Raw genomic sequence first — 57,671 nt, 5'->3', positions numbered from 1 at the left:
GACGGGCAGCCGGCTTTCGGGTGTCGACTGCGGCTGCCGAAGCACTGCGTTGAAGCCTCTCACGGGTTGGTTTCCTTTCAGAACGTGTAGTGGTAGCCGAGCAAAAGCATCTGGACCTTGCTCGTCAGTGAAGTGCCTGTGCTGGGGCCGGTGCCGGTGAGCGTGGTGCGCGGGTTCAACTCGTAGCCGAGGTTCAGTTCCGAGTGCGAATCGACGCGCCAGCTCAGGCCGGCGGTGTAGGCCTGCTCGTTGATCGAGGGCACGAGCAGGTTCTGTACGGCGCGCGAAGGGTCGATCTGGCTGCGGTTGCGGCTGTAGCCGGCCCGCAAAGTCCAGCGCTCGTCCAGTGCCCATGCCGCGCCAAAGCGCAGGACAGGTTGGTTGCGCCAGGCGAAGCCATTGGGGTCCTGCATCGCCTTGATCTCTCCCCACAGGATGCGCAGCCCATCGGCGGCCAGGGTGAGCCGTTCGGTGGGTTGCCATGCAACGCCGACCCCGTACTGCGCCGGGACGTCAAGGCGTCCGTCGCTGTAGAGCAGCAGGTCGCGGTCATAGCCGTCGAGCCGGCCCATTCGAACGCGGGACTTCAGGTTGGCGCCGAAGGTCCAGCCGGACGCCGGTTTCCACAGCAGGCCGGCTCGGGCGCCGACGCCAGTCGCCGTCTGACTACCGTGACCAGGAAGGGGCAGCAGGCCGCCGGGAACCGGAGCGGGCACGATCACACCATCGGCTTCGAACTGTTGCCGCGCCAGCGTGAGGCCCAGGCCCAGCGCCAAGTCAGGCGTTGGCGTCCAGGCCATGGCAGGAATGAATTCGGCGACGCGAAGCGTTGTCTTCGCGTTTCCCGCGCCGGGCACCGGCAGGGCGGGCTGACCGTAGTCGGATCCCGCGCCGGCGCCCGACATGCTGATCCCGAGAGTGACCTCGGGTGCCGAATGCCAGATCAAGCCGCCTTCGGGGGCCATCTGTGTCTGGCGGTTCTCGAGGTGGTTGCCAGGCAGCAGGTAGTCGGCCGAGGATTGCCCGTTGAACACCTGCAAGTCAAACGTCGCGGAAGACGGGATGAAGGCAATACCGGCGGGATTGTTCGCTGCTGCCACGGCGTCGAGCGGCAGCGCGATCGAAGCGCCGCCCATGGACGCGTTCTTGATCCCAATGCCGCCAGGCAGCGCGCCGTTGACCGCCGACGCTGCGGTGTGAATGGCAGCGACGGCGAGTACGAGCGAGAGTTGAAGGGGCCGGGGGCGTCCGAGCATCGTGAAATCCTTCGAGCGGTTGGAGAACGGGTTTTGGTTGGCCTTCATAATGACACTAGCATCATCATGACAATGTCATCAACGTGACAGCATTGTCGTTTAAACTGAGTCATGCACTGGGCACAATCCATCCATGCAAACGAATGACCACCGCCATCGCGTCGCAGCCGAACGACGCGAACGCATGCGCGCACGGCTGCTCGCCAGTGCGATGAAGCTCGTCGCGGAAAAGGGCCCGGCGGCGACGTCGATCGACGACGTGATCTCGGCCGCGGAGGTGTCGCGGGGCACGTTCTACAAATACTTTCCGTCGTCCGACGCGTTGGTCCGGGAACTTGCAATAGAGATCGCCAACGAGCTGATTTGCATGGCCGAGCCCGTGGTGCGCAGTTACGACGATCCGGCTGAACGGGTGTCGATTGGCATTCGACTCGTGGCAAGGCTGGCCATCGATCACCCCCTTGCGGCCGCCTTCCTGATCCGCCTCGGATGGCCCGACGCGCGAAGCCCCAACATGCTCCTGGACTTCGTGAAGAGGGATCTGACTGAAGGGATCCGGCAGGGTCGGTTCACACGCATGCCGATCGCCTTGGCCCTCGACATCGTGACGGGCGCTGTGCTGGGCGCGACGCATCGCATGCTCGAGCCGGGTTGCGAGGGCGACTTCGCGGAGCAGAGCACCGCCGCCGCATTGCGTGGGCTCGGCCTGGATGCGAAGAGCGCGGAACGCATTGCCAATGGCCCGCTGAAGCCGGTCGAAATTCTTTCGGTGGGTTTGCTGACCGAGACCTCGGAAATCCCCGTGCAAGCCCTGGCGGAAAGGACCGGGCACGGGGCCGGGCGTCGAAAGGCCGGTTGAGCGGCTCGCTGGCGTGGCTGTACGACATGACTTGATTCGCTGGCGAACCGATAATTCATGACTGTCCTCTCGCAAGACTCACGCGTGGCGCACTCGCTGCCCAACCCGGATCCCGTTCGGATCAGCTTCGAGGAGTTCGATCTCGACGAGGTGAACGCTTGCCTGTTGCGCAACGGGAAGGCCGTCGCGCTCGCGCCGACGCCCTTCAACCTGCTGTGCGCGCTGGCACGCCACCCGGGCACACTGCTGACAAAGGACACACTGCTCGATGCGGTGTGGGGCCACCAGTTCGTGAGCGAATCGGTGCTCAAGACCGCCATCAGCGACCTGCGCACGGTGCTCGGCGACAACCCGCGCGAGCCGCGCTTCATCGAGACCGTGTCGCGGCGCGGCTATCGCTTCATCGCGGTGCCCGCCGCCGCGCGCGCGGCACCGCCTCTCGCCACAACGGCGACGACGAGGGTGGTGGCGGCGGACCCGCGGCCGTCGTCGTCGTTCATCGGCCGCGCGGACGCGAGCGCCCGGCTACAGCAGGGGTGGGATCGGGCCTGCAGCGGGGAGCGCGCAGTGGTCTGGGTCGCCGGCGAACCAGGCATCGGCAAGACCACGCTGATCGAACACTTTGTGGCCAGTCTCGGCGGCATTGCCTGCGCGCGCGGACAGTGCGTGGAGCACTACGGCACCGGCGAGCCCTACCTGCCGGTGCTGGAAGCGCTGGCCGAGCTGTGCCGCGGCGACCGCACGCTGCCGGCGCTGCTGCGCACCGTCGCGCCGACGTGGCTGCTGCAGCTGCCGTGGCTGAGCACGGCGGAGGAACGCGACGCGCTGCGGCGCGAGCTCGCCGGCCTGGGCCCGGACCGCATGCTGCGCGAGATGGCCGAGCTGCTCGACCGCTACACCGAGCAGCGTCCCCTGCTGCTGGTGACGGAAGACCTGCACTGGAGCGACCGGGCGACCCTCCAGCTGATCGACTACGTCGCGCGGCGCCGCGGGCGCGCCCGCCTGATGTGGTTGTCGAGCTTCCGCCTGGCGGAGGTGATCGCACTGGACCATCCGCTCAATCCGTTGCGGCACGAGTTGCGTCTGAACCGGTTGTGCCAGGAGGTGGTGCTCGATCCATTCTCGGAGACCGAGGTCGCCGACTACATCGCGCAACGCTCGGCCTCTCTCGCGCGCGACGAGGCATTCGTCCGTGCGTTGCACGAGCGCACGGATGGCGTGCCGCTGTTTGTCTCGTCGGTCATCACCGAGGTGATGGATCGCACGGCGGAGGACGCGGCGGTAGAGGCGCGGCTCGCGGCCGTGGCGGTGCCGCAGAACCTGGCGGCCATCATCGAGCACTACATCGCCCGGCTGGGCGGCGACGCGCGCGCCCTGCTTGCGGCGGCGGCCGTCTGTGGCGTGGAGTTCCGCGTCGACACGGTGGCGCGTGCCCTGGAGCGAGACCTCGCATCGGTGGCCCATGCCTGCGAGGACCTGGTGCGCGAGCACGTCTGGCTCACCGCGCCGCGAGCCGCCGAGGGCGACGAGGTGACCGAGCCACCCTACGCGTTCCGGCACGCGCTGTTCCGGCAGGTTCTGTACGAGCGCACAGCGCCTTCGGCCCGCACGCACCTGCACTGCAAGGTCGGCGCAGCGCTCGAATCGGAGCGTTCGGCCGGCGTGCCGGTGGCCGCCGCAGAATTGGCCATGCACTTCGACCGCGGGCGGCAGTCGATGACCGCACTGCGCTACTACGCCGAGGCGGCGGAAGCTGCGCTGCAGCACTTCAGCCCAGCCTCGTGCACCAGCCTCACCGAGCGCGCCTCGGCGCTGCTCCAGCAAGCATCGCAAGGGGAAGAGCGCAACGCGCTCGAGATCGTGGTCGCCACGCTGCACGGCGTCGCGGCCTTTCAATCACTCGGCGTCGGCAGCCAGGCGAGAAACGCTTTTGAACGCGCATACACGCTGCTGCAGGGCCTGCCCGAGCACCCGATGCGCGGGCGGCTGCTGCACGGCTTTGGCTACGTGCTGAGCCTGCGCGGCGAGTATGCGCTGGCGCTCGAGGTGGCCCACCGCGCCGAGCAGCTCGCAGCCGGATCGAACGATCCGGTGCTGATGCTGGCCGCGTGCATTGTGCACGGCGAGGTGCATCAGTTGCAGGGCCGGCCGCAGGCGGCGCTGGCCTGGATCGAGCGCGGGCTCGCCACCGCCGAACCACTCGACCTCGCAGCCGGGGAGGTCTTCGTCGCTGATCCGCAGGTGACGCTGCTCGGGATGCTGGCGATCGAGTATGTGCACCGTGGCCTGTTCACGCAGGCCCGGGCCCATGTGCAGCGCGCGCGCGACCGTGCGTGCGAACTCCGGCAGCCGATGACGCAGCTCGTCGCCACCTGGCATGAGGCGCTGCTCGAGGTGCGCCTGGGCAACAGCGAACGGCTTGCGACACTTGCACAGGAAATGCAGGCGCTGGTCGACGGGTTCTCCCTGGCACAAGGGCAGACTGCGTGTCGCTGGTACCGCGGCTGGGCGCAGGCATTGAACGGTGCGCCGCTCGAGGGCCATCGCCTCATCCGCGACGCCTGCGAAGAGAACGCCCGTCTCGGCATGCTTTCTGGCGCCAGCGAAGTGTTGGGCTATGCGGCACAGGCCCTGCTGCTGGCTGGCGATCTGGATGCTGCGCAAGTTCAGCTCCACGAAGCGCTGCAGGTCGCGGATGAGCTGGCCGAGCGGGTGTACCTGCCGCAGCTTTGGCTGCTGCAGGGTTCGATCGCCCGTGCGCAAGGCCGGGCCGCCGCCGGTGTCGTCCCGGTTCGGCGCGCGATCGAGGAGGCGAGGGCACAGCAGGCGCCCTGGCTCGAGCTGCTCGCGCTCGTTGACCTGTGCGAGCACCACGGGGCGGCGGTCGCGGAGCGCCGCGCCCTCGCCGCGCTCGTGGCCCGACTCTTGCCCGAAGCCGGCGACACCGTGCCGGTACGGCACGCGCAGTCCATCCTGCAGGCCGCGAAGCCGGCCTGACAACGGGGCCGCCGCCTGCGCGTCAGCGCTCGAGGCCCCGAACCTGCTGCTCCCACAGTTCCCGAGCCAGCGTCAGCACCACCGGGCCGATCACCACCCCAGCAAAGCCCAGCGCGCCGAAGCCGCCGATGCAGCCCATCAAGACCCAGACGAACGGCAACTGCATCCCGCCGCTCGCCACCATCGGCCGTACCAGCTTGTCGCCTGTGATCAGCACCGCGCATCCGAGCAGCAGCGACATCATTGCCGTCGTGGGCCCCGCCATCAGCGCGAGCTGCACCGCCATCGCGGCGACTGCCCCATAGCCAAGGAATGGCACGGCGGCCAGCGCCCCCGTGATGGCGGCCCAGAGCAGGGCACGCGGTGCACCGGCGATGGTGTACGCCATCGCCGTCGCGAGGGCGTCGAACAAGGCCACGACGAGCATGCTGTTCACCGAGGCGCGCACCGCGCGCGTGGCGATGTCGACATACCGTTCGGCCCGGTCACCGACAGCATCGCGCAGCATGCGGCTCAGCTCGAGCTTCACCGACGCGCCTTCCCGGTAGAGGAAAGCCAATAGCAGGATCGCGAACCCGACGATCAGCGCATGGCGGGCCGTGAACTGTCCGATCGCCTGCGCCCAGCCGAAAAGTGCGGAGGGATCCGTGCGTTGCGTCAGCAGCAGGAGCGCGTCTGGGTGTACGAGTTCGCTTCGCCAGCGCGCGGCCAGCCAGGGCCCCACGACCGGGGCGTCCGCCAGCCATTCGGGCACCCCGAACCCCCGGATGTCGGCAGCCGCGAAGCCCAGCAGCAACAAGTGCGCCTCGCTCAGCAGCGCCCAGCAGGCGAAGAGCATGGGTGTCAGCACGCACACCGTGATCGTTGCGGTGAACATCGCGGCGCCTGCGCTCTTGCCGATGCGGCTCGGCAAGCGATCCCTGAATGCGGCATAGAGCGGCCAGCTCGCGACCGCGATCACACAGGCTGCCATCAAGGCCTCGATGAAGTCGTGCACGATCCAGACGGACAGCACAACGGTGGCGGCGGCAAGGAGCCGCCCGGGTGTGAGCTTGAGGTTCATGTGCCGGGCCCCGCGAGGAGGCGCCCGTAGTCGTGGTGATGGGAAGTGATGCTAGAGACGCCAGCCGCCGGAGTCGTCAGCGACAGGTCGCGATTGCGTCGCGTTGCCATGCGAGCGCAGTCTCGACCGTTCGTCGACCTTTCGCTGACGACTCGAGCAGGGGATGGGCCTACGCTGACGCCGAACTTCTTATCCACAAGCTGCCATGGTGCTCAATCCTGAATCCAAGTACCCGAACCGTCGGGCCTACGTGCTGAAACTGCGCAGCGACGCGTCGCCCGATGCGCTGGCGGGCCGCCTCGAAAACCTTGTCACCGGGCGTCAGCTCGAATTTGCAAGTGCCCGCGAGTTGCTGCGCTCCCTCACCAGCGAGCTCGAGGACGGACCCACCGAGCGCCCGGCCGACGACCCGCCTGCATGAGCGCGCCGCGCGCTCCGTGACCTGACCCATGGCGACCAAACGACGACGCAACGCTGACGACTTCGGGCGCCTCGCGCCCTACGCTCACACCCATCAAACCCAGACGAGTCCACTCTGATGTCACATCCATCCGCACTTGCGCCGTTGCAGCACCCCTGGCCGAAGCCCCTCAAACGGGCTGCCGGTCCCTTTGTCGTGGCGGCGCTGGCCGCGTTGATCACCTTGGTGTCCACGGGCTGTTCAACGCCCGCTTCGCATCCGGCGGTCGACGTGCCCGCCCGGTTCGCCGCGAGCGCTCCCTCCGACATCGAGCCCGAGGCCGCCTGGTGGGAAACTTTCAACGACCCTGTATTGACCGACCTGGTGCGCCGCGCCGCGCGCGAGAACCGCGACGTCAAGGTCGCCGCCGAGCGCTTGCGGGCGGCGCGTTCCGGCGTCACGGTCAGCCGGTCCTTCCTGATGCCAAGCGTCAGCGCCGTCGCCTCGGGGAGCGATCGCAGCAGCGGCTACAGCGACGCCGTGAAGAAGTTGCAGCCGGACACCAGGAGCGGTAGCGCTGGCCTCGACGTCTCGTGGGAGATCGACTTGAGCGGTCGCCTGCGTGCGGGCGCGGCCGCCGCCGCGGCGGACGCGCTGGCGGTGGAAGACGGCATGCGCGGCGTGCGCCTGCTGGTGATGACCGACGTCGCCAGCAACTACTTCACGTTGGTCGGCGCGACGCGCCAGCTCGACACCCTGCATGCGATCTCCGCGGCCCGCGACGAAACCCTGCGCCTGGTGAAGGCGCGCGAGCGCACCGGGTTGGCGACTTCGTTTGACGTGGAGCGCGCGCAGACCGAGGCCGAAACGGCGCGCGCACAGATCCCGCCGCTGGAGACGATTGCAGCGGTCTCGCGGCATCGCATTGCGGTGCTGATCGGTGACCAGGCCTTCAACGCCGCGCAAATCGAACCCTGGCGCGGCGACGTGCTCGTGCCCCAGGCCCGGCCGGGACAACCTGCCGCGCTGCTGCAACGCCGGCCCGACGTGCTTGCCCTGATGGCGCAGCTGGATGCGGCCAATGCGCGACGCCAGCAGGCCGCAGCCGAATGGTTTCCGCGGCTGTTCCTCGATGCGTCGTTCGGGCGCCAGAACGTGCAACTGAACGGCATCGGCCTGGGTGCTGCCCGCTACACCAACGTGGCGGCCCTGCTTGCGATGCCGATCTTCAACGCGGGCCGCACGCAGGCCCTCAACGACATCGCGGAGAGCGGCCAGCGCGAAGCGCTGCTGCGCGCCGAGGATGGCATGGTGCGCGCGCTGGAAGACGTGGAGAACGCGCTGGTCGCGCTCTCCTCGGAACGACAGCGCTCGCAGTCGCTGCAGACCGCCGCCGCTTCCGCGCAAGCGGCGCTCGGCCGCGCCCAGTCACTCTACGACCGCGGCCAGATCGACCTGCTGCCGCTGCTCGATGCGCAGCGCTCGCGCCTGGCAGCAGGACTGAGCGCCAACGAGAGCAACACCCAGCTGTTGCTGGACAGCGTGCAGCTCTACAAGGCGCTGGGCGGTGGCTGGCAGGTGTTCGAGCCTTCCGCCCAGCCCGCAGCGCAATCCACCTCCGCCGACGCCACCCAGGCGTCGCATTCCTGAAACCCGTCGCCCTTCCACGAGGTACTGTCTTGAAGAACACTCTTACCGCAGTCATCGCTTTGCCGATCGCCGCGATGCTCTCCGCATGCAGCCCGGACAAGCCGCCCATCGAGGCGCATCGTCCGGTGCGTACCGCCGAAATCCGCTATGACGCCGTGCGCGAAGCCAACCGCTACGCAGGCACCGTGCAATCGCGCTACGAAGTCGACCAGGCCTTCCGCGTGGGCGGCAAAGTCGCCCAGCGCAAGGTCGATGTCGGCCAGTTCGTGCGCGAGGGTGACATCCTCGCGGTGCTGGACGACACCGACTACCGACTGGCCGAGGAGGCCGCGCGGCAGCAATGGTCGGCCGCCGTCACGCAGGCCCGCCAGGCCGAATCGGATCGCAAGCGCCTGGGTTCGCTGAAAGCCGACGGCTCGGTCAGCGTGTCCGACGACGAGCATGCCCACAGCGGCGCGGAGACGTCGCAGGCGGCCGAAGGGGCGCAGGCGCGCCAGCTCGAGCTCGCGCGCAACCGCCTGAAGTACACGACGCTGCGCGCCTCGCGCAGCGGCGTGGTCACCGCGGTTCGCCTGGAAGTGGGGCAGGTGGTCGCCGAAGGACTGCCTGTGGTCGCGATCGCCGACCCGGGCGTACCGGAAATCGTCGTCGACGTGCCCGAGGACCAGTTGGCGGCGTTCAGGTCGGCCCGGTTCAAGGCGTCGCTGGCGAGCGCGCCGGCCGACTTTTTCGAGGTCTCGCTGCGCGAGATGTCGCCGCAGGCCGCCGCGCAGACACGCACCTATCGCGCCCGGCTCAAGCCGGCTGGCGCTCAGCCCCTGCCCCTGGGCGCAACGGCCACGCTGGTGACTGACCGGGTGTTGTCGGAGACGCCGCTGGCGTCCCTGCCGGCGAGCGCGCTCACGCAATCCAGCGGCCAGCCTGCGGTGTGGGTGGTCAAGCACTCGGCGAAGGAGCCGGTGGGCACCGTCGAACTCTTGCCCGTCAAGGTGCACGGTTACCGCAACGACGACGTGCTGGTGTCCGGTCCGCCGGCCGGCGAGCAGGTCGTCACCGCCGGGGTGCAGAAGATGGCACCCGGACTGAAGGTCGCGCTGCCCGGTGCGGTCCTCGCTGAAGCAGACAGCACGAAGCAGGCCGCCCGATGAACAACTTCAACCTCACCGAATGGGCGCTCGGGCATCGTGCCGTGGTGCTCTTCCTGATCATCGTGGTCTCGATCGCGGGCGTCTTCAGCTTCTCCAGGCTCGGCCAGCTCGAGGACCCCAAGTTCTCCGTGCCGTCGATGACGGCCACGGTCATCTGGCCCGGCGCGAGCGCACAGCAGGTCCAGGACCAGCTTCTGAATCGCATGGAAAAGAAGTTCGAGCAGCTCGACCACTTCGACAAGGTCGTCACCTTTGCGCGCCAGGGCTACGGCGGCATGACGATCACCGTGAAGGGCGGCACGTCGCACAAGGATCAGCAGGATGCCTGGTATCAGGCGCGCAAGAAGTTCTCCGACCTCAAGCTCGAACTCCCTGAGGGCGTCATCGGCCCGATCTTCAACGACGAGTTCGGCGACGTCTACTCCCTGCTCTATGCGGTCAAGGGTGACGGCATCGGGCACGCGGAGCTGTCCGACATCTCCGAGGACATCAAGCGCCGCCTGCTCAAGGCGCCCTATGTGAAAAAGGTCGACCTCCTGGGCAAGCAGGACCAGAAGGTGTACGTGGAGTTCTCGAACCAGCGCCTGGCCGCGCTCGGCATCGCGCCGCTGGCTATTGCCGAGAGCCTGAGGAGCCAGAACGCCATGCTGCCCGGCGGCTCCATCGACACGAAGGACGACCGCGTGTTCATGCGCGTGAGCGGCCAGTTCACGAATCTGGACGACATCCGCAACGTGCCGGTCACGGCCGCAGGCCGGACGATCAAGCTTGGCGACATCGCGACAGTGACGCGCGGCTTCCAGGACCCGCCGACCTACACCATCCGCCACAACGGCCAGGAGGTGCTGATGGTCGGCATCGTGATGACCGAAGACGGCAACGTCGTGGAGCTCGGCAAGGCCGTGGAAGACGCGGTCGCGAAGGTGCAAGCCGAACTGCCGCACGGCGTGGAGCTGGAGCGCGTCGCCGACCAGCCCACCACCGTGAAGGATTCCGTGTGGGAATTCGAGCGCTCGCTGATGGAAGCGCTCGTGATCGTCATGGCGGTGAGCCTGCTGAGCCTGGGCTTCCGCACCGGCCTCATCGTCGCCATCTCGGTGCCTCTGGTGCTCGGCGTCGTCGCCATGGTGATGCTCGCGATGGGCTGGAACCTGGAGCGCATCTCGCTCGGCTCGCTCATCATCGCGCTCGGTCTGCTGGTGGACGACGCGATCATCGCGATCGAAATGATGGTGGTGAAGATGGAAGGAGGGTGGGACCGCGCGAAGGCGGCCGCCTTCTCCTATTCCGCCACCGCCATGCCCCGCCTTTCGGGCGCCCTCATCACGGTGGCTGGCTTCATGCCGATCGGCTTCGCGCACTCCACCACCGCCGAATACGCGGGGGGCATCTTCTGGATCGTGGGCATTGCCGTGGTGTTCTCATGGCTCTGCTCAGGCATGATCGTGCCCTACCTCGCGGTGAAAATGCTGCCGAAGGACTTCGGCAAGAAACACCACGGCGACCCGTACGACACGCCCTTCTACCGCAAGCTGCGCGGCTGGATCGACTTCGCGCTGGACAAGCGCTGGCTGATCATCGCCGTGACGGGGGCCGCCCTGGTGCTCGCGCTGGCCGGCATGAGGTTCGTCCCGCAGCAGTTCTTCCCGAACAGCGAGCGACCCGAGCTGATCATGGACATGCGCATGAAGGAAGGCTCGTCCTTCCAGGCCACGACCGAACAGGTCAAGCGCATGGAGGCGATCCTGAAGAACGAAGAGGACGTCAAGTTCTTCACCGCCTACACGGGCGCTGGTTCCCCGCGCTTTTACCTCGCGCTGTCGCCCGAGCTGCCCAATCCTGGCTACGCGCAATTCATCGTGATGACCAAGGACATGGAAGCGCGCGAGCGCGTACGTTTGCGGCTCATGGCCACGGTCGACAAGGAATTCCCGCAAGCCTGGGTTCGTGTCACGCGTCTGGAGATGGGCCCCGCGGTGGGCTACCCGGTGCAGTTTCGCGTGGTGGGCCCGGACACCCAGAAGGTGCGCGATATTGCCCGCGAGGTTGAACACGTCATGGCCTCGAGCCCGAAGGTGCGTGACGTGCAGCTTGACTGGAATGACCCCGTGCGCATGCTGAAGGTCGAACTCGACCAGGACAAGGCGCGTGCGCTTGGTCTCACGCCCTCCGACGTCAATCTCGTGACCCAGAGCGCGATGAACGGCGCGACCCTGTCGCAGTTGCGCGAGCACGAGAACCTGGTGGACATCGTCGCGCGTGCCGTGCCGCAGGAACGCCTCGACCTGGACACGCTGAAGGACGTGAATATCTACACGCGCGCCGGCACCGTCGTGCCGCTGTCCGAAGTGGCCAAGGTGAAGTACGAGCTCGAAGAGCCCGTGCTGTGGCGCCGCAACCGCGACATGGCGATCACCGTGCGTGCCGACGTCAAGGACGGCGAGCAGGCCGTTTCCGTCACGAAGGAAATCGCGCCGCTGCTCAAGGGCATCGAGGCGAAGCTGCCCGCCGGCTACCGCGTCGACATGGGCGGCGCCGTGGAAGAAAGCGACACGGCAAACAAGGCCCTCGCCGCCGTGGCCCCAGTGATGGTGCTCACCATCCTGCTGATCCTGATGTTGCAACTGCAGAGCTTCTCGAAGATGGCGATGGTGTTCCTCACCGCCCCGCTCGGCCTGATCGGCGTGGTCGCAGCCCTGCTGGTGTTCCGCGCCCCGCTCGGCTTCGTCGCGATCCTGGGCATCATCGCGCTCGGCGGCATGATCATGCGCAACTCGGTGATCCTGATCGACCAGGTGCGCACCGAGATGGAGGAAGGCCGCGACGCCTGGAATGCCATCGTGGATGCGGCCCTGCACCGGACGCGCCCCGTTGTGCTGACCGCCGCCGCCACGGTGCTCGCGATGCTTCCGCTCACGCGCAGCGTCTTCTGGGGCCCGATGGCTCTCGCGATCATGGGCGGCCTGACCATCGCCACGGTGCTGACCATCTTCTTCGTGCCTGCCCTGTACGCGGCGTGGTTCAAGGTCCGCCGACAGGCGGCAGGCAGCACCGGCCCGGCTCAGGGGCAGCATGTGGTGCTGGCAACGACCTGACCTCCAACGCAGGAACGATCCCATGAAACATCTGGCGATGGGGCATGCCGAAAGCCCGGAGATCCCGAAAGAGATCGCCAGGGCGTTGCGGCACCGGGCCATCGAGGCCGTCGAGCACCTGGTCGCACGCATGCGCCGCGCAGGCGCGCGGCAACTGGCGGCCTCGCTCAATCAACTGCCGCTCCGGCAGGCCGGCGTGCACGCTGCGCAGTACGGCGCCGATTTCGCCCAGCGCCAGGTGCTGGGCCGCGACGCGCGGCGCCAGCGCGCGATCAACACTGTCGAGCACGAGCGGCAAGGCCTGCCGCCGCAGCTTCAGCACGAGATCGTGATGGACGGGGGCACGCACAAGCGCCCCGTCAACCACGCGCTGCTGCCCATCGTGTTGCCAAGCGGTGTCAATTTGGGTGCGCGCCGCCGTCCCTGCTTGATCATCGATCCACGGGGTGGCCATTGACTCGGCGTCGGCGGCTTCAAGGAGGGCTCGCAGGTGGCTGTTGCCCTCAGCGCCGGCCATCCGGTGTACATCGGTATCTTCGTTCGCGATCCGACGGCTGGCCAGACGCTGCTGTTGGTGTGCAAGGCCGAGTGCGAGCTCGTTGGCTGCGTGCGCGCTCTATCCCGATGCGCAGATGCCCGCGATCTACCTTCTTTAGCGTGAGCTTCATTGCATCCGGGCCGGGCGTCGTGGCATCCGGGTCACGACCGCAGCGAGGAAGAGAAGCCGTTCAAGATCATGACCGCCGTGTCGCAAGCACACTGGCGGCGTGCTTGTTCTTGCGGTGCCCTCAGCGCCGATGATGGACGTCAGCATGGTCGGTGGTCTCGCGGGTGTAGTGGGTTCGCTGGCCGGCAGCACGGCCACGATCGCGATCGCGTGGATCACCCAGAAAACGCACGGCCGGCGCGAACTGGTCCGGATGGAGATCGGAAAGCACGAGGCTCTCTACGGCGAATTCATCGCCGAGTGCGGCAAGCTCCTGATGGATGCACTGACGCACACGCTCGATCAGCCGGAGACGCTCGTCCCGGCGTACGCGCTGCTCAATCGCATCCGGCTCACCGCCTCCGCCGAAGTGCTCGCCGAGGCCGAGCGCCTGTTGCGGCGCATCGCGGACCAGTATTTCGCCAGCAACCTGACGGCGGAAGATGTGAGCCGCATTGCGCATTCGCAGGACGCCGATCCCCTGAAGGTGTTCGGCGAGGCGTGCCGCAGGGAGCTCAAGGCCATCCGCGCCGGACTTTAGACCTGGATGGGGCCGGGCCGCTGCGCCTGGGCCCGAGCCGGCTCGACGTGCGTGTGCACGCTCGGGAAGTCCAGATCGCGGCCGATCATTGCACGCGCGTACAGGTAGTTGTTTCGCAGCCGTTCGCTCATGCCATCCATGTCGACGTGCCCGTGCGGGTCGCAGGCGAACGCGAACGCCTGACCACTTTGGACCAGGGAACGGAACAGCAGGACGAAGGACGCAGGCTCGGCGTGGGACGTGGCTGCAACAGCCTCGCCGAAGGAAGAAGAGAGTTCCTGGCGCATGGTGAAACCTCCGGTCGTGAGCGGCGACGCTGTGGTCAACGCGTGTACTCGAAGACCGGCATGGCCTTGATCGCGTCGCGCGTCGCGCCACGCAGCACCGGGCGGTCCCCTGAAACGTTGAACAGTGCCACCGGGATCGCGACGTCGTGCCTGCGCACGCCCAGGAATCCGCCGGCGCCCACGATGGCGTAAGAGACGGACGCGTTTGGCGCGACGATGACATCGGTGATGCGGCCCACGGTTTCGCCGTTTTCGTTGAGGACCTCTTGCCCGAGGATCTGCTTCTTGACGCTCAAGCCGTTGGCGATCTCGCGCACCTGCGTGACGCTAGTTCCGACCAGCGTGGAGCCTGCAACCTGCGCCTGGGCGCCTGCTGCCCCCATCAAGAGGACAAGTGTTGCCAGTGCGCCTGTGAATGTGTTTCTCATGTCTTTTCTCCTGGATCTGAGGAAGGGTGGAAGGGTTACGGCGCCGGGTCTGCACGGGTGGCGCCGATACCGCAGCGTAGGCGGTGCCTTCTGCGAAGTCGTTGACGAATCGTCTGAGTTCGGTCCGGATTCGGTGCGCATGCCCTGACCAAAAAGGCACCGAAACGCGACCGCAGCGAGACGACTTCGCGCGACCACGGCCCTATCTTCTGGCATGCGGAACACCGCACGAGGATGCTCGATGAATCTGTATGTTTGCAATGAGGCGCCGCGACTCGCGCGCAGTGCGTCGGCCTGCGCCCTGGCCCTGTTGCTCGCCGCCTGTTCCACAGTGCGTCCCTGGATCAACGAGCCGATTGCGCCGGATGCGAGTGTCCAGCCTGCGTTCAGGCCGATGGTCGCCGTAGATGCGCAGGTCACAGGGCGCCCGGTGATCGCGGCCGTCACTCTTTCCGGTGGCGGCGCGCGCGCGGCGGCGTTCGGGTTGGGCGTGCTGCAGGAGCTCAAGGCCACGCGCTTCGAGACGCAACGCGGCGAGACCACGCTGCTGGACGAAGTGGGGCTGGTCAGCGCCGTCTCCGGCGGCAGCATCCTCGCAGCCTACTACGCGGCCTTCGGGGACGAGGTGTTCACCCGCTTTGAACCGGACTTCCTGCTCGTGAATTTCCAGTCGGGGCTGATCCGCCAGGCGCTGTCTCCGGCCTCGACGTACCGCCTCACTTCGCCGTGGTGGGGTCGCACCCAGGTCCTTGCCGATCGGCTCGAGACCGTGTTCCGCGGCACGACCTTCGGCGACCTGCGCCAGCGCCGTCCCTGGCCGCGTCTTCTGGTCACGGCCACGGATCTCACCACCGGCGTGCCCTTCGAGTTCACACCGGAGCAGTTCGCGCTGATTTGCTCCGACCTGGAGTCCGTGCCCCTGTCGTTCGCCGTGGCGGCGTCTTCCGCAGTGCCTCTCCTGCTGAGCCCGGTGACACTGCGCAACCATGCGGGCACCTGCACGCAGGCCCCGGGGCTGGACGTGGGCGTGTCGTCCGAACGGAACCTCTCGGCCCGCGTCCTGCACCGGATCGCAGAGAGTTACCGGAATGCGAAGGAGCGTCCATTCATCCATCTCGTCGACGGAGGAGTGGCGGACAACCTGGGAGTGCGCGGCCTGATGGATCACACCATCGCCAGCGGCTCGATCCTGAACACGTTCCAGACCCTGCCACCGGCTTCGGTGCACACGATCGTGCTCGTGACCGTGAACTCCGAGCGCGGCGTCGCCAAGGGCATCGACGATTCCGACCGCGTGCCCAGCGCCGGCCAGGTGGTCAACACGCTGATCTTCGGGGCTGGCTCCCGATTCAGCGAGGAAACCACCGAGATGGTGAAGGACGCAGTGCAGCGCCTCGAAGGCGAACTGCGCGAAGCAAGAGGGCGCGCGGGCAGCCCGTTTGCCGCAGACGCGGAACTTTACCTGGTCAACGTGAGCCTGCACGACCTGAAGGACGCACGCATGCGGCAACTGCTGATGGACGTGCCCACGGCATTTGAAATCCTCCCCGCGCACGCGCACGATCTGGAGGCATCTGGCCGACAGGTGCTGCGCGACAACCCGGAATTCCAGCGCCTGCGGCGCAGGCTGGGCGTGCGGTCGATGACCGCGCGCATCGCATCGCCTGGTGTGGAGACGCCATGAAAAGGGTCACGCCATGTCCTCGCTGAACAGCCTGCAGGTGTATTGGTCCGGCAGCTTCCTCGCTGCCAATGCCCTGATCGGCGTCAACCTGCTGGGTGCGCTCCTGTTGGGAATGCTGATGGGCTACGAGCGCTCGTACAACGGCCGCGCCTCCGGGATGCGCACCTATGGCCTCGTGTGCATGGCGTCGACGGCGCTCACCATCTTTGTGGGCTATGCGCCGCTGTGGTACGGCGGTGCGGCCGCACAGGTGATGCCGGATGCAACGCGTATCGTGCAGGGGGTCGTCACGGGCGTGGGTTTTGTCTGCGCCGGGGTCATCGTCAAGGACGGACTCAATGTCAGCGGGCTGACCACGGCCGCATCCATCTGGGCCGCGTCCGCCGTCGGCGTGCTGCTGGGCGTGGGCTTGTATGCGGCGGCCTTGATGATGGCAGCGCTGTGCTTGCTCTCAATGTCGCTCGTCCACCAGGTGGAGCGCAAGCTGCCCGGACGCACCGTCTTCGACGTGTCCCTCAGCTTCTGCCGCGATACGACGCCGGATCTGGAGCAACTGGCCCAGGTGGCGCTGACGCATGGCTATCGCCTGCTGCACCACAGCCTCAGCGTCAGCTACGCGGACAACGTGCCGGTCTGGCGCTTCTGGGTGATCGCCCTGGACCGATCGCGCTCCACTTCTCCTGCCCGCCTGGCGCATGAGCTCTCCCGATCGGACGAAATGCTCCGCTTCAGCATCGTCCCGTTGAAGAACTGATTTCGACATGACCTCCACTTCCCGTGCACATCCCCTGAAGGCATGCCCCTGCTGATCAAAGCGGCTGTCTCGACTGCCCGTTGAAGGGCCAGTGATCCCCAAGTGGCGCATCCGCGGATGGAAGCATGGCGCAGTGCTTGAGCGCGTCCAGCAACGCCCGGATCGCAATCCTGACCCAGAGCACCATCGTTTCGCAGCGGCCAATGCGTAAACGCACATCAGACCCCACGACCCATGAGCCAACACGCCGCAGTCCCCGGGCGCTCCGACACCACCAAGCCCGCATCGCCGATCCGTGCCTTTCGCATCGCATGGACGCGAGTGATGCTGCGCAGCCGCCGGCTCCTGATCGCCAGCGCCGTGCTGGGCTGCGCCGCCGCAGCGCCGGCTTTCGCCGAAGAGCGCTTCGCTTCCGTGCTGTTCCAGAACGACCTCTACTTCGGGCACGATGGCGGCGGCTGCACCAACGGCATCTTCGCTTCGATCATGCGGGTGACCTCGCCAGGCGGCGAAAGCAGTGTGGAACCATCTCTGTTGTTGAAGCCCATCGCCGGCTGGCTCGGCCTGCCGCAGGCGACGCTCGCTTCCTCGACACTGGGCCAGATCATGGTGACTCCGCGCGACCTCACGGTGCGCAAGCCCGACCCCACAGACGCGCCCTATGTCGGCGCGCTGATGTTCCGCTCCGCGCAGGTGTACGTGCACGGTGACATGGCTGACATGGCTGACATGACGGCAGTCAACATCGGCGTGATCGGGCCGGCCGCCGGTGCAGAGCAGACGCAGCGCTTCGTTCATCGCGTCGTGGGCGCGGACCGCCCGGAGGGCTGGGACAGCCAAGTCTCCAGCAAGGCACTGTTGGGCATGGAACGGTACCGGGCGTGGCGCTTTGCGCTCAGTGGCTCAGAAGCCGGCAAGGCCAACGGCGACCTCGTCGCGCTGGCCGGCGGCGCCCTCGGCAACCTCTGCAACCTCGAGACCTCGAGACCTCGAGACCTCGCTCGGTGGCACGGTGATGCTGCGCTCCGCGTGGGCCTGGAACGCAGCTTCCCGACAGTGGCACGGGTCGCGGCGCCGAGCGCCAATCCCTTCGTGATCGGCCGCGGCTGGTTTACCTGCGCCGGACTCTCGGCACACCGCATCTTCAACCACGTTGGCATTCGCGACGACCCCCCTCCGGCGCGACTGCGCAGTTGCGCGAATCGCGATTCGCCGCGATGGCGGGCATCGCGTACGGTTGGAAGCATTCATCGCAGAGCTTCTCGCTGCAGAGCGCGAATCCGCTGGTCCAGTCGAGCCATGGACAGCAGTCGTACGGATCGGTGACCTATGGCATGCGCATGAATTGAGGCATGCATTCCACGCAGCCACACGGCCGATTTTTTGCCGCGATCTGCGTGGCGCGCCAAGGGTTCGAATGCCGTTGCTACAGGGGACGCTTGCGGCGTCTCGCGCCCCATACCGATGCATAATTGCAAAGTTAGGCATTTGGAATGACAAACGATCGAACCAACGGAACCCCGTCGCAGGAGTTCGGCACCGAGCGCGGCGTCGCCCAGTACCAGCGGCTGGCATCACTTCTGCGGCACCGAATTGCGAAAGCCGAGTACCCACTCGGTTCGCAACTCCCGCCGATCACGCAGCTCGCGGCCGACTTGGGGGTGGCTGTCGTCAGCGTGCGGCAGGCCTACGAGTTGCTCTCGCGCGAGGGGCTGATCCGCAGCCAGCGCGGGGTCGGCACCCACGTTGCAGCACTACCGGCTGCCACCGGCGACATCGAGCTGGCCATCAACGATCCGTTCGCCGAACCGGAAGCGCTGGCCTTCCAGATCCTGGAGATCCGACGCGGCGTGCGGATGCCACTTGACCTTCTCGCAGCCGACGACCGGTCCGCCGATGACAACGTCTGCGTGCGCAAACTGCACAACTATTCCGGCGAGCCGTTCTGCTACGCCGAGATCTATGTGCCGTCGGCCATCTACGATGCCCTGCCCAAGGATGTCGTGCACAAGCGCAAGCTCCTTGCCGCGGTGCTCGATGAGCTCGGCCCCCGCTGCAAGCGTGCGCGGCAGCGCATGACCGTGATGCCTGGGGACTATCCGGTGTGCGACATGCTGAAGATCCCGTTCGCCTCGCCCGTGGCGAAGATGTCGCGGCGCCTCGTCGATGCCAAGGGGGAAGTGCTGTACGCGGGCGTGACCTGGTATCGCGGCGACCGTTTCGTCTCGGAGATCGACGTTCCCGTGTCCGCCTTGAAGGCGGTGCCGGGCATCACCGAGCCTGCGCGGCGCCGGCTTGGCGGCCGCAACCCCGCCTGAAGCCCCCTTGTTCTGAGCACCAGGGTTAATCCTGAGCATGAACCCGCACATCGTGCCTAAACTTCTAACATTAGACATTTAGGTTTTGAGGTGCAACATGTGGAAATCGATCGTCATGCTGACAGCCATCCTGCTCCCCCTGCAGGTGATGGCGGCCGACGCACCTTACCCGGCCAAGCCGGTCAAGTTCATCGTGCCGTTCCCGGCGGGCAGCGGCACCGATGCGGCCGCGCGTGCCCTGGGCCAATGGATGGCGGCAAAGACAGGTCAGCCCGTCCTCGTCGACAACCGACCTGGCGCTTCCGGTTTTATTGCGGCGCAGGCAGCGGCCGCGGCAGAACCGGACGGATACACGGTGCTCCTGGCTTCCAACACCACCCATGCTGCCAATCCGGCATTGTTCAAAAAACTGCCCTATGACCCGGTCAAGGACTTCGAGCCAGTCAGCACGCTTGGCAGCAGCGGGCTGCTGTTCCTGGTGCCGGCCGACAGCCCTCATCGCGACATCCGCGGGCTCCTCACGCACCTGCGGGCCGGCGGCAAGCCGATGAGCTTCGCGTACGGCAACTCCTCGAGCCGCATTGCGGGCGAACTGCTCAAGACGGCCACGGGCGCTGACCTGCTCGGCGTGCCGTACAAGGGGACGCCGCAGGCGCTCACGGACCTCATCGGGCGTCAGGTCGACTTCATGTTCTGCGACATCGGCCCCGCGCTTCCGCTCGTGACGGGCGGCAAGCTCCGCGCGCTGGCCAGCTCGGGCACTGCGCGCGAGCAACTGCTGGGCGAGGTGCCCACGTTGAAAGAAAGCGGGCTCAAGGACTTCGAGATGTCCGTGTGGTCTGCGGCGTTCGTCCCAGCGAAGACGCCAAAGGAAACGGTCGCCAGGCTGAGTGAACTGCTGCGCGCAGCCCTGGCTGACCCGGTGGTGCGTCAGGAGTTTTCCAGGACGGGCGTCCGCAGCAATGGATCGACACCCGAGGAGCTGCGCGCATTCGTCGCATCCGAAATGGCGAAGTGGGCCGCCGCCGTCAAAACCGCAGGGATCCAACCGGAAGGAACGCAAAAGTGATGAAGACTCTCCCCACCCTGGTCAGGGCAGCCGACCTGGCCGCCTATGCGCCGGCCAACCATACAGGCACCTCCAACGTGCGCGTGATTTGCCCCGAGACCGTCGGCGCGACGGCGCTCGAAGTGCTGATCGGCACGATCGTGAAGTCGCACGGCGCGAAGCCGCATGCGCATCCGCACCTGGAGCAATGCGCCTACATGATCGAAGGCACCGCCGAGTCGCAAGCGCAGGGGCGCGTCGAAGCGCTGACCCCCGGCAGCTGGAGCTATGTGCCGGCAGGCGCGTTCCATTCGTTTCGCGTGACCAGCGAGCAGCCCGGGCGGGTACTCGTCGTCTATGCGCCGCCATACGGCGAGAACCCGGCGCAAACGATCACCGAACCGGACCCAGCGGTCTCGGCGCGCGGCAAGGTCCGCGTGCTGGCAGCCGGCGATGCCATCGCAGCCACCGGTGCCCTCATCGACCGCGATACGGTCGGTGCGCAATGGGTCGAGATCGAGCCCCTGCGCATGGCCGAGGGCAGCGCGCTGTCGTGCGCCCCGAGGCCGGACGCCGAGCAGGTGCTCTATCTCGAAGACGGACACATCGATGCGCGCGCCGGCGAGATGGACTTCCATCTCGCACCCGGCGACTTCCTGTTTCTCCCGTGTGGGGCCGGCGTGGCCCTGCGCTGCCCGACGGGCCGGCGGGCGTCCGGCTTCTTCATCAAGGGACGGCTCCCGTCCTCGCATTCACACTGAAAGGTACCCCCATGACCGCACGACTGCCCACTCAACTCACCACCATCACCGGCTCCCCGCTGCCGCTGCCAGCGATGCCGCAGGACAGGCTGCTGACCGTCAACATCGAACAGATCCCGCTGTTCAAGAACATCCTCGGTGTCCCGGGCATCCACATCAAGCCGCTGCGCCTGGACCCGGAGCGCGGAGAGTGGGTCTTCATGGCCGTTTGTGCCCCCGGGTGCGCTCTGCCGCTGCACTACCACACGGGTGCGGCGCAGGTGTACACGCTCTCGGGCCGCTGGTGCTACCGCGAGTACCCCGACCAGCCGCAGGTGGCGGGCTCGTACCTGTACGAGCCGGTCGGCTCGGTGCACACCTTCTATTGCCCGGAGGACAACACCGAGGACACGGTGGTCATCGCCTGGCTCGAAGGCGCGCAGGTCAGCTTCAACGACGACGGCACGTTCCACTCGCTCACCGACGCGGTCCTGGTTCAGCACCTGGCCGAAACCATGGCTGCGGCGCAGGGGATCGGCCCGGTCGGCTACATCCGCGGCCACGGCGCGGTCGTGAACGGTTCCTGACCGCAAAGAGGAGCACGGGCCGCATGAACGACGACACCAGCCACGTCGGGCCTCTCGCAGGCCTGCGCATCATCGACATCACCGAAGTCGTCATGGGGCCCTCGGCGACCCAGATGCTGGCGGACCTTGGTGCCGATGTGATCAAGGTGGAACCTCCCGGCGGCGACATGCTGCGCGCCACCGGCCCCGGCGGGCGCGCGGGCGCCGGCCCGTTGTTCCTCAACCTGAACCGCAACAAGCGCAGCATCGTGCTGGACCTGAAGCGCCCTGAAGGGAAGCAAGCCGCACTGAAGCTCGCGCAGACGGCCGACGCGCTGGTGTACAACGTACGGCCGCAGGCGATGAAGCGTCTCGGGCTGGATTACGACGCGGTGCGGCAGGTGAACCCGCGCATCGTCTATGTCGGCACCTTCGGCTTCAGCCAGCGCGGCCGCTATGCGGCGCTGCGCGCCTTCGATGACCTGATCCAGGCGGCCGTCGCGATACCCGAGGCCAGCGTGCGGGCGGGCTCGGACGTGCCGCGCTACGCGCCGCTCAACCTCTCGGACCGCGCGACGGGCCTGTACGCCTTCGGCGTGATCTGCGCGGCGCTGCTGGCGCGCGAACGAACGGGCCAAGGGCAGGCCGTCGACGTGCCGATGTTCGAGACGACCGCGCAGATGATGCTGGGCGACCATCTCTACGGCCACACCTTCGTCCCACCCCGCGGCGGCTTCGGCTATCCGCGACTGCTCAACCCGCAGCGTCGGCCGTACGCCACGCAGGACGGCCTGGTGTGCCTCGTCGTCTACACCGACGAGCAGTGGAAGGCCTTCATGCGCACGGTCGGCGAGGCCGAGCGCTTCGAGAGCGATCCGCGGTTCGCCGACGGCGAATCGCGCACACAGCATGTCGAGGCGCTCTACGGGATCCTCGCCGACCAGCTCGCCACGAAAACCACCGGGGAATGGCGAGAACTGCTCGAGCCGCTCGGCATCCCCGTGCTGCCGGCGCACACCTTCGAGTCGCTGATCGACGACCCGCACCTGCAGGACATCGGGTTCTTCCAGCAGTACGAGCATCCGACCGAGGGCACGCTGCGGACCATGGCGGTGCCGAGCGAGTGGCCGCAGACGCCGTTGCCGCCGCTACGACCGCCGCCGCTGGTGGGCGAGCACAGCGCGCAGATCCTGGCCGAGGCCGGCTATTCGCCGCACCAGATCAGAGAGATGGTCGAGTGCGGCGTGACGCAAGTGGCGACGGCGGCGAGCGAAATGGGAGTGGAGGCATGACGACATTCGTCAAGGAAAGCCGGCAAGACGGCCGGCTGATGCTCACCATCGACCGACCTGAGCGCCGCAATGCGCTCAATGCGAACGTGATCGCCGCGTTGCAGGACGCCCTGCAGCGCGTGAAGTCCGACCCGACAGTTCGCGCCGTGGTGCTCACCGGCGCGGGTGAGGAGGCGTTCTGCGCCGGCGCCGACTTGGGCGCCGATGCCTTCGCATTCGATCACGCGACGCCGACCATCGCTTATGCGGACCTGCTGCGTACGGCGCGCACGCTGCCCGTGCCGCTCATCGCGCGGGTCAACGGCGCCTGCATGGCCGGCGGCATGGGCCTGCTCGCGATGTGCGATCTCGCTGTCGCGGCGCCGCACGCGAACTTCGGTTTGCCGGAGGCCAAGGTCGGCGTGTTCCCGATGCAGGTGCTGGCCGTTCTGCAGTCACAGATCCCGCAGCGCTGCCTCGCGCAGCTGTGCCTGACGGGCGACCCGATCGACGCGGCGCGGGCACGCGAAATCGGCCTGGTGAACGAGGTGGCGCAAGACGTCGATGGGGCGCTGGAGCGCTTGCTCTCCCGGCTGCTGTCCAACTCGCCCACGGCGCTGCGGCGCGGTCTGTATGCAATGAAGGCGATGGGCTCCATGTCCTTCGAGGAGGCGATGGCGTTCGGAGAAGGGCAGATCGGGCTGCTGGCGATGACGCAGGACGCGCGCGAGGGCATCGCTGCATTCAAGGAGAAGAGGAGACCGCAATGGACCGGCAAGTGAAAGCCGCCACGTCCGGCAAGGACGCGAACACGCACGACGCGCGCCAGGGCATCGCTGCATTCAAGAGGAAACCGAAATGAACCGACAACTGGAATCGCGAACCGAGGGCAGGATCGTGCGCATCGGCGGCGCCTCGGGCTTTTGGGGCGACAGCAGCCTCGGCCCACTGCAATTGGTGCGCGCGGGCGGCATTGACTACCTGGTGTTCGACTATCTTGCAGAGCTGACGATGTCGATCCTCGCCGGGGCGCGCATGAAGAAGCCGGAAGAAGGCTACGCCACGGACTTCGTGACCGTGGCGCTGCGCTCGGTGCTGAGGCAGGCCGCTGAGAAGGGCATCCGCATTGTCAGCAACGCCGGCGGCGTGAACCCGAAGGGCTGCGCCGCGGCGGTGCAGGCCCTGGCCGACGAGCTCGGCGTGACGGTGCGTATTGCCGTGGTCGAAGGCGACGACGTGCTCCCGCTCGCCGCCGCGATGCGCGACGCCGGCACCGTCGAGATGTCCAGCGGCGAAGCGATGCCGCAACGGCTGGTGACGGCCAATGCCTACCTGGGCGCGCTTCCCATCGCGCGGGCACTGGACGCGGGCGCGAACATCGTCGTCACCGGCCGCTGCGTCGACAGCGCGGTCACCCTCGGTGTGCTGATGCACGAGTTCGGCTGGGAGGCCGACGACTTCGACCGGCTCGCCGCGGGCAGCCTCGCCGGCCACATCATCGAATGCGGCTGCCAGGCCACCGGGGGCTTGCACACCGACTGGGCCTCGGTCCCCGACTGGGCCGACATCGGCTATCCGATCGTTGAATGCCGCGAGGACGGCAGCTTCGTCGTCACCAAACCGCCGCAAACGGGCGGGCTGGTGACACCCGCGACGATCGGTGAGCAACTGCTGTACGAGATCGGCGATCCGGCCAACTACCTGCTGCCGGATGTGGTCTGCGACTTCCGCCAGGTGCGCATCGAAAACGCAGGGCCTGATCGCGTGCTCGTGACCGGTGCCCGCGGCCGTTCGCCGACCGGCACGTACAAGGTAAGCGCCACCTTGCCGGCCGGCTTCAAGGTGTCCGCGCAGCTCACCATCGTCGGCATCGATGCCCCCGCCAAAGCCCGGCGTACCGGCGAGGCGCTGCTCGAGCGCGGCCGCCGGCTGCTGCACGAGGGCGGGTTCGCGGACTTCCTGGCCACGAACATCGAGCTGCTCGGCACCGAGTCCGCCTACGGGCCGCATGCCCGGCTGTTGCCGACGCGCGAAGTCGTCCTGCGCCTGACCGTCACGCATTCCGACCGCAGCGCGCTGCAGATGTACAGCCGCGAGTTCGCCGCGCCGGGGACATCGTGGTCGCCGGGCACGACAGGCGCGGGCGGCCGTCCCCCGGTGTCGCCGGTGCTGCGGCAGTTCGCCTGGCTCATTGCGAAGGAGCAGGTCACGCCGACGGTCACGCTGGGTGACACGACCTTCCCGGTGACGCTGCCGCCGCCGCAACCCCAGCGCGCGCCCGAGCCGCTTGCGACTTCGCAGGGCATTCTGCCCGCCGGCCCAGGAAAGAGCGTGCCGCTCGTGCGGATCGCCTTCGGGCGCAGCGGCGACAAGGGCGACACGTCCAACATCGGCCTGATCGCGCGCCATCCGGCGCTGCTGCCCGTGCTGCAAGAGCAGGTGACGCCCGAGCGCGTGAAGGCGTACCTCGGCCATCTGGTGCAGGGGCCGGTGCGCCGCTACGAGTTACCGGGCATCCATGCCATCAACCTCGTGTGCGAGAGGGCGCTGGGCGGCGGCGGCATGGCGTCACTGCGCAACGACCCGCTGGGCAAGGGCATGGCCCAGATGCTGCTCGACATGCCGGTCGAGGTGCCCGAGAGCTTGTTGCAGGATTTGCCGTCGTGAACTTCGACTTCTCCGACGAACAGCTCGCCATCCGCGATGCCGTCGAGGCCATCTGCACCGATTTCGGCGCCGCTTACTGGCTCGAGCGCGACCGCGACGGGCGCTGGCCCACCGAGTTCTGCGACGCCATCGCGCGCGGCGGCTGGTTCGGCGTGACCATGCCCAAGGAACACGGCGGCGCCGGCCTCGGGATCCCCGCGGCCGCGATGGTGATGCGCACCATCGGCAAGCTCGGCTCGGCGGCGGTGTCGTCGGTGCATCTGAACCTGTTCGGCCCGCAGCCGGTGGTCGTGTTCGGCACCGAGGCGCAGAAGCGTCGGATGCTGCCACCGCTGATCGACGGCTCGGATCGCACCTGCTTCGGCGTGACCGAACCCAACGTCGGCTCCGACACCACGCGCATCAGGACCTTTGCGCGCCGGGCAAGCGACCGCTACATCGTCAACGGCCAGAAGGTCTGGACTTCGACAGCGCAGCACGCCAACAAGATCCTTCTCGTGGCGCGCACGACGCCGATCGAGGAATGCGCGCGGCCAATGGACGGCCTCACGGTGTTCTACACCGATCTCGACCGCTCGCATGTGCACATCCGCGAGATCGAAAAGATGGCGCGCCATGCCGTGGACTCCAACGAGCTGTTCATCGACGGGCTGGAGATCCCGCTCGACGATCGCATCGGCGAGGAGGGCGGGGGCTTCAAGGTCTTGCTGCACGGTCTGAACCCGGAGCGCATCCTCGTCGCCGCTGCTTCGCTCGGTGCCGCCGAAACGGCGCTGCAGCGCGCGGCCGACTATGCCAGGGAACGCAGCGTGTTCGGCCGGCCGATCGGCAAGAACCAGGCGATCCAGCATCCGCTGGCGGAGTGCTGGATGCGACTGCAGTCGGCCGAACTGCTGATGTGGAAGGCGGCCGCGCTCTACGACGCCGGCAAACCCTGCGGCGTCGAGGCGACGGCGGCCAAGTACCTGGCGGCGGAGGCCGGCTACGAGACGGCGCTGCGCGCCGTCCGCACGCACGGCGGCTTCGGCTTTGCCAGGGAGTACCACGTTGAGCGCGGGCTGCGCGAAAGCGTGCTGTCGCTGCTCGCGCCGGTGACGCAGGAGCTCGCGCTGTGCTACGTCGCCGAGCAGGCGCTCGGCCTGCCGAAGTCGTATTGACCCCGGCAATGCAAGACAAACCCCATTCACGGCGCGGCTGAAGCAACGCCCTGCGACCCCCACCAGATCGGTGGCGATCCATCAACCCGCTATGGGAGAGTGAGACATGAGGATGAACAAGATCAAGGCGACGCTGTTATTGCTCGCTTCCCTCGCAGCGCCGCTCGCCACGAACGCCTGGGAGCGCGGCAAGGTCGAATCATTCGCCACGTTACCCCCGGGTGAGGCGCATCCAGAGGGGATCACCGTCGACCGCGACGGCAACGTGTACGTCGTCACCGTGGCGTCGAACAAACCCGGAACGAGTGAGGGAACGCTGTTCGTGTTCGACCCGCAGGGCAGACCCCTGCGCACTGTCGCGATCAAGGGTTCGAGCAGATTGTTGCTCGACCTCGGCTTTCATCCCGGGACGGGTCAGTTGCTGGTGGTCGACTACAAGGACGGGAAAGTCCTGAGCGTCGATCCCCAGACAGGCGCCTCATCGGTCTTCATGACGGTCACGGGCAAGAACCCCGGCCTCGACGGGCTGACTTTCGACCCCGCCGGAAACGTTTACGTGAGCGACGCGCACCAGGGCATCATCTGGAGAGTCGGACCGGGTGGCGGCGAAGGGTCGGCGTGGGTCACGAGCCCCCTGCTCAAGCCGGCGAGAATTCCCCCGGGCATCGGCGCCAATGGCCTGGCCTTCAACAAGAAGAAGACGACACTGTTCGTTGCCAATACGGCCAACGATACGATCATCAAGATTCCGGTGACGGGACCCGCGCTCGAGCCCGGCACGCCTGAAGTCTTCGTCAACCGCGTCGGCGGCGGGCCCGACGGGATCATCATCGACGAACACGACAACCTCTGGGTCGCATGCAACCAGTCCAACGAGATTCTCGTGCTCGAGCCGAAACACGGACAGGTGATCGCCAAGCTCGGCGACTTCGGAGGAATCGATCGCAACGGTGCTCCCATCGGATTTCTCTGGTCGAACAGCCTGGTCTTCCACGGTGACGACGTGCTTGTCACCAACCTGTCTCTCGATGTCGGCACGGCCCTTTCGCAGCTTGGCGAAGAACTCGGGATGGCGCATCTCGTGGGCAAGAACCTGCAGACCGTCGATGGATCCTGGGCCCAGCAGGTGAAGGTCCACACGATCTCCAAAATCAAGAAGCGGATCCCTTGAGGTCTGGACCTCGATCGGGCGTACGCCAAACACGATGGCCGTGGTGAATCAGTGACTTCGCGCTGAGTCTGAGCGGTGCTGACGTGTTTCCGCCCGCCTTGGTACACGCTCGAGGGGGCGCAGGCGCCGATGGCGGGTGAGCAACCGAACACCGACCGAATGGCGACCGTTGGCTGACGACTCGCCGGCTGTCGAATCCTAAGCTTGACCGGGAGAGATCGATGGGGCGGGAGGACGCGTCCCTGCCGATCGACTCGATCTTCAACCTCGGCAAGGAACAGCACATGGCGCTCACCCCAGTAGACACATCGAACCACCACAGCAGCAAATCCGGCAAGGGCCACGGCGACGGAGCAGTCAGCAAGCTCGTCAAGCCCCAGCGCATCGTGATCCTGGGGGCCGGGTTCGCGGGCCTCTATGCCGCGCTCGAGCTCGAGCGCACGGTGGCGCGCGAAGCGGGCGTGGAAGTGCTGCTCGTCGACCCGCAGAATTTCCTTCTATTCACGCCAATGCTGCACGAGGTCGCGTCGGGCAGCCTGGATCCCGCCTCGATCGTCGTGCCCATCAGAGAGACCCTGCGCCGCGTCGAGTTCCTCCAGGCAAAGACCACGGCGGTGGACTTCGCGGCACGGACCCTGACCGTGGCCTATGGCCCCGATGGCCGTGAGCGCACGATCGTCTTTGATCACCTGCTGGTCGCGGCCGGCTCCCAGACGCGTTTTCCGCCCGGTCTGCGCCCGCAGATCCACGGCATGAAGACGATCCACGATGCGGTCGTGCTGCGCAACTGGCTGATCGGCCTGCTGGAGCGCGCGGAGATCGAGGATGACCCGGCGCGGCGGCGGGCGTTGCTCACGATCGCCGTCGCGGGCGGCGGATTTTCCGGCGTCGAGACGATTGGGGCCATCAATGACTTCCTGCGCCAGATTGGCCGCCGCTACCGCAAAGCCTCCGCTGAACCGCCGACGCTTGTCCTCATCGAGCCGAACGACCGGCTGCTGCCCGAATTCGAGCCCGCGCTTGGCGAATACACCGCGTCCAAGCTGCGCGATGCGGGCATCGACGTGCGCCTTCACACGAAGGTGGCGGCTTTCGACGGGCTTCGCCTTGTTTTTGAACCCACCGGCGATTCGGCGACACCCTTGCCGCTGCACGCGCGCACACTGATCTGGACTGCTGGCGTCGCGCCCTCGCCGCTGATCGAATCGCTGGCGCTTGCGAAGGAGCGCGGCCGCATCGTGGTCGATGAAACCATGGCAGTTCCCGGCCACGAGAGCGTGTGGGCATGCGGCGATTGCGCCGCTGTGCCCGCACCTTCGGGGAAGCCTTACCCCACCACCGCGCAGCATGCGATGCGTCAGGGCGTGCAGGCGGCTCGCAACATCGCGGCGACCGTGCGCCGACAGCCCGCGCAGATCCGGCCGTTCCGCTACACGATGATCGGTCAGTTCGCCGCGATCGGCCACCGGCATGCCGTCGCCACGCTGTTTGGCAGGAAGTTCTCCGGCTTCATCGCCTGGCTGATGTGGCGTGGCGCCTACTTGTGCATGCTGCCGCGCGTGGACCGGAAGGTGCGCGTCTTCCTGCAGTGGATGCTCGACATCTGCTTTGCGCGAGACACGGTGCAACTGCTAACCATCGATAGCGTGCGCGTCGGCCGCATCCAGGAACTGATGGACAGCGCCAGCGCTGTGGAATCCGCCGAACGGATGCCGCAAACATGAAGCGACGTCGTCGGCATCGGGGCCGGCCAGGCTGCTGGCCGACGGGCTGGGCGGACGGCTGTTGTGCATGTCACCGGTGCTCGGCGTGTTCATGCGAACGCGCGCGCTTCGCGGCCGGCATCCAAATCGCGTCCGATGAAGGTGCGCGCATAGACGTAGGTGCATCGTGCGCGCCCCCGAGGATGTTCGCAGCGACTCTGCCTGTGGCGAATGCCAAGGCCAAGGCCTGATGGTTTGCCATGGACGGACTTGACCTCATCAAAACGTTTCGCGAAGTGGCATTCAGGCGCAGCTTCTCCCGCGCCGCCATGTCGCTTGGCACGTCGAAGGCCACCGTGAGCCGCTACGTGGCCGAACTTGAGGAGCGCAGTGGTGTGCGCCTGCTCAATCGCTCTACACGCTCGCTCAGCCTGACCGACGCCGGCGAGGTCCTGATGGAACGCAGCGCACAGCTGGTGGCCATGGCTGAGTCAACGCTCCACGACCTCCAGGCTCACGGCGTACAGCCCCGCGGACGGCTGCGCATAGGCGCGCCGCACGGCATGATCGCGGGCTGGCTCCCGGACGTGATCGCCGCGTTCATGACGCGCTACCCGGACGTGTATGTGAGCCTGGTGTTTACCAGTGACGCCATTGATCTAGTCGCCGAAGGCATCGACATCCACCTGACCGGCGGGCGAATCGACGACATGAACCTGATTGTGCGGCGGCTTGTTCAGTTCGACCTGGTGGTCTGCGCCTCGCCGGCCTACTGGGCCAAGCGCGGCATCCCACAAGCGCCGGTGGATTTGGGCCGACACGACGTGCTGAGCTACGCGGCCATGCCCACCACACATCTGCCCTTCGAGACCGAGGGTAGGCAGTACGAAGTGCCGGTGCGCAGCCGCATGGAGGCAAACGATGCGGTCGCGCTGATCGAACTGGCGCTGCGGGGTGCAGGCGTGGCCTCGGTGCCCGAGCCGCTGGCGCAGCCGCATCTGGAGCGCGGCGCGCTGGTAGCGGTGCTGCGTGAGCACACGCGGCGCGATCATTGGCTCTACGCGGCATATTCGCAGCGTCGTCATAACAGTGCTGCGATGCGCGCGATGCTTGAGTTCCTGGAAGAATCGACGGGCTCGATCGGTGGCCTGTCGCGGTGATGCGGGCAGTCGCATCTTGATGCCGATGTTTGCGTCGCACTGCTTGGCGCTCGCAACCGCAGTGCAGCCTCAGGCTCCGACTCTCTTCGTGCAATTGGGCTTGGTGCCCGTCGGTGATGATTTGAACGCTGTGGGAGGTCGCGGCCGCGTCCCCAAGACGACGCTGAAGGGTTCGCTGCGACAGTTGGCTGCATGGAGTATCAAGACGCTGAGGTACGCCCACCGACCGCTTCTCCCCTGCATTGCTGCCCTCCGGTGCCGCACTATGTACAGCGGCAATGGGCCCGATGCCGTCGGTCAGGTTCCAACGAACCGGACGCGTTCATAAATCATCGGCGGCCAGAACTGGCTCTTTGACCCGAAGCCATAAACCTGCCTTAGGCGCACACACCGACAAGCAATGGTGCTCACGCCGCCAGCGACTTGCCATCAGTTCTTGGATTTAGCCGGTCGGGCCTGCCCCCTCGCTTTGGTGTTCCGGCTCGATTCGACTTTGGGCGTGCGACGGCCATGCTCGCGACTAATTGCCTCTAGTCCGGCAAGGGCGTATGTGTGCAGATGGGTGATGATGGCTGCGCGAGGCATCCGACGAACTTCGTCCAGCGGGCCGGGCGCGCCCCGTGCAGCGACCAGCAGCATCGAGCACGGCGCCAACACACTGATGACGCAACGCACCAGTGCCGGGTCTTCGGCGGGGATCGCCGTGATGTCGCTGAGGATCTGCTTGATGATCGCCAGTTTGGCAGGCACCTCGGCCTCAAACAGAAAGGGGAAGTGCGCGGAAGGCGCAAAGATCTCCTTGGCCAGCACATTGATGTGCCACCCCGGTTGGCGCTTCGTTGCAGGTCGTACCAGCCCGTAAATCAGCACGCGCAGTTTCGCGGTAGCGGGCAGCTCGCTTTCGGCAAGGTCGCGCATATCGGACAGCTTGGCGAGGCGTCGATGGGCCTCAACCAACACGGCTCGGTAGAGCCCTTCACGACCGTCGAAGTGGTAGTTGATCAGGGTCAAGCTCACCCCGGCGCGGTCTGCGATCGCTTTGGCGGTGGTCTGGGCGTATCCGTCGGCGGCGAAGAGTTCACCTGCTGCTTCCAATATGCGCTCGCGGGTCGCTTGCCCATCCGTACGGCGTCTACTTCGGACTTTGGTCATCGCGTCGTGGATTGAAAGATGTTGCGCGGGCAGCGAAAACGGTTGACGCTAGATTGAACCGGATTCAAACTTGCGCCCGTTCCGAACTTTCTGATCGCCATCATTGTCATCGGGAGAGGGCTATGCAAACGCACTGGTTCTATACCGTTTGGCCGTTCATAGGGATTGGTGGAGCGATCGTGATGATCGCCATCCTGCTGATGACGGACACATTTCGCGGCAGCCCAACGGTATCGCGCTGGCGCGATCCGGAGTGGCTCGCGTGGCTCGCGGTGCCGCTGTACTGGATACATCAATTCGAGGAATACAGCCTGCCGACGATTGGCCTCGACTACTCAATCCAGGAAATGATCTGCGAGAAGATTGGCTTTCCGCCGTATCCGGACTGCCCGATTCCGCTGGCCTTCTACCCCGTGGTGAACATCGCTCTGATGTGGTTTGGCGCGCCGCTGGCTGCCTACCTCTTCCGACGCAACGTCCTCATCGGACTCAGCTTCTGGGGACTGCTGTTTGCAAACGGACTTGTGCACACCTTTGGGGGCATCGCGGCGGGTGCTTACAACACGGGGTTATGGAGCGCCGCTCTCTTGTTTGTGCCGTTGTCCATTTTGGTCATTTACGCAAGCGCGATTCGCGGGCCGTACAGCGGCAAAGTTGTCGGTGTGGCATACGCCTGCGGAGCCGTCACTCATGTCTTGCTGTTCATGGGCTACGGACTTTTCAAGGCCGGGCTGTTCGGCAGTGCAGGCCTGCTGGTCTTTGCCGCCGTGATCGGTTTCGCTCCGATCATCTTGGCGGCCATCGCGAGCCGGTTCTTCAAGCCTGAGTTGTTGAGGCCAGTTCCGATCCGATAGACGCGATCAGTGCGACCGCTCCTCAAGTCATCATGATGCCTTCTCGTCGCCGTTGGTACAACATGGTCTGCCTTGCGCCGCTCAGTGCATCGCTGCTTGCTGGCTGCTCTGACAGCAAGCCTTCCGCCTATCAGGGGTACGTCGAAGGCGAATACGTAAACGTCGCGTCACCAGTTGCCGGCCGGCTCGACAAGCTCTCGGTCCAGCGGGGGCAGACAGTCGAAGCGAAGGCTCCGCTGTTCAGCCTTGAAGCGGAACAGGAAGTCGCGGCAAAGCAGCAGGCTGACGAGCAGTTCAATGCGGCGCAGGCGCAGCTTGCCGACCTCAAGACGGGGCGCCGCAAGCCCGAAGTGGCGGTCACGCAGGCGCAACTCGCGCAAGCCAAGGTCGCACTGCAACAGGCGACGCTGCAACGCAAGCGCGACTAGGGGCAATTCGATGCCGGCGGCATCGCAAGAGGCCAGCTCGAGGATTCCCGCGCCAACGAGGCGATCAAGGCCGCGCGGGTGCGGGAACTCGAGGGACAACTCGACGTGACGCGCCTGCCAGCGCGCGAAGATCTGATCCGCGCCCAGAGTGCCCAGGTTGCAGCGACGCGCGCCGCGCAGAGCCAGGCAGCTTGGCGGCTGGAGCAGAAGCAGCCTGCGGCTGGCCAGGCTGCGCTGGTATCCGACACGCTGTATCGTCCAGGCGAGTGGGTAGCCGCCGGCAGCCCGGTGGTACGGCTGCTGCCTCCCGGCAACGTGAAGCTTCGCTTCTTCGTTCCGGAAGCAGCGGCCGGCGACATCAAACCGGGCCGCAGCGTCAACGTCGGCTGCGACGGCTGCGGCACCGGTGTCCCTGCCGTCATCAGCTACGTCTCGAACGAGCCGGAGTTCACGCCACCGATCATCTACAGCAACGAGACGCGCGCCAAGCTGGTGTTCCTCGTCGAAGCACGGCCCTCGCCCGAGAATGCGGCGCGGCTGCGTCCCGGACAACCAGTGGCGGTGACGTTGCAATGAGCGAGACGACCGCTCCCTTGGCCATCGACGTACATGGGCTGAACAAGCGCTTCGGCAACAAGCATGTCGTCAACGACTTGTCGATGCAGGTCGGGCGCGGCGAGATCTTCGGCTTCCTGGGCCCCAACGGCAGCGGCAAGACGACATCGATCCGCATCATGTGCGGGCTACTGACGCCGGATTCCGGCTCCGGCACCTGCCTCGGCTACGACATCGTCAAGCAGAGCGCCGAGATCAAGCGACGGGTCGGCTACATGACGCAGCGCTTTTCGTTCTGGGAAGACCTCTCGATACGCGAGAACCTCGACTTCGTCGCGCGCATGTATGGCATGCCGCAGCGCAACGCGGTGGTCGATCGGGCGATCGACGGCCTCGGTCTCGGCGGCCGCGCCGCGCAGCTCGCCGGGTCGTTGTCCGGCGGTTGGAAGCAACGCATGGCACTTGCCGCCTGCATGCTGCATCAGCCCGAACTGCTGCTGCTCGACGAGCCGACCGCTGGCGTCGACCCCGGCGCGCGCCGCGACTTCTGGGAAGAGTTGCACGCCCTCGCGGCACGCGGCATCTCGGTGCTGGTAAGCACGCACTACATGGACGAGGCCGAACGCTGCCACAAGCTGGCTTACATCGCATATGGCAGGCTGATGACGCAGGGCACCGCCGAAGAGATCATCGCCAGCCAGAAGCTCACCACTTGGGAAGTGACCGGCGGCGACCTGACCACGGTCGCAGAACATCTACGCGGCAGGCCCGGGGTCGAGCAGGTGGCAGCCTTCGGCTCCGCGCTGCACGTGACCGGCCGCGACCCTGTAGCGCTGGAGGCTGCATTGCGCGAAGCCGTCGGCGGCACTGACAGCCGTGCGCAGCCTTCGGCAACAGGACTCGAAGACGTGTTCATCCACCTCACCGAGCAATCGGTCGACAACTTCGGGCCCAAATCGTGAGCTTTTCCGTGACGCGCTGGTGGGGCATCGTGCAGAAAGAATTCCTGCAACTCAAGCGCGACCGCATCACCTTCGGAATGGTGCTGGGCATCCCGATCATCCAGATCGTGCTCTTCGGCTATGCCATCAACACCGACCCGAAGCACCTGCCGACCGCCGTCGTGATGGCGGACCGCAGCGAGTTCACGCGCAGCTACCTCGCGGCGATGAAGACCAGCGGCTACTTCGAGTTGGTCGACGAGATGCCGAACGAGGCCGCCGCACACGCGGCACTGGCACGTGGCGATGTCCAGTTCGTGGTCAACTTCCCGACCGACTTCACTCGCCGCCTGCTGCGCGGAGAACGCCCGGCGATGCTGGTCGAGGCCGATGCCACCGACCCGGCGGCCACGGGTGCTGCGCTGGCGTCGCTGAGCCAACTGGCGGCAGTGGTCGCCAAGAGAGATCTCACCGGCGCACTGGCACCGCTGGCCGGCGCGCCGGCGGCGTTCGAGGTGCGCGTGCAAAGGCTATACAACCCCGAAGGCATCGCCCAGCAGAACGTCGTGCCGGGATTGATGGGCGTCATCCTGACCATGACGATGGTGATGATGACCGGGCTGGCGATGACCCGCGAGCGCGAACGGGGCACGATGGAAAACCTGCTCGCCATGCCGGCGCAGCCGCTGGAGGTGATGACCGGCAAGATCGTGCCCTACGTCTTCATTGGGCTGGTGCAGGCGACCATCATCCTGCTGGCGGCGTTGTACCTGTTTGGCGTGCCTTTCGTGGGCAGCGCGGTCGCGCTCTACGCGGTGTCCCTGCTGTTCATCGCTGCCAACCTCACAGTCGGCATCACGATTTCGTCGATCGCGCAGAACCAGTTACAGGCGATGCAGCTGACCTTCTTTTTCTTCCTGCCGACGATGCTGTTGTCGGGCTTCATGTTTCCCTTTCGTGGCATGCCGGTGTGGGCGCAGTGGATCGGCAACGTCTTGCCGGCGACCTACTTCAACCGCCTGGTGCGCGGCATCCTGCTGAAGGGCAACGAATGGCTCGACCTGTGGCCCAACATCTGGCCGCTGGCGGTGTTCACCTTCGTGATGATGAGCATCGCAATGTTGTTCTATCGCAAGACACTGGACTAGCATGCGGCGTGTTCTTTGCTCTCTGTCGGTGGTAGCCATTGCAGGGTGCAGCAGTGACCCGCTTCGCCCGCCCGAGGTGCCAATGGTGGAGCAATACACGACGAGCGCGGTGGTTGAGGACCGGTTGGCGTTGGGCAAGGACATTCCGGCGCAATGGTGGACGCTGTTCCGCTCGCCCACGCTCGACGCCCTGGTGCGCCGCGCGCTCGACAACAGCCCGACGCTCGCACGGGCGCAGGCGAAGCTTCGCCAGGCAGAGGAAGAACTGAGTGCGCGCAGCGGCGCGGCGCAATGGCCAAGGGTCGACGCCAAGCTCTCCGCGAACCGCGTCGATGTCGAGCCGCAGTCGCTCGGCGTGTCGGCACTGCCGGTGCCGATGCCGCTGGACCTCTATCTCGCCTCGGTCAGCGTCTCCTACACCTTCGACTTTGCTGGCGGCACGCGCAGCGAACTCACAGGCTTGCGCGCCGAGGTCGATCACCAGAGCTACGAACTCGAAGCGGCCCGCCTGATGCTGGCGGGCAATGTCGTCACCACTGCACTGCGGGAAGCGGCAATGCGCGAGCAGATCGCGCAGAGCGAAGAGATGCTTGCGCTGCAAGTTCGTCAACTGGCGATTGCCGAACGCATGCAGACGCTCGGCGGCGTGGCAGCCATTGACGTGGTCGCGCAGCAGCGCGAACTGGCGCAGGCACGCGCGTTGCTGCCTGACCTGCGGCGCGATGTCGAAAGGCTGCGGCACAGGCTTGCGGTGTACGTCGGCCTGCCGCCCGGCGCGTCGGACCTGCCTGAGTTCCGTCTTGCCGAACTGCAACTGCCAGCCGAACTGCCGCTCAGCCTGCCGTCGAAGCTCGCACGTCAGCGACCCGACATTCGCGCGGCCGAGGCCGTTCTGGCGCGCGCGGGTGCGCAGGTGGGTGTCGCCACCGCGAACCTTTATCCGCAGCTCACGCTGTCGGCTCAGTTGGGCAACCTCAGTACCAACACGAACGGTCTGTTCGGTGGGGGCGCAGGTTTCTACTTCCTCGGTGCTTCGCTGACGCAGCCGCTTTTTCGGGGCGGCGAGTTGCAGGCGCGCAGGCGCTCTGCCGTGGCGGCCTACGAACAAGCGGGCGCGGCGTACCAGGAAGCGGTGCTGCAGGGATTCCAGAACGTGGCGGACGCGCTGCGCGCGCTGGAAGCCGATGCCGCCAGACTCAGGGAGCGTAACGTCGCCGTGGATCGGGCCCGCGGTTACCGCGACATCAATGCCAAGCGGCTGAGGGCGGGCGGGGTCAGTGAAGCCGCGATGCTCGAAGCAACGCGTCACTACCATCGCTCGCTGCTCGAACAGACCCAGGCCGCGGCCGATCGCTACGTGCACTCTGCCGCGTTGCTGCAGGCGCTGGGTGGCGGTTGGTGGCAGGAGGCGAGGTGAAATTCCCAATGGCGGCCTTTCGGCAAACGGGCAGCACATGGCCGTCGTTGCCGTAGGTCAGCTTTCCTTGATGCTGAAAGACTGAAAGACTGCAACGGGTCGGGAGTGGCGCCGGGGGCCCGCTATCGGGGACTGCCATCGACCGACCGGTGATGGCCGCGAGTACCAGTTCGCGGCCGCGATCGGTAGCTGACCTTCACATGCTCGCGCTACTGGCCAACGGCTGCTATCAGCGTGTTTGGCGGACGGTCAGTCTCGGCCATGACGAGTCATTCGCGACTGGCCGCTTACCGACGGTGCGCAAAGTCGCTGTTGGTGTCGCTAAGTCCGGGCCGGGAAGGCCATGGCGATCACTTCCGCCGCGCTGAGCCGGGAACCCTCGTTGCGAAGGCGACCGAGCGCCCCGGTGTCGACACCCGTCTTGACGATGGCAAGTGCTTCTTCGTAGCAGCGCTCTGCTACCAGGGGCAAATGCTCGTGGTCGCAACCCAAGCGGTTGTCAATGTAGGCAACCGTCCTCGCTGCTTCGCCGAGCTTGCCCTGATGCGCGAGCAGATGCGCGATGTAGCAGAACACCCAGACAACCGGACCTGTCGCGTGCGTAATAGTGCTTGTCGCGGTCCGCAACGAGATCTCAGCAGCTTCAATATTGCCGAGACCAACGAGCGCCATACTGCGCCAAGCGAGGATGTATGCGCGGAAGAAGTTGTTTTCGATCACCCTTGACCCGCTAAGAAGATCGTCACATCGATGTAATGCGGACGCAAAGTCGCCCGCCGCCAGGTCGCAAAGTACAAGCAGGCTTTCACACCCGTCCCTGAAAAAGCTGTCCCCTCGATGGCTCTGCTGGACAGCGTTAACGAGTTTTCGTGCCTCCTCAGGCCTGCGCTCAACATGGTATTCGCAGCGTGCCCTGCAATAGGGGATGGCAATTTGCAGCCACGACGGCCAAGCCGGGTCAAGCAGCGCCTCCATCTCAGTCAGCGCTCTTTCCGCCGCAACACCGTCGCCCAGGAATGCAAATGAGAGCGCAGTTGATGTCAACGATCTGAATATCCAGAATTGATCGCCCAGGCTGTGAAACAGTTCGGCGGCCCTAAGTCCCGCCTCGGACTGACGCTTCGTGTCGGTCTGTATTCGCAGGTCCGCGACAGCAAACCAGAACCGCGCCGCCAGTCGAGGCGGCGTCGCTTCGTCCACCCATGGTTCGATGGCCCGGTATAGGCGTGCACCTTCGTCGTTGCAGCCGTGAGCATCCCAAAGTCGGTCGGTGGCAGCGGCGAGCGCCACCGCGATCTGGCGATCGCCGCCGGGTCCCATCGCCCAGCTTGCGGCCGCGCGCACATTGTCCAGATCCGGCGCGATGCGACGCATCCGCGCCAGCGGCTCCTCAAAGGGATCGTTTCCGGTCAAGGTGTCGGCCATCGCCTGCGCATGGCGCCTGTGGATCGCTTCAAGCGATCCTGCGGCGGCCAGCCGCTCCAGCGCAAAAGCCCGGCTGCTCTCGAGCAGCCGATAGCGCTTTGTCTCCCCGCCCTCGACCAGGACTAGCGACTTGTCCACCAGGGAGGCCAGGTGATCGAGCACCGCCCACGTATCGATCGCCTCGTCGGCCGCCACGAGCTGCGCAGCCTCCAGTGAGAACGTGCCCTTGAACACGCCGAGCCGATCGAACACCGTCTGCTCCGCTGCCGTCAGCAGCCCGTGGCTCCACTGCAGCGCCGCGCGCAGCGTCTGATGCCGCGGCAGCGCTGTACGGCTGCCCGCCGCCAGCATCTTCAAGCGCTCGTCAAGCCGCTGGCGCACCCCGCGCACTCCCAGCAGCGACACCCGCGCCGCGGCCAACTCGATCGCGAGTGCCATCCCATCGAGCCGCCGGCAGATCTCGACCACGTCGTCCATGTTCCCAGGGTCCACGGCGAAGCTTGAATCGACGGCCTGCGCGCGCGCGACGAACAGCTGCACTGCACCGTAATTGAGAGCTTCGCCCGCGTCCCCGCTCGGGGGCACCGCCAGCGCATTGAGCCGGCTGATCTGCTCTTGGGCTACGTGCAGCGGTTCCTGGCTCGTGATGAGCAGCCGCACGCCGGGGGCGCCCGCCGCGACCTGCGCGGCCAGCTCGGCCACCGCTTCAAGCAGGTGCTCGCAGTTGTCCAGCACCAGCAGCAAGCGCTGGTCGCTGAGCAGCTGCACCAGGGACGCGAGCGCGGTCTCCTTCACGGCCATGGGGTGCCCGAGCACCCGCGCCACCGTGGGCACCACCAACTGCGCATCTGTCAACGGAGCCAGTTCTACGATCCAGATGCCGTCCGAATAGAGGCTGCGCACGGCGTGGGCTACCGCCTGCGCCGCCCGGGTTTTGCCGATACCTCCAGGGCCCACCACGCTCACCACGCGTTGAAGCTCCAGTAGCCGGGCCAGCGCCGCGACGTCCTCCGCGCGTCCATAGAGCGGTGGCAGCTGCGCAGGCAGATTGCCCAAGGCCTGGGCCGGTGGAGTTGCCGGGTGAGGCAGCTCCCTCGCTGTTCTTGAGTCCGACACCGCCGCCCCTTCGATGGGGAGTGCATACGCATGCAGCGGCTGCGCGAAGTTGCGCACCGCATGCTCGCCCTGGTCCACGAAGCGATGAGCGGCCCGCTCGCCCAGCGTGTTGCGCACCGAGTCCGAGACCGAGATGCCGCCTTCGAGCGCCAGCGCCTGCAGGCGCGCCGCCACGTTCACCCCGTGGCCGTAGACCGAGCCGTCGGGCTTTTCGATGATGTCGCCCAGATGCACGCCGATGCGAAAGCGCAGATGTGCAGCCTCGGGTTGGCCAGCGTCTGCGTGCGCAAGCTGTCGCTGCACCGCCACGGCCGCATCCACTGCACCGGCGGCTGTCTCGAACACCGCCAGCACCGAGTCGCCGGCCGTGTCGACGATGCGCCCGCCATGCTCGGCGACGCACTCGCGAAAGACCTGGCGCGCCGCATCGAGCTGCGCCACCGTGGCGAACTCGTCCTGCGCCATCCGGCTCGAGTACCCCGACGCGTCGGCGCACAGGATCGCCATCAACCGATGCCGCAAGCCCGAATCGTTCACGAGGCACCCCCGCCCGTATTCGCAGCAGCATCGTAGCGTTCGCGTGCATCCGTGTCACTCATCCCAGCGGCGCGCCGACGGACCGCTCGCCACGACGGCAATTCCCAAGGCAAGGCGTGGGGATTCGGCCAACCACTGGTCCACCGCTCGGCAGCTCGAATGATCCCGGAAGATGACCGACATTGAGGGACCGCTTTCTGGCAGCGAATTCGTCGCTTCGGTTGACCGGATTGGGCCCTGAACACCATTTCGCGGAAATTCGAAGCGGCCGTTGGCGCGCGAAGAGGCCTTGGTCGTCCGTAGCCGCCAGCGATCGGAGCGCTGTCCTTGGCTCCGAATTCTTCAACGATTACGGCGAAGGTCAAGTTCCAAGGCACACCGGTAATTCGCGAGGAAAGGCGTCGAAGCATCTTTCGATGGTCGCTGTCGTTCGCCGGACAAACTCAAGGACAGCACCCAGTCTGAAGCTGCAACTCGCGCGCCGAAACAGTTAGTCTCGGACGTCATTTGTTGGGCTAGAGGAGACCGATCGCGAGCCCGCGGGTTAGAGGGCAGACCGCCTTGCTGTCATGCAATGAAGCAGATGCCTGCCAAACGCCTGAGTTCCGCAGTTCCCACGGCAACCGGCTCGCTTGGGCGGACCAACGACAAAACTCATCTTTCTGGCAGCCCAGCCTTGCGCATGCCATCGACGATTCGATCGCGGCGCGCTATGGCGGTTGGCTCGAGCGTCGGGTTGTTTATGAGATAGCGTTCCACCGTACTGTGCGGGATCAGTTTGAGATGCTGCGCCATCTGCGTTTCGGCTTGCGCCTGGCGGCCATGCAAAGCATCGATGGCTGCGATGAGCGCATAGGCCAGCCCGAAGGTTGGGCGATCGACGACGACTCGTCGCGCCAGGGCGTACGCGCGATCTTCGTCACCCAGCATGAACGCCGCGAGGGCACCATTGTAGTAACCGGCCGCCATGATGCGCGGGTCGCGGGCGCCGACCTTCATGGCGGTTTCGATGCGGTCTTGCGCTTCACGCGGTCGGCCCAGGAACATGAGCACGGACGCTGTGCGCATGTATGCGTTCGCATTGGTCGGTGCCATCCTGGTGGCCTTTTCAAAGGCCGGCAGCGCTTGATCTGGCTGGCCGCGAAACAGCAGCACGTTGCCCCAGAGGATGAGTGCGACCGCGTCATTGGGTGCGATCTGCATCGCGCGCTGCGCCACCCGCTCCGACTCGGCGATGTCTTTGGGGGGTGTTTCGCCCGAATACCCAAAGCGCTCCGACATCAACGCGGCGCCAAGACCCGTGAGCGCAACAACGGAGCGCGGATCCACTTGGAGCGCCTCCTCGAACCGCTGGCGTCCCCGCCGCACGTCTTCCCGGGTCTGGCGGCGGTCGATGTCGTCCCAGCCGGCCAGGACCAGCTCAACCATGTCGGGCCGGTAGCCCGCTGCATTGACACGCGCCTTGTTCAACTCGGCCAGTCGAAGGCGCACGCCGCTGACAAGGCGGCGTGCCATGTCGGGACCGGTCTCAGGGTCGGCCGCGTCCTTGTATTCGTAGTGATCGGACCAGACCACTTGCCCGTCAGCGACGGCCGTGAGTTGAGCATCGATAGCCACCCCGTCGCCGCGCCGCGCCATGCTGCCCGTCAGCAGATAGCGCGCCTGCGCCTCGCCGAGCGAACGGGAGATGTCCGGCTGCGAGCCGCCAGTCGGCATCGACGAGGCGCCGCGGATCGCCAGCAGTCGGTGTGCGCCTGCGATCTGGGCACTGACTTCGTCGGTCAGGCCTTCGCTCAGGCTGCGCGGCAAGGGGGAATCGCTCAGGTCGGCGAAGGGAATCACGCCGATGGCCTGGCGCTTCAGAATCTCCCTGTCGATGTCCACGGGCGCATGGCTTGCGTACATGTAGAGAGATCCGCCGCCGCCCAATGCCAGGCCCAGTACCACGAGCGCGCCGATCCAGACCGGCTGCCTCAACCACCGGCGAGCAGCCAGAGCAGGCGGGGCCGCCGCGTCTTGCACCGGCCCGGCCGCCGGCGCCCCCAGAGCCTCCATCGAGACCGGGGCGTCGAACATGTACCCGCGCCGAGGCAAGGTCTTGATCAGCACTTGCGCCTGATCCCGGAGCCCGGCTCGCAACTCGCCGACGCATTGAACCAGCGAGTCGTCGGTCACGACGGCCGTCCCCCAGAGTGCCGACAGGAGCTCGCTCTTGCCGATCAGCCGCTGCGGATGCACCAAAAAGTAGCGCAATAGGGCGTGGGGCTTGGGCCGCAGTGGGATCGCTACGCCGTGGCGCCGCAGTTCGTCGCGGCGCGGGTCGAACTCGAAGTCGGCGAAGAAAACCTTTGCGTGGCCCTCCAGGATTGGCTCGGGGAGCGAGGCAGCGGGGGCCAATCCTCGATCGATCGTCGATTGCTCGTCGTTCATTCGGCCAAACCTTCAGGCTTCTTGCGTTTCAGGGAGTACGTTGCTGACGCAGCCAACGGGTCGCATTTTCCGCGCCTTCGCCCTCATGTGGCAAAGGCAACCTCAGACCCGGCAGCCGCCACTTGCCAAACAGGAGATGCCAGATGACCCCTATCGCTTTCAAGCGCGCGTCCTGCGCGGCATGGCTTTCGATTGCGCTCGCAGCGGCGGGCTGCGGAGGAGGCGGGGACAAGGGAGGCGCGACGGCGCCGGCCAACTCCAGTGACGTCGTGATCGTCGAGCACGGCCCCAATGCGGTGTCGACCTGGAGCGAAATCGCGATCAATACCATCAACGTGCCGGCGTCTGCGACCGGGACTGCGGCCGAGCAACGGCCCATCGACTCGGTCGACCTGGCGAGCGTCCACCTTGCCATCTACGACGCGCTGATGGTCATTTCCGGCAGCTACAAGCCCTTCTACGCCGCCAGCGCCTCGAGTGCGCGGGTCGGCGAAAGCTCTCAGCCTGCTGCCGTGGCCGCTGCGGCGCTAGGGGTGCTCAAGGGACTGTATCCGGCGCGCTCGAGCCAATACCAAGGGGCCTACGACACCTACATCGCCGCGATTGCCGAAGACGACGCAAAGGCGCGTGGGCTCGCCACCGGCGCGGAAGTGGCCGCGGTCGTGCTGGCCGCCCGCGCCGACGACGGGCGCTCCGTGGTGCTCACGCCCTATGTGCCCGGCACGGCGCCGGGCCGATTCAGGGGGCAGAACCCCGTCAACCGGTTCCTTCCTGCCATGAAGCCGTTCACGCTGACGAGCGTGTCGCAGTTTCGTCCGCCGGCGCCGCCCGCGCTCGACAGCGCCGCATACGCCACCGACCTGGACGAAACACGCGCACTGGGCGGCACGGTCAGCAGTGTGCGTACGGCGGCACAGCTGGAGATCGGGCAGTTTCACACGGAGCCGCCGTTTCGCTTCTGGCCGCGCAACCTGCGGCGATTTGCGACCACCGATCGCAGCCTTGCCGATCATGCCCGCTTGATGGCGATGCTCTTCGTTGCGCAGGCCGATGCCACGATGGCATGCTTTGAAGCCAAGTACGTTTACGAGTTCTGGCGGCCGACGAGCGCCATCACCCTGGCCGAAACCGACGGTAATCCGCTGACGACGGCGGACCCGGCCTGGACACCGGTGGTGCCGACCCCCAACCATCCCGAGTACCCGGCCGCGCATGCCTGCGCTTCGGCCTCCGTCGCGGCCATGCTGCGGGCGTTTTATGGCACGGACGCCATCAAGTTCAAGTTCGACAGCACGGTCACGGGCAGCACACACCACTTCACGACGACACAGGCTTTCGTCGAGGAAGTGCGAGGCGCGCGCATCTATGGCGGCATGCACTTTCGGAACTCGCTCGTGCGGGGGGAAGAACTGGGCGAGAAGGTCGCGCAATGGGTGAACGGCCGTCACTTCCAGAAGAACTAGCGACTACGTCCGGTAACGAAGGATGCCGTTCTCGGAAGTCGTCGAACGCACGATCGAATGGCTGCGCAGGGACGGCAGGGTTTCCTATGCGGCGCTGAAGCGCGAGTTCGAGATCGACGATGGCTTCGTGGACGATCTGAAGACCGAACTCATCGACGCCAAGCGCCTTGCCGAGGATGAGAACGGACGCGTCCTGGTCTGGCGTACCGGGGAGGGTGTCGCCCTTGGAGGCGACGACGGCGAGCGTCGGCAGTTGACCGTCATGTTCTGCGATCTCGTCGGATCGACGGCGTTGTCCCAGCGGCTGGACCCAGAGGACCTGCGCGAGGTCGTGCGCGCCTACCAGCGCACCTGCGTGGAGGTCATCGAACGCTACGAGGGGAACGTCGCCCAGTACCTGGGCGATGGCCTGCTGGTCTACTTTGGGTTTCCCCGCGCGCACGAGGACGACGCGCAGCGGGCTGCCGAGGCGGGACTGCAGATGATCGAGGCTTTGCAGGCACTGAGCGCGAAGAGTCACCAACCGATCCACGCTCGCATCGGCATCCACACCGGCCTGGTCGTGATCGGCGAAATGGGTGCAGGCGGAAGGCGGGACTTGCTGGCGCTGGGCGATACCCCCAACATTGCGGCAAGGGTCCAGGGCACGGCGGCCCCGGACACCGTGATCGTGAGTGCCACGACTTATCGCCTGATCTCGGGCCTGTTCGACGGACAGGACCTGGGCCCGCACGATCTCAAAGGCCTGGCCGCACCGGTGCGCCTGCACCGCCTCCTGGCACACAGCGGTGCCCGTAGCCGCTTTGAGGCGGCCGCCCGTACGCGGCTGACGCCCCTCGTCGGGCGCGAGCACGAGAGCGCGACATTGCGAGCGGCGTGGCGCCGCGTGTTGGAGGGCGCAGGGCATGCGGTGCTCATTGCCGGCGAGGCCGGTATCGGCAAGTCGCGCCTGGCGCGCGAGGCCCGGGACGAGGCCTTGCTGGCGGGCGCGACCTGTATCGAGTTCGGCTGCTCGCCCTACCACCGCAACAGCGCCCTGTTCCCCGTGATCGGGGGGCTGCAGCGGCTGCTTCAATTTGCCTCCACGGACACGCCCGCCGAGAAGCTCGTCAAGCTCGGGAACGCGCTGGCGAAGCACCGACTCCACGATCCGGAGACTCTGGCCCTGCTGGCCAGGTTTCTTTCCGTGCCCGCCCCGTCCGATGCATTGACGGCGCTCAGTGGCCAGAAGCAGCGCGAGAAGACCAGCGAATCGCTCTTGCGGTGGATTGAGGCGGAGTCCGTGACGGCTGGCCTTTGCAACATCTGGCAGGACCTGCACTGGGCGGACCCGTCAACCCTCGAACTCTTCACGCAATTGCTGGATCGCCTGCCGCGCGCACGCATATTGGCGCTGACGACATTTCGCCCCGACTTCTCCCCTCCATGGCAAGACGCGCAGACCGTCACCTGCCTTGCACTGGGCCGCCTCGAGCGCGCCCATGTGGAAGCGATGGTGGCCGAGCTCACCGGCGGCAGGCGGCTGCCCGAGGAGGTCATGCGCGAACTCGTCCTGAAGACTGACGGGGTGCCGCTCTTCATGGAAGAACTTGCCAAGATGGTGATCGGCTCGGACATGCTCGTCGAGTCGGACGAGGGCTTCGCCCTCGTCGGGCTGCCGGGCCCGCTGTCCATCCCCGACACCCTCCAGGATTCGCTCATGGCACGGCTGGATCGGCTGGCTCCAGTGCGCGAACTGGCACAGATCGCGGCCACGTTGGGCAGAGACTTCTCGCACCTGCTCATCCGCGCAGTCACGCGGATGAGCGACTCGGCGCTTGACGACAGCCTGTGGCAATTGGTCGGCGCCGGCCTGATTGACCGGCGCGACGACGGGACGGGGGTCTTCTATTCCTTCAAGCATGCGCTGGTGCAAGAGTCGGCCTATCAGTCGCAACTGAAAAGTGCCCGTCGGCAGCGCCACCAAAACGTCGCGTGGGTCCTCGAGCAGCAATTCCCCGAAGTCTGCGCCACGCAACCAGAAGTGCTGGCCCACCACTACACCGAAGGCGGCCAAATCCACGAGGCGATCGCGTATTGGCAGCGCGCGGGCGGCTATGCGTTGTCACGAGCCGCACATCGCGAAGCCATCCACCACCTGCAGCACGCGCTGTCCTTGCTCGACTTGGAGCCGCAAACGCCCGAGCGCGCGCAGCAGGAGTTGCCCCTGCAAACCCTGCTGGGTGCTGCACTGCTGGAGATCCGTGGCTTTGCGGCACCAGAAGTCGGCATGGCATTCGGCCGGGCCGAGGCACTTTGCGCGCAGTTCGGCAACGGACCAGCGCTCTTCCCGGTCCTGCGCGGTCTGTACGGCTTCCACCTGGTGACCGGCGAGATGGAGCGCACACAGGCCTTGGCCGACAAATTGACGGCACTCGCCCGCGAGACGGCGGACTCGTCGCAGATTGTTGAAGGGCACCATACCCAGGGAATCGTCGCCTGCCATCGCGGCGACTTCGCGCGCGCCACGGAGGAGTTGGAGCGAGCCGTGCTCGTCTACGATCCCAGCATTCATGGCGCGCACTCCGCTGCCTACGGCATGGACCCTGCGGTCTCGAGCTTGATCTACCTTGGGTGGCTCCTGTCGTATGCCGGCTTCCTGGACCGGGGACTGCAGCGCAGCGCGGATGCCCATGCATTGGCGATGCGGCTAGGCACTCCATTCAACATCGCCTACGCGCTCATGGGCCGTGCCATGGCCCACCTGCGCCGGGGCGAGCCGATCGAGGTCCAGCGCCAGGCCGACGCATGCATTGCGCTTTCCGCCGAGCAGGGCTTTCCGCACTGGCTCGCCTGGGGAAACATTCTGCGGGGCTGGGCGATTGCGCAGCAGGGACAGGCGGCAGAGGCCGGTATCCAGGAAATCCGGCAGGGCCTGGCACTGCATCAAACCATCGGGACTCGGGTGTCGCATCCGACCACCTTGGGCCTGCTTGCGCAAGCCTGCTTGGCGGCCGGCGACACGGCGGCCGGCTTGGAGGTCGTCGACGAAGGGCTCGGCGAGGTGGCCGACCGCGGGGAGGCCTGGTGGCATTCCGAGCTGCTGCGAACCAGGGGGCAGTTGCTCGCCGCAGGCACCGAACTGCAATGGCAGGCGGCCGGGCAGTGCTATCAGGAAGGCATCGGCGTCGCCCGGCGGCAAGGCGCCCTATACCTTGAGTTAGGCAATGCGATCGGCTTGTCGCGGGTCCTTCACGCCCAAGGACAGGTGGACCAAGCGCGCCGGCTACTCATACCCTTGCACGGCAAGTTCGTTGAAGGCCGCGCCACGGTCCTGATTCGAGAGGGCGCGGCTCTGCTTCAATAGGTCCGACGAAAACACTCGGGCCTCCACACCCGCGCGCAACGAGGCGACAAGCGTACTTCCGGATCTTGACCGAGGCCGATATCCGCCGCACTGGGGGGAACGTACTCATCGCACCGGGCCAGCGGTACCGGAAGCCCCAGACCGACCCCCGAGGTTCAAAGAGGCGCTAGCGTCGTTCGGTGCCCCTGGCGAATCTTGCACTCTCGAGAAACTTCACCGGTCCGAACCGTTTTTCAGGCAAGGGCCCGCCGTCAGTGGGGCGACAAGCGGGGAGGTGACGTCCAGGGCGTTGGGTCGCGTTTGCAGCGGCCATCGGCCTGAATCGCCAAAATGTCGCCAGCACAGTTCTGCATCACTCCCTCGCCCACCGAGAGACCCTCGTTGCTGCGCGTGCACAACTGGGCGCGCAGCACTAGACTTTGCGCTTACCTCCCTCTCTTCTGCGCATGACAGAGACCCGGCCCATCTCCGTTCTGGTTGTCGACGACGACGAATTCCTGCTTGCGGAATTCGTCGACATGGTGCTTGCCACCGAGGCGCTGAGCCTGGCGGGTTCAGCGATCAGCCTGGCGACTGCCCGTGCCTGGATGGCGAAGGACAACGCTCCGGACGTGGCGGTGATCGACCTGGGGTTGCCCGATGGAAGCGGCACCGAAATCATCCGTGAACTGCTCGCCATGACGCCGCAGGTCGCGGTGCTGGTCATCACCGTGTTTGGCGACGAGGACCATCTCATGCAGGCGCTGGAGGCGGGTGCCACGGGCTATCTGCTCAAGGAATGCTCGCAGCATGATTTCGAGAAGGCGATACGGCAAGTGCATGCCGGCGAGTCCCCACTTTCCGCCGCCATTGCACGGCACCTGCTCAAGCGACTCGTCCCAGCATTCCCATCGACACCCGTTCAGCCTGGAAAGGGCATGCGGCCCATCGCTGGCCTTGAAGCACTCTCCAAGCGCGAGATCGAGATCCTTTCATGCATCGCCAATGGCCACTCGGTTCCTGAAGCGGCGGCCCTGCTGTCGTTGTCGCGGCACACCGTCAGTACGCACGTCAAGAACATCTACGAGAAGCTGGCGGTGAACAACAGGACGCAGGCCGTGAATCGCGCCAGGGCCACGGGTCAATTGCGTTAACCGCCGACCACGGCGCGTGAACGGGCCGCGCTGAAATTGACTGGCCGTTGACGAGCGCGGGACGGACTGGCACCCTCGACGGCATTGCACTCTGGAGAGAGGGGCATGGCGATGGGAATCCCGGCGGCTTGGCGCGCGTTGCGTGCCTGCGTGATCGCGTGGGGCGTCTTCGTCGCCGGCGTGCTGCCCGTGCAACTTGCCCGCGCAACCGTTTCTGGCTTGAGCACGCCTGACCTGCGCTTCGACCGTGCCGATTCCGTTGTCAGCGATGCCAGGGAACCGCCTGCAGACGGATGGCAGCCAACGAATCTTCCCGATGTTTGGCATCGCTCGCATCCCAAGCTGGACGGCACCGTCTGGTATCGGATTCGCTTCGTGCTCGACGAGCTTCCTGCTCAGGCCACCGCGCTGTTTGTCCCGACGGTGGCAGTCACCGGGCAGTTCATCTTCAACGGCTCGGTCCTCAACCCGCAGGCCCGGTTCCTCCAGCCGGGCGGCCCTATCGGCAGCCAGATGACCAACCAGTCGCACCTCATGCCGCTGCCACTGGGGCTGTTTCGCACGGGCGAGAACGAGCTGCTCGTGCGCGTGCAGGGAAATCCCGTCGCGGGCGGGCGGCTGTCGGTGATTCGCATGGGGCCTTACGCGGAGTTGCACAACGCTTGGCTCGTTCGCGAGATACCGCAGCGGGTGATACCGCAAGCGCTCTTGACGTTGATGCTGGCGACCCTCGTCTTTGCGTTCATCATTTCCTGGCGTCAAAGGCGATTCGAGAACTGGCGATTCGTGCTCGTCACATCGCTATGGACGGCGCTGCTGGTCGTCTACCTCTTTCCCGAAATGCCGTTGACTGAAAGCGGTTATCTGCTCTTGCTCTCCTTCCTGATCAATAGCTTCACCTGGGCGCTGCTGGACCTGCTCTGGCGTGTCAGCCGCAGCACATGGCGCTGGTTTCCACGCGTGCTCCGCGCGACGGCCTTGCTGACGCTTGCGGGTCTCCTGATGGTCGCGCTCGTTCCCGGGTACATCGTCGCCCTGAGTGTCATATCGCTGCCGTTCGTGGTGCTGCGCCTGGTGGCGACCGCGATGCTTTGGCGATGGGCATTGAAGGAACGAAGCTGGCGCGCGTTTGCGCTGGCCGGTGCCGAACTGATCTGGTTCCTGGGTTTTGTCCAGTTCCTTGGATTGGTCGCGGGCATTCTGCCCAGGGATCCCTTCATGCTGACACCCAGCGATTCGTTGCCGATGTTCTGCGTGCTGCTCTTCTTTTTCGTGGAGCGATTCGTTCAAGACCGCGAGCACGCGGCCAGGGAGAAGCAAGCGGCCATCGGCGAGGAGCGCGAACGCCTTCTCATCGACATGCACGATGGGCTGGGCGCTCAATTGACCACCGCGCTGCGCCTGGCGCAAAGGCGCGATGGCGATCGCCAGGTGCTCGTCCACAACATCGAAGATGCCTTGCAGGACCTTCGCTCCATCGTCGATTCGCTGGACGTGGCCGGCAATGACCTGCTGGTGCTGCTGGGCAACCTTCGCGCTCGCCTGACACCGCGAATGGACGCCCTGCAAATCCAGCTTCATTGGAAAGTCGAGCCGCTTCCGCCCATCGACGGATTGACGCCGCAAGGCGCGCTGGCCGTCTTGCGCGTCGTGCAGGAAGCGCTCAACAACGCGGTGCGCCATGCCAGCGCCAGTGCGATCACGATCTCGGCGGCCCCAATCGGCCGCCAGGTGCTCGTTGAGGTTGCTGACAACGGGGCGGGCCTCGATGCGAACGTGCCCAACGGAAGCGGGCGCGGCCGCGGTCTTGTCGGGATGCGCAAGCGCGCCGACCGGCTCGGGGGAACGCTGAGCGTCGGACCGGGTGTCGATGGCGGGACCCGGGTTTCGCTGAGCCTGCCGACCTCGATCACGCACGCCGAGCCTTCGACGGGCCGGTAGCGAGCCCTTGCGGGCAAGCCCACGATTTCGTCCGTCAAATACCCTGATCGCGGTATGACCTGCGCCGTGTCGGTCCCTACGATTTCGAGGCACGAGTCCAGTCGTGTCTCAATCCCGGAGGGCACCATGCATTCCTCGCATTCGACGTTTTCCATGGGCAGTCTGTCAGGAGATCGATCTGCCTCGCGACATGCCTGGGCAATCGTCCTGATCGGACTGTGGTTGCTGTGTGTGGCCGGTGTGCTTGCCGCTTTGGTGGCCGACGGTGGCCATCCTTCCAATGGGCAGCCAGCGGCGCTGACGATGGACAACGTTCAAATCGCTTCAATTGCCCTTGCCTTGCGGCTCGGGTAATGCGCGGCCTGCAGTGAGCTCCGGCCGCATGGCGGCGAAGGCTTCGTGCGAAGCGCCGTCCGTCAAGACACTCGCACTGGCGCCTCGCTCCTTCATCACGTTGCTGCTGCTGGCGGCCATGCTGGCCGGAAGCGTTGTCGCCGCGCGGATGGCGTTCGACAGCGGCACGAGCGTCTACACGGCGCTTGCCGTGCGCAGTGCGGTCACCGCTTGCGTGCTGCTCATGCTTTGCCGATCCAGGCATGTGCGCGCCACGCCGAGCGGGCGGCAAGGCCTGATGCTCGGCGTGATTGGACTGATGCTGGGCCTGCAGGGCATTTGCCTGTACTCGGCGGTGCAACTGTTGTCGGTGGGACTGGCGGTGCTGACCTTCAACACCTACCCATTGTGGATCGGCCTGGCGTGCTGGCTCCTGTATCGCCAGCGGCCGGGCCGCAAGATCTTGTTGGCGATGCCTGTGGTCCTGATCGGCCTGGCACTGGCCCTGGACGTGCCAGCCGGTACGGCCGCGCTCGGTGCGTCTGATGCATGGGCCCGGCAGAAATTGGGCGTGCTGCTGGCGCTGGTGGCCGCGGCGCTGTATGCGATGGCGCTGACCTTGACGCAACACGAGGTCTTCGAACTGGACGGCCGCTTTCGCAGTGCGTCCACCTTGCTCGTCGTCAGTGCGGTGGCGCTCTCCGCGATCGGGATCGGTGGCGAGGCCACGTGGCCGGGCTCGACTTCGGGCTGGTGGGGTCTTGCCGGCTTGACGGTGCTCTATGGCAGTGCGATCACGATGCTATTTACCGTACTTCCGAAGTTGGGAGTCGCGGGCAATTCGCCGATCATGAGCATCGAGCCCGTGATGGCGATGATGCTGGCCGCATGGATCCTGGGACAACAAGTCAACTCGCAGCAGGTGCTGGGTGCTCTTGCGGTGGTTGGTGTGGTGATGCTCCTGGGACTGCGCAAGGCGTAGCCAAAGAATATGAAGCTCATGATTCAACTTCTTGGCGCCTTCACGCTGGGTGCGCTCGTCTCCGGGGTCGTGGCCTTTGGACTGAACGGTCCATCGCCCGCGAATGCTTCAGCGACACGCAAGCTTGCAACAGCTGCCACCGCAGTTCCGTTCGATCACGGGCAGTCCAGACTTGAAGTTCTGCGGAACGAGGCGGCGATCGGCGATGACAGTTCCAACCAGGAAATCACCACCGCACTACTGGACCGGTACGAATTGACTGCAGACCCGGACGATCTCTACGAGGCGATCCTCTGGATCGACAGGCGTTGGGAGGCATCCGGAAGCGCAGGAGCGGCGCAGCGTGTCGCTGCAAACTATTGTGAGCATCCGGTGCTACGTTGGCACTGGCTCTGCATGCCGGGCGAATGACGGCTACGAGTTCGCCCGTGCGGCGCGATTGACCCTCCCTGGCCTCTCCCCGACCCTAATCGGAGGCTGGGCGTGCTTCAACCGTCTGCCAAGCGATGTCGCCAGCCCCGCAGCCAGGAGCCGAGGGGACGTAGCCTGGCAGGCCGATGGTGCACCGCCGGGTGCGACAGCCGCGCCAGACTGGGGCCGGCTTGAGCCGGCTGGGTACAGACGTCTCCGCTTCGCCAAGCTCGAAGGGCAGCACGCGATTTCGTCAGGCCCATTCATGACTTCGTGGGGGCTGATCGCGGCAGGATCTGATCGAGCAGGCCCTTGCCTTGAAGTGCATTCAGCCAACGAACGGGAATGCATGTTTTGCCGTAGAAGGCGCCGGCCAGGCCGCCGGCAATGCAAGCTGTGGTGTCGGTGTCGTGGCCCAGTGCGATTGCACTGCGAACTGCATCCTCAAAAGAGTCTGTTGATTCAATGCAGTCGAATGCGGACCACAGCGAATCGAGGACGAAGCCGCTGCCCTGTCCTGGCGTGCGGCTTTCAACGAGCTTTCTGAATTCCCGTGCCTCTTGGGCCGTGAGGTTCGTCGGCAGCGACTCGCAGGCACATTCATACGCAACATCGAAGCCTGTACCTGCCAGCAACGCGCGCGCCACCAACACGTACAACGCGCAGGCCAGCTGCGACCAGAGGTGACCATGCGTAGGAAGTCCTTGCACGCGCGCAAGGTGCACCGCTTCGGCCTCGGAGTTCGCCATGAAGGCGACTGGCAGAACGCGCATCAATGCGCCGTTGCCGTTGTCGCGCTCGCTTGTAGACCCGGCGAGGTGCGGAAGGACGCCAGCTTCAATTCGCCGAAGTGCTGTGCTCGTCTGAATCCCGACATCAAACACGCGCCCATCCGGTGTGTATTGGGCGTGGCGTAGCCACGAGAGCATGCGCTGCGCGTAGTCGTCCACCGAGAAGGGCGCGACCGTCGTGAGGCTATCGAGCAAGGCGAGCATGAGCGCGCCGTCATCGCTCCAGGTGCCGATTGGCACGCCGTAGTGCGCACGGCGAAATCCGGCCGGAGGCGCCATCTCCAACAGATGCGTGGGGGGCAGGTCCTCAGGTGCGTGAAATTCGTAGGGCATACCGAGGGCGTCGCCGACCAGAGCGCCGTAGATTGCACCGTGAATTCGATCTTCTGTAAAAGACGTTGGCTGGCACGGCGACGCGATCTCCCGCGGCATCTCGCTGTTCGTCGACTCCGGAAACATCAGCTCTCTTCCTCCAGAAGTTTGACTATCTCGACGACAACATCGCAGTCAACAGGAATTCCGATCATTCGACCGAGATTGGGCATGAAATCGTTCCCAAACCAGGCGCGCGGCGGTGGCAGCGATTGGAAGCACCTCAGATGCGCCATGGCAACTCGAACGATCAGCCCTCGTGCAGCTTGCGTGGCCGGTTGCTTGGCGCCTGCGCTTTGCAACGATTTCACAGCGTAGTCGGTGCCCGCCATCACGGCGTCAATATCGGCACGCAGGCGACTCACCAGTTCGGCAGATTCAGCGAGATGCAGTCTCAGCCGCTTTTCGATCTCCGGGTCATGCAGAGCGTCCAAAGCAATCCTGAAGGCCCGGGCGGAACCAGAAAGATCGCCAAGCGCGCGACGCACTTCTTGCGGTGCGGGTCGGGCGCACGTGTCGAGCGCCTCCACAGCTGCACGTGAAACGTCCTCCAGGAATGGCGCCGTGTTGACGGGTCCTTCTGGCCTGGCCGGCAAATACGCCGAAAGGTGGGCCATATGCTCAGGGGACAGTCGAGGGGCCACGGCCGGCGAGGCGGCGCTTGGGGTCGGGCCCCTTTTCGCGATTCCGAGGCTCATCACTGCCCCAGGCATTTGCAGGCTGGAAGAGCGCTTTCGTGCGTACGGTGAAGGCGGATCGGGGATGCAGTTGTCATGCGTCGTCGTCTGGGGCTGCGCAGGGCGCTGCCCTTGATCGCGAAGGTTGGGCGCGAAGGTTGGGCGCGAAGGTTGGGCGCGAAGGCGTGCGGAGCTACGGCGGTCGATTTTGCCCGCTCGCTGCCAACAACGCCTCCTCCTTTTTGGGGAGGTATCCACGCCTTGTCCCCGGCGGCGGCGTGGGTGAGCCAGGGGTCAGCTACAGAAGCGGCCGACGAGCATGCGGGGATTCAGGCGCCGCAAAGCGCCGAGCCGCACGTTGGAGGGGGCGGCGCCGCCAAGGGCGCCTCGCGCGCATCCCTGGCACTTGGATCTCCTCCTGCGCTGTTCACGCTTGCGACAATTGCCTCCGCAGCGTGCCCCCGTGCCCAACAACCAGACTGCCCGCAGGAGCGAGAGGCCTGAAAACCTGGTTGATCTGCGTGGCAGCTGTATTGGCCGGCTCGGCGCAGGCAGGAACGATCTTCCTTGCAGGGCATGCAACGGTGCGACGTTCTGGTCCAGTGAGCATTGCAACCAGCGCCATGCCTTGATCGATCGCATGGAACACGTCGCCCCGGGGAGAGATGACGATGAACGATTTGACCGCATTGGTGCGAAGCCGCCCCGCTGCCCCGACGTGTACAGCATGTACTCTCAAGAACTCCAGACGCTGTTGAAGCGCCGCGACTTGCGGCGGGGCCGTACGCAAGCAAGCCAGTTTCCCCTCGATAAGCGGTGGTTATCGCTGGCTGAGGGGAAGGCGCTGCTGGCAAGCGCCCGGAAGGATCTCGTTGTGGAGAAGTCGCTTTCCATTGCTGCGGTACTCATTCATGTTGCCAGGCCGGGCCCGCGGGCTTCATCGTCGTAGCGCACCCGGCCGTGGTGAATGTCAGCACTTCAGTTGCGTGCATGCACCGGACGCTCGCTTACCTCGGGTGAAAACTTCACCTGACTTCTTCATGGCTCCATCCTCTCCAGGATTGCCGCCTCCTGAAGATCCAGGGCGGCTCTGTCTGACCGCGTGAGAGGCAACGCCACGATCGACATAATGGGATGGGCGAACCTGACCAAAGCGATGAGGTGAGGCGTTCAGGAATACGGAAAATGACGCGATGAACTTCTCTACGGATGAGCAACGAAAAGAGTCGCTGCAGTTGCTGCAGGAGACCGCGGACTATTTGAAGCGCCTGCCGATGGCGCCGCTCACGCGCGGCTTCATTGCCAGAATCGAGGCGCATCTGGCGGCGCCGACTGCAAGGTTGACGCTGGAGCGCCCGCGCGTTCTGACGGCCCAGACCTATTCACCCGAGGGGCGGCCTGTCGTGCGGGCAAAGCTCGTGGGCAATGTGCTGACGGTGCGGGTGCACAAGGACGGTCAGGCGTTGGTCGCCAAGGGGCTTGAACTGCCGATGGTGGAGGACAAAGACGATTTGCACTGGGACTTGACCGGGCCCGAAAAATGACAGGCACGACTGCGACACACTCAAGAGTTCCTGCGCGGCGGCACCGTGAATCAGTTCCCGGGCCGCTCCCGCCCGCACCAGGTGCGCGACGCCGACTGCGCGCGAACGCTACGCCATACCCGGCGTCAATGGTGCAGCAACATGCACATCGCTAGATCGCCTCTCACTCGGCCAAGGGTGCGCAAGAAGAGGAAACAACGGCCGCAACGGCAGGTCAGCTGGGCGCAACTCCTCTCGAAAATCGGCAGCCAACCTGGCGATCAAGCCAGGGTCCGGATTGTGCACCGCGCATCACGCGCTCTCGAGCGGCGCAGTAAAAGTTCGGTCTTCCACAAGTGCATTGCAATTCTTGCGAACCACCCGCAAATCTCGCAAGCACGCCGCCTTGTCCAGAAAAGGGCGGCTGGTCGTGACTGATTCCTTCGGGCCTACAAGGACCCAATGGAAGCGCATGTCATAACCCTGCCTGATCTCGATTCGCTGCGGCTGCGCGTTGGCGTTGGCAACCATTTGGATGGACGGCATGGACATCCGCTCCACCGTACGCCCTCCTTCGCGCACAGGCAACGATAGATGTACCTCGCGTGGATAGGTCGTCTATCGGAATCTCTCGCACTGGGGCGTTCTCCCTGAGCCCCGCAACGTCGCCGCATGACAGCCGCGGTCGGGCCTCTGTTCGTGGTGCCGAGCAAGGAGGGCCCGCGGCCCGCGCGCGCCGTCACATGCTCAGGCAGCCGAGGGGGTACCTGGCGTTGCGTTTGCAATCTTGATCATGCCAACCTTTGTGGATTGATTTCACGATCCAAGTGCGGCACGTGTCATTGCTTCAACTCCGTAGATCGTTTCGACCCCCGTTCGCGCGGTGCTGAAGTGCACCCGGCCAGGCAAGTGCCGTCAACTGGAATCAGGCTTCCGTGCAAGTTTCAGTTTTCTCGTCGAGGACAATCCGCTCATCTGCGATCCATTGATCCCGGCGATGGAGGTCGACGCCGTTATGGCTCGTGTGCCTCGGCGCAAACTGGATCTGCGTTCGTGGATTTCCTCTTGGAGCAAGGCCCTGAACTCGGTGCTGTAGGCCGCTGCCATGACCGTCGTGCCGACACCAACGCGTGGACGAGCTGACGAACGACGTCAACACATCCATGCGCAGTCAGCATATTGGGGTGCCGACCGTGAATTGGTCAAATCCACCGATCTTGAAACGTCCTTCGATTGCTGTTTGCGGCTCTGCGAGTCGCGCCCGTTGGGAGCAAAGAAGGCGGTGAGACGGCTCCGTGGTTTCGGCGACAGAAACGCTATCATTGAATCAATTTCTATCCTCAACAGCGCCTAACCTTGGGCTGTGAGTTCACACAACCTGATCCGTGAAGGACGCAAGCGTCTCAACATGAGCGAGCAGCAGTTTGCTGAAGCGCTTGGGGTGAGTCGCGGTGCAGTACAACAATGGGAAAAGCCCGGGGGCACAGCGCCAAAGCGGTCCAATCAAGCACGGGTGGCCGCACTGCTTGGCGTCTCTGTTGCCGAACTGGTGTCAGGCGTCTCAGCGGGCAGTCGAGGGTTCGACATGCGCGCTGAGGTTCCCTTGGTCTCGGAAGTCGAGGCGGGCAACTACACGGTTATCGACAACTTCAAACCCATGAAGCAGTTTGAAACCGTCCCGGTGAGCGTGCCGATCCAGCGGCACACTTACGCCTTGCGGGTGCACGGCGACAGCATGGTCAGCGAAACCGGCGATTCGTTTCCTGCCGGCTCTATTCTGATCGTCGAGCCCGAAATGAAGGCGCAACCCGGCGACTATGTGATTGCCCTGAACCAGGCAAACGAGACGACCTTCAAGCAATTGATCAAGGATGGCGGCGAGCTGTACCTCAAGCCGCTCAACACGCGTTATCCCATCAAGCCACTCGACGGTGCCAGGGTGATCGGCGTCGTGCGTGAATTCACCAAGCGTTTTCGATAGCCCCACTGCTGGTTGACGGCGTGCAGATAGATTTGGCACGCAGTGC

46 protein-coding genes and 2 pseudogenes (1 of these 48 only partly in view) are annotated in these 57,671 nt (G+C 65.7%); 37 read left to right on the top strand and 11 right to left on the bottom strand.

The features are described from left to right. Together QTI66_RS31520 and QTI66_RS31515 are read right to left on the bottom strand one after the other, a co-directional pair. Positions 1 to 63, bottom strand: the start of a protein-coding gene (locus tag QTI66_RS31520) for a VOC family protein (RefSeq protein WP_286564292.1). The gene continues 1,080 nt to the left of window position 1, outside the view; the window shows 63 of its 1,143 coding nt (coding positions 1–63); the start codon lies at positions 61 to 63; its stop codon lies beyond the left edge, outside the window. 14 nt (positions 64 to 77) lie between these two features. Then, positions 78 to 1,304 (bottom strand): OmpP1/FadL family transporter, encoded by a 1,227-nt coding sequence (locus QTI66_RS31515; RefSeq protein WP_286564291.1) that lies wholly within the window; start codon positions 1,302 to 1,304, stop codon positions 78 to 80. Positions 1,305 to 1,440: 136 nt separating this feature from the next. On the opposite strand from QTI66_RS31515, the gene QTI66_RS31510 reads away from it, so the two are divergent. Both QTI66_RS31510 and QTI66_RS31505 read left to right on the top strand, forming a co-directional pair. Next, the gene (locus tag QTI66_RS31510) at positions 1,441 to 2,115 is read left to right on the top strand and encodes a TetR/AcrR family transcriptional regulator (RefSeq protein ID WP_286564290.1); all 675 of its coding nucleotides are present in this window, start codon (positions 1,441 to 1,443) and stop codon (positions 2,113 to 2,115) included. Between the two features lie 57 nt (positions 2,116 to 2,172). Next, entirely contained in the window at positions 2,173 to 5,112 is a 2,940-nt protein-coding gene (locus QTI66_RS31505; RefSeq protein WP_286564289.1) for an AAA family ATPase, read from the top strand. A gap of 22 nt (positions 5,113 to 5,134) precedes the next feature. On the opposite strand, the gene QTI66_RS31500 is transcribed toward QTI66_RS31505, so the two are convergent. Continuing rightward, positions 5,135 to 6,175, bottom strand: coding sequence for an AI-2E family transporter (locus QTI66_RS31500; protein WP_286564287.1), 1,041 nt, complete (start codon positions 6,173 to 6,175; stop codon positions 5,135 to 5,137). Positions 6,176 to 6,380: 205 nt separating this feature from the next. On the opposite strand from QTI66_RS31500, the gene QTI66_RS31495 reads away from it, so the two are divergent. The 6 genes and pseudogenes from QTI66_RS31495 (at position 6,381) to QTI66_RS31470 (ending at position 13,715) form a co-directional block, all read left to right on the top strand. After that, positions 6,381 to 6,596 (top strand): hypothetical protein, encoded by a 216-nt coding sequence (locus tag QTI66_RS31495; RefSeq protein WP_286564286.1) that lies wholly within the window; start codon positions 6,381 to 6,383, stop codon positions 6,594 to 6,596. A gap of 117 nt (positions 6,597 to 6,713) precedes the next feature. Further along, on the top strand, positions 6,714 to 8,225 hold the full coding sequence (locus tag QTI66_RS31490) for an efflux transporter outer membrane subunit (RefSeq protein WP_286564285.1): 1,512 nt from the start codon (positions 6,714 to 6,716) through the stop codon (positions 8,223 to 8,225). A 29-nt stretch (positions 8,226 to 8,254) separates the two neighbouring features. Next, entirely contained in the window at positions 8,255 to 9,373 is a 1,119-nt protein-coding gene (locus tag QTI66_RS31485) for an efflux RND transporter periplasmic adaptor subunit (protein WP_286564284.1), read from the top strand. Further along, complete coding sequence (locus QTI66_RS31480; protein ID WP_286564283.1) at positions 9,370 to 12,468, top strand: efflux RND transporter permease subunit; 3,099 nt, start codon at positions 9,370 to 9,372, stop codon at positions 12,466 to 12,468. Before QTI66_RS31485 ends, QTI66_RS31480 begins: the two co-directional genes overlap by 4 nt. Further along, a pseudogene (locus tag QTI66_RS31475) lies at positions 12,446 to 13,129 on the top strand (DUF3141 domain-containing protein). Before QTI66_RS31480 ends, QTI66_RS31475 begins: the two are co-directional and overlap by 23 nt. Positions 13,130 to 13,235: 106 nt before the next feature. Continuing rightward, entirely contained in the window at positions 13,236 to 13,715 is a 480-nt protein-coding gene (locus tag QTI66_RS31470) for a hypothetical protein (RefSeq protein WP_286564282.1), read from the top strand. Here the strand turns inward: QTI66_RS31470 and QTI66_RS31465 are convergent. Together QTI66_RS31465 and QTI66_RS31460 are read right to left on the bottom strand one after the other, a co-directional pair. Further along, positions 13,712 to 14,002: a hypothetical protein gene (locus QTI66_RS31465; RefSeq protein WP_286564281.1), complete on the bottom strand. Its 291-nt coding sequence runs from the start codon at positions 14,000 to 14,002 to the stop codon at positions 13,712 to 13,714. The two genes, QTI66_RS31470 and QTI66_RS31465, sit on opposite strands and share 4 nt — an antisense overlap. Before the next feature lie 35 nt (positions 14,003 to 14,037). After that, complete coding sequence (locus QTI66_RS31460) at positions 14,038 to 14,430, bottom strand: PRC-barrel domain-containing protein (RefSeq protein WP_286564280.1); 393 nt, start codon at positions 14,428 to 14,430, stop codon at positions 14,038 to 14,040. Between the two features lie 241 nt (positions 14,431 to 14,671). Here QTI66_RS31460 and QTI66_RS31455 point away from each other — a divergent pair, with 241 nt between their 5' ends. The 14 genes from QTI66_RS31455 (at position 14,672) to QTI66_RS31390 (ending at position 30,669) form a co-directional block, all read left to right on the top strand. Then, complete coding sequence (locus QTI66_RS31455) at positions 14,672 to 16,114, top strand: patatin-like phospholipase family protein (protein WP_286564279.1); 1,443 nt, start codon at positions 14,672 to 14,674, stop codon at positions 16,112 to 16,114. A gap of 13 nt (positions 16,115 to 16,127) precedes the next feature. Continuing rightward, positions 16,128 to 16,868 carry an MgtC/SapB family protein gene (locus QTI66_RS31450; protein ID WP_286564277.1) on the top strand — a complete coding sequence of 247 codons (741 nt, stop codon included), beginning with the start codon at positions 16,128 to 16,130 and terminating at the stop codon, positions 16,866 to 16,868. Positions 16,869 to 17,102: 234 nt separating this feature from the next. Beyond that, the gene (locus tag QTI66_RS31445; protein WP_286564276.1) at positions 17,103 to 18,194 is read left to right on the top strand and encodes a lipid A-modifier LpxR family protein; all 1,092 of its coding nucleotides are present in this window, start codon (positions 17,103 to 17,105) and stop codon (positions 18,192 to 18,194) included. Positions 18,195 to 18,361: 167 nt separating this feature from the next. After that, positions 18,362 to 19,186 carry a GntR family transcriptional regulator gene (locus QTI66_RS31440; protein ID WP_286564275.1) on the top strand — a complete coding sequence of 275 codons (825 nt, stop codon included), beginning with the start codon at positions 18,362 to 18,364 and terminating at the stop codon, positions 19,184 to 19,186. Positions 19,187 to 19,301: 115 nt separating this feature from the next. Beyond that, the gene (locus tag QTI66_RS31435) at positions 19,302 to 20,255 is read left to right on the top strand and encodes a Bug family tripartite tricarboxylate transporter substrate binding protein (RefSeq protein WP_286564274.1); all 954 of its coding nucleotides are present in this window, start codon (positions 19,302 to 19,304) and stop codon (positions 20,253 to 20,255) included. Continuing rightward, a complete protein-coding gene (locus tag QTI66_RS31430; RefSeq protein ID WP_286564273.1) occupies positions 20,255 to 20,995 on the top strand; it encodes a cupin domain-containing protein in 741 nt (246 codons plus the stop codon). Before QTI66_RS31435 ends, QTI66_RS31430 begins: the two co-directional genes overlap by 1 nt. A gap of 11 nt (positions 20,996 to 21,006) precedes the next feature. Continuing rightward, the gene (locus QTI66_RS31425) at positions 21,007 to 21,561 is read left to right on the top strand and encodes a 2,4'-dihydroxyacetophenone dioxygenase family protein (protein WP_286564272.1); all 555 of its coding nucleotides are present in this window, start codon (positions 21,007 to 21,009) and stop codon (positions 21,559 to 21,561) included. A gap of 23 nt (positions 21,562 to 21,584) precedes the next feature. Beyond that, the gene (locus tag QTI66_RS31420) at positions 21,585 to 22,832 is read left to right on the top strand and encodes a CaiB/BaiF CoA transferase family protein (RefSeq protein ID WP_286564270.1); all 1,248 of its coding nucleotides are present in this window, start codon (positions 21,585 to 21,587) and stop codon (positions 22,830 to 22,832) included. Further along, entirely contained in the window at positions 22,829 to 23,593 is a 765-nt protein-coding gene (locus QTI66_RS31415) for an enoyl-CoA hydratase-related protein (RefSeq protein WP_286564269.1), read from the top strand. The genes QTI66_RS31420 and QTI66_RS31415 overlap by 4 nt, the downstream gene beginning before the upstream one ends. A 76-nt stretch (positions 23,594 to 23,669) precedes the next feature. Further along, the gene (locus QTI66_RS31410) at positions 23,670 to 25,478 is read left to right on the top strand and encodes an acyclic terpene utilization AtuA family protein (protein WP_286564268.1); all 1,809 of its coding nucleotides are present in this window, start codon (positions 23,670 to 23,672) and stop codon (positions 25,476 to 25,478) included. After that, a complete protein-coding gene (locus tag QTI66_RS31405) occupies positions 25,475 to 26,635 on the top strand; it encodes an acyl-CoA dehydrogenase family protein (RefSeq protein ID WP_286564267.1) in 1,161 nt (386 codons plus the stop codon). The genes QTI66_RS31410 and QTI66_RS31405 overlap by 4 nt, the downstream gene beginning before the upstream one ends. 112 nt (positions 26,636 to 26,747) lie before the next feature. Then, positions 26,748 to 27,806, top strand: a complete 1,059-nt coding sequence (locus QTI66_RS31400) for an SMP-30/gluconolactonase/LRE family protein (RefSeq protein ID WP_286564266.1) — start codon at positions 26,748 to 26,750, stop codon at positions 27,804 to 27,806. Between the two features lie 221 nt (positions 27,807 to 28,027). Beyond that, positions 28,028 to 29,530 (top strand): NAD(P)/FAD-dependent oxidoreductase, encoded by a 1,503-nt coding sequence (locus tag QTI66_RS31395; protein WP_286564263.1) that lies wholly within the window; start codon positions 28,028 to 28,030, stop codon positions 29,528 to 29,530. A 239-nt stretch (positions 29,531 to 29,769) separates the two neighbouring features. After that, complete coding sequence (locus QTI66_RS31390; RefSeq protein ID WP_286564262.1) at positions 29,770 to 30,669, top strand: LysR family transcriptional regulator; 900 nt, start codon at positions 29,770 to 29,772, stop codon at positions 30,667 to 30,669. A 429-nt stretch (positions 30,670 to 31,098) separates the two neighbouring features. Here QTI66_RS31390 and QTI66_RS31385 read toward each other — a convergent pair whose 3' ends face one another. Further along, positions 31,099 to 31,764, bottom strand: coding sequence for a TetR/AcrR family transcriptional regulator (locus tag QTI66_RS31385; protein ID WP_286564260.1), 666 nt, complete (start codon positions 31,762 to 31,764; stop codon positions 31,099 to 31,101). A 179-nt stretch (positions 31,765 to 31,943) separates the two neighbouring features. On the opposite strand from QTI66_RS31385, the gene QTI66_RS31380 reads away from it, so the two are divergent. From QTI66_RS31380 to QTI66_RS31360, 5 genes and pseudogenes are all read left to right on the top strand, one after another. After that, positions 31,944 to 32,675, top strand: a complete 732-nt coding sequence (locus QTI66_RS31380; RefSeq protein ID WP_286564258.1) for an HXXEE domain-containing protein — start codon at positions 31,944 to 31,946, stop codon at positions 32,673 to 32,675. A 32-nt stretch (positions 32,676 to 32,707) separates the two neighbouring features. Beyond that, positions 32,708 to 33,679, top strand: a pseudogene (locus tag QTI66_RS31375) (HlyD family secretion protein). After that, positions 33,676 to 34,620, top strand: coding sequence for an ABC transporter ATP-binding protein (locus QTI66_RS31370; protein WP_286564256.1), 945 nt, complete (start codon positions 33,676 to 33,678; stop codon positions 34,618 to 34,620). The pseudogene QTI66_RS31375 and the gene QTI66_RS31370 overlap by 4 nt, the downstream one beginning before the upstream one ends. Further along, positions 34,617 to 35,747 carry an ABC transporter permease gene (locus tag QTI66_RS31365; protein WP_286564253.1) on the top strand — a complete coding sequence of 377 codons (1,131 nt, stop codon included), beginning with the start codon at positions 34,617 to 34,619 and terminating at the stop codon, positions 35,745 to 35,747. The genes QTI66_RS31370 and QTI66_RS31365 overlap by 4 nt, the downstream gene beginning before the upstream one ends. Before the next feature lies 1 nt (position 35,748). Further along, on the top strand, positions 35,749 to 37,164 hold the full coding sequence (locus QTI66_RS31360) for an efflux transporter outer membrane subunit (protein WP_286564252.1): 1,416 nt from the start codon (positions 35,749 to 35,751) through the stop codon (positions 37,162 to 37,164). A gap of 321 nt (positions 37,165 to 37,485) precedes the next feature. On the opposite strand, the gene QTI66_RS31355 is transcribed toward QTI66_RS31360, so the two are convergent. Both QTI66_RS31355 and QTI66_RS31350 read right to left on the bottom strand, forming a co-directional pair. Next, positions 37,486 to 40,242 (bottom strand): adenylate/guanylate cyclase domain-containing protein, encoded by a 2,757-nt coding sequence (locus QTI66_RS31355; RefSeq protein WP_286564251.1) that lies wholly within the window; start codon positions 40,240 to 40,242, stop codon positions 37,486 to 37,488. Between the two features lie 654 nt (positions 40,243 to 40,896). Then, positions 40,897 to 42,672, bottom strand: a complete 1,776-nt coding sequence (locus QTI66_RS31350) for a winged helix-turn-helix domain-containing tetratricopeptide repeat protein (protein WP_286564250.1) — start codon at positions 42,670 to 42,672, stop codon at positions 40,897 to 40,899. A 143-nt stretch (positions 42,673 to 42,815) separates the two neighbouring features. Here QTI66_RS31350 and QTI66_RS31345 point away from each other — a divergent pair, with 143 nt between their 5' ends. The 7 genes from QTI66_RS31345 to QTI66_RS31315 all read left to right on the top strand — a co-directional run bounded on the left by QTI66_RS31345 (position 42,816) and on the right by QTI66_RS31315 (position 52,281). Continuing rightward, positions 42,816 to 44,135: a vanadium-dependent haloperoxidase gene (locus QTI66_RS31345; RefSeq protein ID WP_286564249.1), complete on the top strand. Its 1,320-nt coding sequence runs from the start codon at positions 42,816 to 42,818 to the stop codon at positions 44,133 to 44,135. Between the two features lie 22 nt (positions 44,136 to 44,157). Then, positions 44,158 to 47,481 carry an adenylate/guanylate cyclase domain-containing protein gene (locus QTI66_RS31340; RefSeq protein ID WP_286564247.1) on the top strand — a complete coding sequence of 1,108 codons (3,324 nt, stop codon included), beginning with the start codon at positions 44,158 to 44,160 and terminating at the stop codon, positions 47,479 to 47,481. A 446-nt stretch (positions 47,482 to 47,927) separates the two neighbouring features. Next, positions 47,928 to 48,614, top strand: coding sequence for a response regulator transcription factor (locus QTI66_RS31335; RefSeq protein ID WP_286564246.1), 687 nt, complete (start codon positions 47,928 to 47,930; stop codon positions 48,612 to 48,614). Between the two features lie 105 nt (positions 48,615 to 48,719). Next, the gene (locus tag QTI66_RS31330) at positions 48,720 to 50,555 is read left to right on the top strand and encodes a sensor histidine kinase (RefSeq protein ID WP_286564245.1); all 1,836 of its coding nucleotides are present in this window, start codon (positions 48,720 to 48,722) and stop codon (positions 50,553 to 50,555) included. Positions 50,556 to 50,681: 126 nt separating this feature from the next. Beyond that, entirely contained in the window at positions 50,682 to 50,909 is a 228-nt protein-coding gene (locus QTI66_RS31325; RefSeq protein WP_286564244.1) for a hypothetical protein, read from the top strand. A gap of 13 nt (positions 50,910 to 50,922) precedes the next feature. Beyond that, entirely contained in the window at positions 50,923 to 51,870 is a 948-nt protein-coding gene (locus QTI66_RS31320; RefSeq protein WP_286564243.1) for a DMT family transporter, read from the top strand. Positions 51,871 to 51,888: 18 nt separating this feature from the next. Next, positions 51,889 to 52,281, top strand: coding sequence for a hypothetical protein (locus QTI66_RS31315; protein WP_286564242.1), 393 nt, complete (start codon positions 51,889 to 51,891; stop codon positions 52,279 to 52,281). Positions 52,282 to 52,544: 263 nt separating this feature from the next. On the opposite strand, the gene QTI66_RS31310 is transcribed toward QTI66_RS31315, so the two are convergent. After that, complete coding sequence (locus QTI66_RS31310) at positions 52,545 to 53,531, bottom strand: ADP-ribosylglycohydrolase family protein (RefSeq protein WP_286564240.1); 987 nt, start codon at positions 53,529 to 53,531, stop codon at positions 52,545 to 52,547. After that, positions 53,531 to 54,061 (bottom strand): hypothetical protein, encoded by a 531-nt coding sequence (locus tag QTI66_RS31305; protein ID WP_286564239.1) that lies wholly within the window; start codon positions 54,059 to 54,061, stop codon positions 53,531 to 53,533. The genes QTI66_RS31310 and QTI66_RS31305 overlap by 1 nt, the downstream gene beginning before the upstream one ends. A gap of 523 nt (positions 54,062 to 54,584) precedes the next feature. Between QTI66_RS31305 and QTI66_RS31300 the strand changes: the two genes are divergently transcribed. Next, a complete protein-coding gene (locus tag QTI66_RS31300) occupies positions 54,585 to 55,070 on the top strand; it encodes a hypothetical protein (RefSeq protein WP_286564238.1) in 486 nt (161 codons plus the stop codon). Between the two features lie 244 nt (positions 55,071 to 55,314). Continuing rightward, complete coding sequence (locus QTI66_RS31295; RefSeq protein ID WP_286564236.1) at positions 55,315 to 55,665, top strand: hypothetical protein; 351 nt, start codon at positions 55,315 to 55,317, stop codon at positions 55,663 to 55,665. A gap of 291 nt (positions 55,666 to 55,956) precedes the next feature. Here QTI66_RS31295 and QTI66_RS31290 read toward each other — a convergent pair whose 3' ends face one another. Beyond that, positions 55,957 to 56,190: a hypothetical protein gene (locus QTI66_RS31290; protein WP_286564235.1), complete on the bottom strand. Its 234-nt coding sequence runs from the start codon at positions 56,188 to 56,190 to the stop codon at positions 55,957 to 55,959. A gap of 817 nt (positions 56,191 to 57,007) precedes the next feature. On the opposite strand from QTI66_RS31290, the gene QTI66_RS31285 reads away from it, so the two are divergent. After that, positions 57,008 to 57,625: a LexA family protein gene (locus tag QTI66_RS31285; protein ID WP_286564234.1), complete on the top strand. Its 618-nt coding sequence runs from the start codon at positions 57,008 to 57,010 to the stop codon at positions 57,623 to 57,625. Positions 57,626 to 57,671 lie beyond the last annotated feature (46 nt).

The organism is Variovorax brevis (assembly GCF_030317105.1).
Classification (GTDB): domain Bacteria; phylum Pseudomonadota; class Gammaproteobacteria; order Burkholderiales; family Burkholderiaceae_C; genus Variovorax; species Variovorax brevis.
Note: the sequence above shows the minus strand (reverse complement) of the source record. Positions and strands in the feature narration are given on the sequence as shown.

What these genes read in the sequence shown, in the direction of transcription:
- QTI66_RS31340 (WP_286564247.1), top strand. Translation starts at nt 44,158, where the DNA reads ATGCCGTTCTCGGAAGTCGTCGAACGCACGATCGAATGGCTGCGCAGG.
- QTI66_RS31315 (WP_286564242.1), top strand. Translation starts at nt 51,889, where the DNA reads ATGATTCAACTTCTTGGCGCCTTCACGCTGGGTGCGCTCGTCTCCGGG.
- QTI66_RS31310 (WP_286564240.1), bottom strand. Translation starts at nt 53,531, where the DNA reads ATGTTTCCGGAGTCGACGAACAGCGAGATGCCGCGGGAGATCGCGTCG.
- QTI66_RS31350 (WP_286564250.1), bottom strand. Translation starts at nt 42,672, where the DNA reads ATGAACGACGAGCAATCGACGATCGATCGAGGATTGGCCCCCGCTGCC.
- QTI66_RS31515 (WP_286564291.1), bottom strand. Translation starts at nt 1,304, where the DNA reads ATGAAGGCCAACCAAAACCCGTTCTCCAACCGCTCGAAGGATTTCACG.
- QTI66_RS31455 (WP_286564279.1), top strand. Translation starts at nt 14,672, where the DNA reads ATGAATCTGTATGTTTGCAATGAGGCGCCGCGACTCGCGCGCAGTGCG.
- QTI66_RS31380 (WP_286564258.1), top strand. Translation starts at nt 31,944, where the DNA reads ATGCAAACGCACTGGTTCTATACCGTTTGGCCGTTCATAGGGATTGGT.
- QTI66_RS31335 (WP_286564246.1), top strand. Translation starts at nt 47,928, where the DNA reads ATGACAGAGACCCGGCCCATCTCCGTTCTGGTTGTCGACGACGACGAA.
- QTI66_RS31495 (WP_286564286.1), top strand. Translation starts at nt 6,381, where the DNA reads ATGGTGCTCAATCCTGAATCCAAGTACCCGAACCGTCGGGCCTACGTG.
- QTI66_RS31435 (WP_286564274.1), top strand. Translation starts at nt 19,302, where the DNA reads ATGCTGACAGCCATCCTGCTCCCCCTGCAGGTGATGGCGGCCGACGCA.
- QTI66_RS31450 (WP_286564277.1), top strand. Translation starts at nt 16,128, where the DNA reads ATGTCCTCGCTGAACAGCCTGCAGGTGTATTGGTCCGGCAGCTTCCTC.
- QTI66_RS31290 (WP_286564235.1), bottom strand. Translation starts at nt 56,190, where the DNA reads ATGCCGTCCATCCAAATGGTTGCCAACGCCAACGCGCAGCCGCAGCGA.
- QTI66_RS31415 (WP_286564269.1), top strand. Translation starts at nt 22,829, where the DNA reads ATGACGACATTCGTCAAGGAAAGCCGGCAAGACGGCCGGCTGATGCTC.
- QTI66_RS31430 (WP_286564273.1), top strand. Translation starts at nt 20,255, where the DNA reads ATGAAGACTCTCCCCACCCTGGTCAGGGCAGCCGACCTGGCCGCCTAT.
- QTI66_RS31440 (WP_286564275.1), top strand. Translation starts at nt 18,362, where the DNA reads ATGACAAACGATCGAACCAACGGAACCCCGTCGCAGGAGTTCGGCACC.
- QTI66_RS31370 (WP_286564256.1), top strand. Translation starts at nt 33,676, where the DNA reads ATGAGCGAGACGACCGCTCCCTTGGCCATCGACGTACATGGGCTGAAC.
- QTI66_RS31395 (WP_286564263.1), top strand. Translation starts at nt 28,028, where the DNA reads ATGGGGCGGGAGGACGCGTCCCTGCCGATCGACTCGATCTTCAACCTC.
- QTI66_RS31295 (WP_286564236.1), top strand. Translation starts at nt 55,315, where the DNA reads ATGAACTTCTCTACGGATGAGCAACGAAAAGAGTCGCTGCAGTTGCTG.
- QTI66_RS31425 (WP_286564272.1), top strand. Translation starts at nt 21,007, where the DNA reads ATGACCGCACGACTGCCCACTCAACTCACCACCATCACCGGCTCCCCG.
- QTI66_RS31390 (WP_286564262.1), top strand. Translation starts at nt 29,770, where the DNA reads ATGGACGGACTTGACCTCATCAAAACGTTTCGCGAAGTGGCATTCAGG.
- QTI66_RS31490 (WP_286564285.1), top strand. Translation starts at nt 6,714, where the DNA reads ATGTCACATCCATCCGCACTTGCGCCGTTGCAGCACCCCTGGCCGAAG.
- QTI66_RS31510 (WP_286564290.1), top strand. Translation starts at nt 1,441, where the DNA reads ATGCGCGCACGGCTGCTCGCCAGTGCGATGAAGCTCGTCGCGGAAAAG.
- QTI66_RS31480 (WP_286564283.1), top strand. Translation starts at nt 9,370, where the DNA reads ATGAACAACTTCAACCTCACCGAATGGGCGCTCGGGCATCGTGCCGTG.
- QTI66_RS31345 (WP_286564249.1), top strand. Translation starts at nt 42,816, where the DNA reads ATGACCCCTATCGCTTTCAAGCGCGCGTCCTGCGCGGCATGGCTTTCG.
- QTI66_RS31465 (WP_286564281.1), bottom strand. Translation starts at nt 14,002, where the DNA reads ATGCGCCAGGAACTCTCTTCTTCCTTCGGCGAGGCTGTTGCAGCCACG.
- QTI66_RS31400 (WP_286564266.1), top strand. Translation starts at nt 26,748, where the DNA reads ATGAACAAGATCAAGGCGACGCTGTTATTGCTCGCTTCCCTCGCAGCG.
- QTI66_RS31325 (WP_286564244.1), top strand. Translation starts at nt 50,682, where the DNA reads ATGCATTCCTCGCATTCGACGTTTTCCATGGGCAGTCTGTCAGGAGAT.
- QTI66_RS31330 (WP_286564245.1), top strand. Translation starts at nt 48,720, where the DNA reads ATGGCGATGGGAATCCCGGCGGCTTGGCGCGCGTTGCGTGCCTGCGTG.
- QTI66_RS31410 (WP_286564268.1), top strand. Translation starts at nt 23,670, where the DNA reads ATGAACCGACAACTGGAATCGCGAACCGAGGGCAGGATCGTGCGCATC.
- QTI66_RS31420 (WP_286564270.1), top strand. Translation starts at nt 21,585, where the DNA reads ATGAACGACGACACCAGCCACGTCGGGCCTCTCGCAGGCCTGCGCATC.
- QTI66_RS31460 (WP_286564280.1), bottom strand. Translation starts at nt 14,430, where the DNA reads ATGAGAAACACATTCACAGGCGCACTGGCAACACTTGTCCTCTTGATG.
- QTI66_RS31500 (WP_286564287.1), bottom strand. Translation starts at nt 6,175, where the DNA reads ATGAACCTCAAGCTCACACCCGGGCGGCTCCTTGCCGCCGCCACCGTT.
- QTI66_RS31445 (WP_286564276.1), top strand. Translation starts at nt 17,103, where the DNA reads ATGAGCCAACACGCCGCAGTCCCCGGGCGCTCCGACACCACCAAGCCC.
- QTI66_RS31305 (WP_286564239.1), bottom strand. Translation starts at nt 54,061, where the DNA reads ATGGCCCACCTTTCGGCGTATTTGCCGGCCAGGCCAGAAGGACCCGTC.
- QTI66_RS31505 (WP_286564289.1), top strand. Translation starts at nt 2,173, where the DNA reads ATGACTGTCCTCTCGCAAGACTCACGCGTGGCGCACTCGCTGCCCAAC.
- QTI66_RS31360 (WP_286564252.1), top strand. Translation starts at nt 35,749, where the DNA reads ATGCGGCGTGTTCTTTGCTCTCTGTCGGTGGTAGCCATTGCAGGGTGC.